The following is a 55,689-nucleotide window of genomic DNA, read 5'->3' on the forward strand; positions in this document are numbered from 1 at the left end:
CCGCGCCCGCCCCCAGCGCCGCCCCCAGCGCCGCCCCCAGCGCCGCCCCCAGCACCGCCCCCAGCACCGCCCCCACTGCGGCCGCCACCCCCGCCGCCGCCGAGGACCCGGTTCTGGCCCGGGTGGAGGGCGAGGCGATCAAGCTGTCCGACGTGCTGGCCGCCGCCGGTGAGGTGCTGCCGCCCGAACTGCGCAATGTCCCGCCCGAGGCGCTGGCGACCATGCTGCCGCCCGAAGCCATGCGCCAGCTGGTGGAGCGCACCATCACCGACCGCGCGCTGGGCATCGCCGCCCGCCGCGCCGGACTGCAGAACGACCCCGAGATCCGCGCCCGCCTGGCCCGGCAGGAGCAGCAGGAGCTGACCCAGGCGCTGCTGCGCCGCGAGGTGCTGCCCCGCGTGACCGATGCGGCCATCCGCGCCCGCTATGACCGCGACTACGGCAACCGCCCGGCCGAGGAGGAGGTGCGCGCCCGCCACATCCTGGTCCCCACCGAGGCCGAGGCCCGCGCGGCACTGGCCGACATCCAGCGCGGCCAGGATTTCGACGCGGTGGGCCGCCGCTTCGCCCAAGGGGCCGGCACGCGCGAGTCGGGGGAGCTCGGCTGGTTCAAGCGCGGCGACATGGTGCCCGAATTCAGCGCCGCCGCCTTCGCCATGCAGGCCGGCCAGGTCAGCCCGCAGCCCGTGCGCACCCAGTTCGGCTGGCACGTGATCCGCGTGGATGAACGACGTACCGGCACGGGCCCCAGCTTTGACGACTCGAAGGAAGAAATCCGCCAGCGGCTGTTGCAGGAAGAAGTGCAGGCCGCGATCGAGCGCATCCGGGGCACGCTGAACATCGAACGTGTCGAAGCCCCCGCCGCCCCCGGCGGCCTGATGCAGGGCGCCCAGCCGCCCGCCGCTGCCCCTACCCGGAGGTAAATGACCATGGCCGGAAAGATCCCGGTTTCCCCGCTCGCCCTGCCGCTGCCGGCGCTGCCCGCCATCAAGGGGGTGACGCTCGGCGTCATCGCCGCCGGCATCCGCTACAAGGGCCGCGCGGACCTGACGATGATGGAATTCCCCGCCGGCACCACGGCGGCGGGCGTCTATACCCGCAACCTGTGCCCCGGCGCGCCGGTGGAATGGTGCCGCGAGGCCCTGAAGCACGGCAAGGCGCGCGGGCTGGTGGTGAATGCGGGCAACGCCAACGTCTTCACCGGCAAGGCCGGGCGCGAAGCCACCCAAGCCACCGCCGAGGCCGCGGCCAAGCTGCTGGGCTGCAAGCCGCGCGAGGTGTTCCTGGCCAGCACCGGCGTGATCGGCGAGACCCTGCCGCATGAGCGCCTGACCGCCGCCCTGCCCGCCCTGCACACCAGCCTGGGCGACACCGCCTGGGCGGATGCCGCGCGCGGCATCATGACCACCGACACCTTCCCCAAGGCCAGCACCCGCATGGCGCGCATCGGGGATGCGGTGGTGACCATCAACGGCATCGCCAAGGGCAGCGGCATGATCGCGCCCGACATGGCCACGATGCTGAGCTTCATCGCCACCGACGCGAAGATCCCGGCCCCCGTGCTGCAGAAGCTGCTGACCAAGGCCGTGAACCCCAGCTTCAACTGCGTGACGGTGGACAGCGACACCTCCACCTCTGACACCGTGATGCTGTTCGCCACCGGCCAGGCCAAGCACCCGCGCGTGCCGGCCGAGGGCGGGGCGATGCTGAAGGATTTCGCCCGCGCCCTGAACGAGGTCTGCATGGACCTGGCGCTGATGGTGGCGCGCGACGGCGAGGGTGCGCAGAAGCTGGTGCGCATCGACGTGACGGGCGCCGTCAGCGCGAAATCGGCCCATCGCATCGCCATGGCGATCGCCAATTCACCGCTGGTGAAGACCGCGATCGCGGGCGAGGACGCGAACTGGGGCCGCATCGTGATGGCCGTGGGCAAGGCGGGTGAACCCGCCGACCGCGACAAGCTCTCGGTGGCCGTGGGCGGCACCTGGATGGCCAAGGATGGCGGCGTGGTGCCGGGTTACGACGAAACCCCGGTGGTGGCCCACATGAAGGGCCGCGAGGTGGAGATCACGGTCGATATCGGCCTGGGCCGCGGCAAGGCCACGGCGTGGACCTGCGACCTGACGCATGGGTATATCGATATCAACGGGTCCTACCGCTCCTGAACGGCTCAGGGGTGAGCCGCAAGGACACCCTGCGTTTTCTCGCCGCCATGGTCCTGCCGGCCATGGCGGTGTGCGTTGTCAGCACGCTGGCCTCCTTCAACCTCGCTGGAGAGGAAGAAGTCTTGCTGGCGCTGCTGGTTGTGCTGGCTTGGTTCGTCATCGCCGGCTTGCGTGCCATCTACGCGCTGCTCCGCGCCCGCTGGCGATTGCTGCCGCGGCGGGCCGCCGCCCTGGGCATCGCGGTGCTGCTGGTCCACCCGGCCTTGCATTCGGGGGATCTGGTGCATCTGGCCCTGCTGTATCCCGCCTATCGCACCCGCATCGCGGCCAATGCAGAACGGCCTCTCCGCTTCCCCTGGGGTGAGGCACGGGCCTCCGGCGCATGGGGCCCCATGGAAACCACCCTGCTCTACGACGACACCCCGCTCACGGCCGCGCGCATCGGGGAATGGACGCATCTGCCCGATGGACGGACCCGTGGCCTGCGGCACCTGATCGGCAATTTCCACCTCGAATGGCTCGCGGAACGGCTCGACTAACCCTGCCCCCGCTCCAGCTTCCCGTTCCCATGCTCATCCCGCCTTGCACCGCCCCAGCGCGCCACCACAGCCAGCAGCGCCGCATGCTCGATGGGCTTGGACAGATGGCCGTCGAAGCCCGCCGCCTGCATCTCCCGCACTTGGTCCGGCAGCACGTCGGCCGTCAGCGCGATCACCGGCAACCGCCCGGCCGGCCCCGGCATGGCCCGGATGCGGGCCAGCGTGTCGCTGCCGCTCAACCCGGGCATGCGCCCATCCAGCAGGATCAGGTCCGGCAGGGGCTCGGTGGCCAGCAATTCCAGCGCCGCCTCGCCGCTCGCCGCCTCGATGACATGGTGCCCCTCCGGGCTGAGCAAGGCCTCGACCACCAGCCGGTTGGCCTGGACATCGTCCACCACCAGCACCCGCAGCCCTCGCACGGCGGGCGGCGCGGCGGGCTCGGCCGTGGCCTCCAGCGTCGCGGCCGGCACGGGCAGCAGCAGCGTGAAGCAGCTTCCCTGCCCTCCGGGCCCATCGGCATGGCTCAGCCCGCCCCCCATGGCGCGCGCCAGGGCCGCGCTGATGGCCAGGCCCAGCCCGCTGCCGCCCCTTGTATCGTCCAGGCTGGCCTGGCTGAACGCCTCGAACAGCCGGGCGCGCATGGCGGCGGGCACGCCGCTGCCGGTATCGGTCACGGCGAAGGCGGCCATCATGCTGCCTGGCCCTCCCCACGGCGCGACCTCCAGCACCACCGCCCCGCCGGCGGGGGTGAAGCGGATGGCGTTGGACAGCAGGTTCATCAGGACCTGCCGCACCCGCACCTCATCGGCCGACACCACGGCGGGCAGCGAGGGCTCCAGCCGCAGCGACAGCCGCACGCCCTTCGCGTTCGCGACCTCCTGCATCAGGGCCAGGGTGTCGCGCAGGAAATCCTCCAGCCGCAGCGGCCGGGGGATGGTGGCGAAACGCCCGGCCTCGATCCGCGCCATGTCCAGCACATCGTTCAGGATCGCCAGCAGGTGCCGGCCCGCCTGTTCCAGCGTCTCGGCCTTGCGGCGCTGCTCCGGCCCCAGCGTGGCATCGCGCGCCAGCACCTGCGCCATGCCCAGCACGGCATTGAGCGGCGTGCGCAATTCATGGCTCATCCGCGACAGGAAATGCGTCTTGTGCAGGCTGGCGCGGTCGGCCTCATCGCGCGCGGCAGCCAGCACGGCGTTGGAGCGCACCTCCGCCCGCTCCTTGGTCAGCACCACCAGGATCAGCGTGCCGCCGGTCAGGTACACGACATGCAGGATCGCCAGCGCGCCGAACCAGAAGCCGAAGGACAGCGGATCACCGCCCTGCTGCGGGATCAGCAGCAGCACCAGGAAGACGGTCACGACATAAAGCGCCGTGACCCCCACCAGCAGCATGATCATCAGCGGCCGCGACGGCAGCGGCTGCACCCGCTGGCCGCGGACGAATTCCATCACGCTCAACGCGTTGTAGGCGATCAGCACGCAGGCCATCAGCGCCACCCGCGCATAGACGTCGGCGCGGAAGGCCGGCACCTGCAGCGCCGCCAGCCAGGCCACGGCGCCGGCCAGGATCAGCCAGGGCACAGGCTGCCGCCCCTCGAACCGGCGCACGCCGGTCCAGTTGATCGCATAGCCCAGGCAGACCAGCGTATTGGCCACATCGATCGACAGCCCGTCCGACACGTTGCCCCGCAGGCCGAGCAGCAGCGTGCCCACCGCGCCGATCAGCCGGCTCGCGGCCCAATAGCCCAGGGCGGGCTGCGCGCGGTCCCGCGTCCAGAGCCACAGCGTCAGCAGCCCCAGGAAGCCCACGAGCATCGAGCCAAACATGAAGATGGCCAGCGGAGGGACCTTTCATTCGCGGACGCATGCGAAGGATAACATATCGGGGCCGCATGGATGCACCCCCCGGGGGGGGGCGCGGAAACCCGTCTTCCGCCGGCGCCTCGCCTTACCCGCCGCCCTGCCATCGGCTACACAGGTCGCAAGCGACTGGCAGTCCCGAATCCCATGATCCCCCCTGAACTCCGCACCGAACGCCTCATCCTCCGCCCCCTGACCGCCGCCGACGCGCAGGCCTTGCACCGGCTGGTCAACGACTATTCCGTCGCCGGCAACCTGGCCCGCGTCCCCTTCCCCTACCCGGAGGGGCTGGCCCAGGAATGGATCGCCTCCACCCACGCCCAGATGCAGCGCGGGGAGGCCTTCGACCTGGCCATCGCCGACAGCCACGGCGCCCTGATGGGCTGCGTCGGCCTGACGGTGAAGCGCGGCGCGTCGGAGGCGGAGCTGGGCTATTGGCTCGGCCGCAAGTTCTGGGGCCAGGGCTATGCGCGGGAAGCCGCGAAGGCCCTGCTGGACTGGGGCTTCGCCACGCTCGGCCTCGACCGCATCGTCGCCAGCGCGCTGACGGATAATATCGGCTCCCAGAAGGTCCTGCGCGAGATCGGCTTCCGCCCGACCGGGGAGGGCATGGCGGGCTTCCTGTCGCGCAATCGCTCCATGCCCGTCTTCCTGTTCGCCATGGACAAGCCGCAGGTGCTGGAGGCCCCGCCGCCACTGCCCATCCTGCTGGTGGTGGCGGTGGCGCTGGTCGATGCCGATGGCCGCATCCTGCTGGCCCAGCGCCCGCCGGGCAAGGCGCTGGCGGGGCTGTGGGAGTTCCCCGGCGGCAAGCTGAACCCCGGCGAAGGCCCGGAGGCCGCGCTGATCCGCGAATTGAAGGAGGAGCTGGACATCGACGTCACCGCCTCCTGCCTCGCGCCGCTCACCTTCGCCTCCCACGCCTATCAGAAATTCCATCTGCTGATGCCCCTCTATGTCTGCCGGCGCTGGAAGGGCATGCTGCGCGGCGTGGAGGGACAGAATCTGGCCTGGGTGCGCCCCAGCCGGCTGGAGGAATACCCCATGCCCCCGGCGGACAAGCCGCTGATCGCCATGTTGCGGGAGATGCTGTGAGATGAGCGCCAACCCCACCGCCGCCCTGCTGATCATCGGCAATGAGGTGCTGAGCGGCCGCACCCGCGACGCCAACCTGCAATTCCTGGCCACGGAGCTGGGCGCGCTCGGCATCCCGGTGCGGGAAGTGCGGGTGATCCCGGATATCGAGGCCACGATCGTGGGCACGGTGAATGAGCTGCGGGCGAAGTTCACCCATGTGTTCACCACCGGCGGCATCGGGCCGACGCATGACGACATCACCAGCGAATGCATCGCCAAGGCCTTCGGCGTGCCGTGGGAGGTGCATCCGGTGGCCCATGCCCGCATGGCCGCCTATTACGCCAGCCAGAACCCGCCCACGGAATTCAACGCCGCCCGCCTGCGCATGGCCACCATGCCGCGCGGCTGCGTGCTGATCGAGAACGAGGCGACCGTCGCCCCCGGTTTCTCGATGGAAAACGTGCATGTGATGGCCGGCGTGCCGCGCATCATGCAGGCGATGTTCCGGGCGCTGGCGCCGAAGCTGGAACGCGGCCAGCCCGTCGTCTCGGCGACCGTGCACGCCGATGGCGTGTTCGAGGGCCAGATCGCGGACCCGCTGGCGGCGGTGCAGGCGCGCTTCCCGGCGCTGGATGTCGGCAGCTATCCGTATTTCCGCCCCGGGCCGGTGCGCGGCGGGGTGGCGCTGGTGGCCAAGGGCACCGATGCCGCCGATGTGGCCGCCGCGGCGGACCAGATCGAGGCCCTGCTGCTGGCCGTGGGCGGCAAGCCCGTGCGCGGCGAGCCCAAGCTGGACGACAACACGACTAAGGGGTGATCCCCCGCGCGGCCAGCTTGTCGAGCAGGCGCTTGTGCAGGTCGCGGTGGGATTGCAGCTCGTCGCGCAGCGCGGCCATCTGGCTGTCGCCGTCCAGGCTCTGCATCTGCGCCGGGTGGGTGTGGTCACGCAGCACCCGGCCATTGCCTTCCCGCAGCCATTCGTAGCGCCGCCCCACCGGCTGGCCCACGATCAGCGACATCTGGGCCGCGACCCGCATCCATGGGTCGTCCTCGCTCTCTGGCAGGCTGGCCGCGGCCCATTGCCGCTGCAGCGTGTAGTCGCGCAGGCGCGTGACCTCGGCACTGAAATCCAGATCTTCGCCATCGCAGCGGAAACGGCCGCGCAACAGCGCATCCAGCGCATGGGTGGCGCTAACGGTGGGCTGGCAGGCCGACATATGCGGCCGCAGGCCGTGCAGATACCCCTCCGTGAACAGCCCCTCGAATTCCAGTTCCGGCGGGGCCGGCAGGAAGCTGGGGCTGTCGTAGATGAACTCGTAATAGTGCTTCAGGATCAGCAGCGAGGTGAACAGGGACTGCCGGGTGACCGCATGGTCCAGCAGCGTGCGGCACAGGGCCTTGGTTTCCGCGTCCCGGCCGAACAGCAGGCCGGGCTGAAACGCCAGGAACTGCCGCAGCAGCGGGAAGCTGTTCAGGAACGGCATGGCATGCAGCCACTGCTCGGTGCCGATGCAGGAGGAATACAGCCCCAGCGCCATGTCGAAGGCCGGGATCTTCAGAAGATCCTCCCGCATGCCGAAGAACTGGATGTCATTGGTGTAGAAGGGAGAGAAGATGAAGCTGTCCGCCACCGCCACCCGATGACCAAAGACGGCGGGCCAGTGCGGCGGCAATGAGAGCGGCTGCGGCCCACGGCGCAGCAGCTCCTCCTGCTGGGCCACCAGCATGTTCATGTCGGAGCGCGTCTTCATCACGAAGGCACGCGGCGGGATGGCACGCAGGCCGAGTTGCAGCGCCTGCATCTGATGCAACGCATGGCCCACCGTCCGGATGCGGGGGGGCACGCTTTCCACGATGGTCGCCCCCATCTCCAGCAGGCGGGCGCGCAGTTCGGGATACTGGTCCACCTCCCCGATCCAGGTGGAGAACACCAGGCCCTGGACGAGACCTTCCTCCATCCAGCGGCTCACGGTGTTCAGCTTGGCCTGGAATTCGTCGGGCACACGCACCAGCCCGGTGAACAGAACCCAACGCTCAGTCATCCAACACTTCCCCAGCCCGAATCATACGCGGCCACTCTACAGCGCCCCCGGACGACTGTCGGCATGAATGCTCAGCCCAGATCGACGGCCGCGGGCAGGTCCGGCACGCCGGGGCCGGTCACGGCGCGGGCGGCCAGGGCGGCGCGCTGCACGGCGGCCGCCATCACCCGCGCGGCCATGATGCCCAGCGCCATCATGTTGCCCGGCAGGGCGGATTTGCCCGTGGCCAGGCAAAATATGGTGTCGCCATCCCACATGGTATGGATGGGGTCGATGGCGCGGGCCAGCCCGTCATGGGCCATCTGCGCCAGCTTGCGGGCTTGGGCCTTGGTCAGCACCGCGTCCGTCGCGATGGCGCCGATGGTGGTGGCCATGCCGGCCTGCAGGGCGGCGGGGGCCTCGCCGCGCATCACGGCATCGGCGGCGTTGATGCGCTGGCGCCCGCCGGCGGCATCCCGCGCGCCAGCCAGCACGCGCCCGGTGCCGGGCTCGATCACATCGCCCACCGCGTTCACCGCGACGATGGCCCCCAGCGTCACCTTCCCCACCCTGGCGGAGGCCGTGCCGATGCCCCCCTTCATGGCGCGCGGCAGGCCGAACAGCTTGCCCACCGTGGCGCCCATGCCGGCGCCCACGCTGCCCTCGGCGGGCGCCTCGGTGCTCGCGGCCCGGGCGGCGCGATAGCCGGCCTCGGCATCCGGGCGGATGGTGTGGTCGCCCATGCCCAGGTCGAACAGGACGGCGGAGGCGACGATCGGCACCCGGGTGGGCCCGGCCGGCTGGCCGATGCCCTTTTCCTCCAGGAAGCGCATGACGCCGCCGGCCGCATCCAGCCCGAAGGCGCTGCCGCCCGTCAGCACCACCGCATGCACCCGCTCCACCAGGTTGGAGGGGTCGAGCAGGTCCGTCTCCCGCGTGCCGGGGGCGGCGCCGCGCACGTCCACCCCGCCCACGGCCCCGTCCTCGGCCAGCAGCACGGTACAGCCGGTGGGGCGGCGGGTTTCGGAGAAATGCCCGACCTTGATGCCGGGCACATCGGTGATCGCGCCCCCCATCAGCGGGGGCGCCGCCTGCGTCTGGGCCTGGGCCTGGGCGGTCCCCATCAGGCCGATACCGGCGATCCCTGTGGCGATGTCACGGCGTTGCATCCGCCAAGCCTGCCACAGGCGGCACCCTGGCGCTATTCCAGCGTCGTCAGGTCCTGGAACCAATGCTGGGCCTGGGTATAGCCGCGCACATTGCGGCTGGCGGCATGCGGGTTGGTGTCATGCACCACGAACACCAGCAGCGCCTCGTCCACCACCTTCTGATGGACCTGCGCCATCAGCCGGTCCACCGCCGCGTCGTCGAAGGTGCTGGTCGCCTCGTCGATCAGGCGGTCCACCTCGGCATCGCGGAAATGGCTCCAGTTCACGCCGCGCGGCGAGATCTGGTTGGAATGGAAGAAGCGGATCAGCGCATAGAGCGGGTCGCTGGTCACATAGGCCACATTATTGGCCGTGGTGCCGTTGGTGCGCGCGATCTCGCCCGCCGCGCCCTGGCGCCAGCAGGTGTAGGACACCTCCAGCTCCACCGGCACGAAGCTGATCTCGACGCCGATCTCGCGGAAGGCCGACTGGCAGTATTCGTTGATCGGCATGGACAGCATCTGCCCCGACCCGCCCGTGGGCACCAGGAACTTGGTGCGCAGCGGGTTGGCGCGGCTGAAACCCGCTTCCTGCACCAGGCGGCGGGCGCGGTCGGGGTCATGGGTGATGCGGAAGGTCGGGTTGCCGAACCAGGGCGAGGTCGGGTCCACCACGCCCACCGCGGGCTTGGCCAGGCCGTTCATCAGCGCCACCACCTCCTCGCGGTTGATGGCCAGGTTCAGCGCCTGGCGCAGCCGCTTGTCGCGCCAGGGCGAGCCCTCCAGCAGCGACAGGTGATAGTTCCACACATGCGGCGTCACGTTCTCGATGATGCGCGCGCCGGACTGGCGCAGGCGGGGCACCAGGTCGGGCGAGGGCGTCTCGATGAAATCTACCTGGTTGGTCAGCAGCGCGTTGGTGCGCGTCGTGTCCTCGGGCGCCACCACCAGCACGATGCGGTCCGCCTTCGCCATGCGCGCGGGGTTCCAATAGGCCGCGTTCTTCACCAGCTCCGCGCGTTCGCGCGGGACCAGCCGCGCCAGCTTGAACGGCCCGGTGCCCGAGGGCTCGGAGGCGAAGCGCTCCCAGCTGCGGCCCAGCTTTTCGTACTGCGCGGGGGAGGAGATGAGGAACCACAGCATCTGGTAGGGGAAGATGCTGTCCACCGCGCGGGTGGTCACTTCCACCGTCAGGTCATCCACCTTGCGCCAGGAGGCGACGGAGGGCAGGCGCGGGCGCACCTGGGCGGCCTGGCGCTGGTCGAAATGCGGCGCCTGGGGGTTCAGCACCTTCTCGAAATTCCACACCACGGCATCGGCGTTGAAATCGCTGCCGTCGTGGAACTTCACGCCTTCGCGCAGCTTGAACACCCATTTGGTGCGGTCGGCGGGGTCGGCCTGCCAGCTGGTGGCCAGGCCCGGCACCAGCTTGCCCGGCCGGTCGGCCACATTCATCTCCCACGCCACCAGCGGGTCATACAAAGTGTAGCCGGTGAACTGATAGGCGCCGGCGCCGCGGTCGGGCTGGCCGGTGGTCTGCGGGATGTCGGCCATGGAGATGCCATAGCGGATCACGCGCTCCGCCTGGGCAGAAGCCGGCTGCATTGCACCCAGTTCGGGCAGGGCGGCGACCGCCAGGCCCGAGGCAGACAGGAGTTCGCGGCGGGAAAGCGTCATGGAACGGTATCCGTGGCTGTGAGATGCCAGCGGCAATGCAATTCCGATGCCAGAGCCGGGAAATACCCTCGCCCTATCCCAGCCGCGTGAAGCCTTCGCGCACGTGTTCCGGCATCGGCGTGGATTTGCGGGTCGCCTTGTCCAGGAAGACGATCACGCTGTCCGCCATGCCCAGGCACCGCCCCTCCACGAAAATCGCCTGGGAGATGGTGATGGAGCTGGTCCCCAGCCGGCTGATGCGGCTGCCGATGCGGGCCATGCCGGGGTAATGCGCCTCCGCCAGATAGTCGATCGTGACACGGGCCAGCGCGGCGCCGATCTCGCGCTTGGCCGGCGGGCCGAGGACGGAGGAAATGATCTCGCCCCGCCCGGCCTCATACAACTGGCCGATGGCGTTGTTGTTGATGTGCCCGTTCAGGTCGGTGTCCGCGATGCGGAACTTCTCGTCGGTCCAGAAAGGGAAGTCATGCTGGTCGGGGGCTGGTTTCTTCATTCCGTATCCTGGACGTGCGGGCCGGGGGCTTCGCCCCGCGGCCTGGGCTGGGTTGCAAGGGGCTATGCCCCTTGCCGGGGGCGAAGCCCCCGCCTGTCACGCCCTGCCAGCGGCCTTATCGGCCTCGTAGCGCGCCTTGTTCTCGGCGTTGGCGGGGTACAGCCCCGGCAGGGCGTGCCCGGCCTCGACCTGCACCATGATCCAGGCCTCCAGGCGCTCCTGCTCCACGCAATCGTCCACGATCTTTTCCAGCAGGTTCGCCGGGATCAGCACCGCGCCGTCATCGTCCACCACGATGATGTCGTCGGGGAACACGGCCACGCCGCCGCAGGCGATGGGCTGCTGCCAGGCCACGAAGGTCAGCCCCGCGACGGAGGGCGGGGCCGCGCCGCCGGCGCACCACACCGGCAGGCCGGTGCCGTTCACGCCCGCCACGTCGCGCACCGCGCCGTCGGTCACCAGGGCGGTCACGCCGCGCTTGGCCAGGCGCGCGCACAGGATGTCGCCGAAAATGCCGGCGTCCTTGATGCCCATGGCATCGGCCACCACGATCACGCCCTCGGGCATCGCCTCGATGGCCGCACGGGTGGAGATCGGCGAGGACCAGCTTTCCGGCGTCGCCAGATCCTCACGCGCGGGGACGAAGCGCAGGGTGAAGGCGGTGCCCACCATGCGCTTGCCCTTGGCGGCGGGGGTGAAGGGGGCCGCGCCGCGCAGCCACACATTGCGCAGGCCCTTCTTCAGCAGCACCGTCGTCAGCGTCGCGGTGGTGATCTTCTCAAGCTTGGCCTTGATCTCGGGCGTCAGCGCCATGGGGTGTCTCCTGTGGATGTGCCTGTTTTCCAGGGGGTTCGGGCGGCCGTCAACGCGGCTGCGCGGGGGGCAGGGCTGCAAGGGCCGCGCGCAGCAGGGCGACGGGCGGCTGGGCGATGTCGAGGATGATGGCGTCCTCCTCCGGCGCCGGATGTTCCAGCGTGGCGAACTGGCTGTCCATCAGGCTGGCGGGCATGAAATGGCCTGGGCGCGCGGCCTGGCGCGCCGCGATCAGCGCGGGCGGGCCCGCCAGGAACAGCAGCCGCAGCCCGGGTGCCGCCGCCCGCAGCGCATCCCGATAGGCCCGCTTCAGCGCCGAGCAGCCGATGATGCCGCCCCCCGCCTGCCCCGCCAGCCAGGCGCCGAGCGCCGCCAGCCAGGGCGCGCGGTCGGCATCCGTCAGGGGCTCCCCGCGCGACATCTTCTCGATGTTGGCGGGCGGGTGGAAGGCGTCGGCATCGGCGAAGGGCACGCCCAGCGCGGCCCCCAGCAGCGGGCCCAGGGTGGACTTGCCGCTGCCCGACACGCCCATCAGCAACAGCCGGTGCATGGCTCAATCCCCCAGCGCGGCGCCGTCGCGCCGGGGGTCGGCCGCGCCCTCCCAGCCGCCGGGGATGCGGCGCAGGATCTGCAGCCCGGTGTTCATCGTGGCCGGGCGCGGGTTGTGGCCCAGCGCCGCCAGCTCCGGCGCCAGGGCGGCGGCGGGGGTGTTGGCTTCCAGCTCCTCCATGCCGGTCTGCGCGCCGATGCGCGGGCGGGCGGTGGCGCGATGGGCATCGGCGCCCCAGGCCAGGGTCTCGACCAGGGCGGTGGCCACCGCGTCGATGATGCGCGCGCCGCCGCCGGCCCCCAGCACGATCTCCGGCAGGCCATCCGTGCCGAAGACGATGGTGGGCGCCATGGTGGTGGCCGGGCGGCGGTTGGGCGCGATGGCGTTCAGCGACCCGGGCTCGCCGCTGAAATTGGTCAGGCCATTGTTCAGCGTGACGCCGCTGGCCAGGATCTCCGCGCCGAAATTCAGGTTGTTGGTGGTGGTGAAGGAAACCGCGTTGCCCGCCCCGTCCACGATGGCGACGTGAGAGGTCGCGGCCTCCCGCAGCGGATCGCCGCTGGGGGGGATGGCGCCGTGGCGGCGGGGCGGGTCGCCGGCCGGGGCGCGCTCCATCGCGCGGGCCGGGTCCAGCAGCGCCGCGCGGCTGCGCAGATAGGCGGGGTCGATCAACCCCTCGCTGGGCACGCTGACCTGGGCGGGGTCGCCGATCCAGCGGCGGCGGTCGGCGCGGGCCAGGCGGCTGGCTTCCAGCAGCAGATGCGCGGCGGGGGCGGAATCGGGCGCCAGCCGGGCGATGCCCGCGTGCTCGGCCAGCATCACCTGCTGCAGCACCGCCACCCCGCCCGAGGAAGGCGGCGCCGCCGTGCAGATGCGCCGCCCGAAGGCCTCGGCGCACAGCGCCGGGCGTTCGCGCGCCTGGAAACCCGAAAGGTCGGCCAGGGTCATGCGCCCCGGCACCGCACCCTGGTCCGCAGCGCGCACCATGGCCTGGCCCAGGGCGCCGCCCTGGATCGCGGCGGGGCCCTGGGCCGCCACCAGCCGCAGCGCCGCCGCCTGCTCCGGGTTGCGCACCGGGCTGCCCACGGCACGGGGCTGGCCAGCCTCGAAATACAACGCGGCGATCTCCGGCACCGCCGATAGCGCGCGGGCGCGGCTGCGCAGCACGGCATGCAGATAAGGCGGCATGGGGAAGCCCTGCTCCGCCGCCCGGATCGCGGGTTCGAACAGCCACGCCCAGGGCAGCGCGCCATGCCGGGCATGGGCCGCGGCCAGCGCCACGATGGCGCCGGGCACGCCCACCGCGCGGCCGCTGCGCTCCACCGCCGCCAGGCTGGTGTTCTCGGTCAGGCGGGCGGGCACGTCGGCCGGGGCGGCGGCGATGCCCTCGATGTGCAGCAGCTCCCGCCGATCACCCCGCCAGGAGAGGATCAGCGCGCCACCGCCCAGGCCACTGGCATGGGGCTCCACGACGGAGAGCATGGCCTGCACCGCGACCGCGGCATCCATGGCGGTGCCGCCCTGGCGCAGCATGGCCAGCCCGGCCTCGGAGGCCATGGGGTTCGCGCTGGCGACGAGGCGGTGGGCGGGTTCGGCACGGGCGGTGCCGATGCCGAGAACCAGGATGATCAGCCAGCGCATGAAGGGTTCCTCCCACCAGGAGCGTGCATGGAGCGGAGCGGGTTGGCCAGGGGGAGACGGCCCCTACAGCGGCAGCCGCGCCAGCAATTCCTGCCGCCGAATCGGCTTGGTCAGGTATTCGTCCATCCCCGCCTCCAGGCATTGCCGTTCGTATTCCGGGCCCGCCGCCGCCGTCAGCCCGATGATGCGCGCCCGGGCATTCGGCCCGCCGGAGGCGCGGATCTGCCGCGTGGCTTCCAGCCCGTCCATCTGCGGCATCTGCACATCCATCAGGATCACGGCGAAGGCCTCCCGCGCGGCGGCGTCGACGGCTTCCAGCCCGTTGTTGGCCACCTCCACCTCGCAGCCCACCGTGGCCAGCATGCTGCGGATCACCAGCTGGTTGGTGGCGTTGTCCTCCACCAGCAGGATGCGCGGGGTGGCGCGCGGCGGCTCGGCTTGGTCGGGCCCCGCCGGGGCGGCGGGGGGGCGTTCCGGCGCCAGGGCGGCCTGCACGGCCTCCCGCAGGCGGGCGGGCAGGATGGGCTTCACCAGGCACAGCTCCCCGGGCACCACATCGGTGACGGAGGTGACGAGGACCGTGCCCAGCCCCGGCGCGCGCGCGCGCAGAGCGCGAGCCAGGGGGGCGCTCTCGGCGGGGCCTTGCGGGATGAAGGCCAGGCGGGGGGCGGTGCGCTCCAGCACCGCCAGCGCCGCCTCCGGGCTGGCCAGAACCGGGCTCATGCCCAGTTCGCGCAGGCCCAGCGCCAGCAATTCGGTCAGGCGGGGCTGGCCCTCGATCACCAGGGCCGCCATGCCGGCCAGGGCGGCGGGCGGCTCCGGCCGGCGGCCCATCAGCCGGCCGGTCAGCACGCTGAACTCGAACACGCTGCCGCCGCCGCGCGGCAGGGCGGGGTCGCGCTGGCGGGCCGTGATGTCGCCGCCCATCTGCTGCGCCAGCCGCCGGCAGATCGCGAGCCCGAGGCCCGAGCCGCCATAGCGCCGCCGGATCGAGGCATCGGCCTGGGTGAAGCGCTCGAACAGATAGGGGATCTGCTCCTTCTCCAGCCCGATGCCGGTGTCGGTCACGGCGCAGAGCAGGCGCATGTTCACCCCCTCCGGCCGGGCCGAGAGGGCGAGCTCGATGGCGCCGGCCTCGGTGAACTTCATGGCGTTGCCGACCAGGTTGAACACCAGCTGGCGGAACCGCCCCGGGTCCCCCAGCACGCGCGGCGGCAGGTCGGGCGAGAGGTTGACCAGCAGCTCCACGCCCTTCTCGGCCGCGCGGGGGGCGAACAGGTCCATGATGGTGGCCAGCTCGGCCTCGGGGTCGAAGGGCAGGCGTTCCTGCGCCAGCTCCCCGGCTTCCAGCTTCGACAGGTCCAGGATGTCGTTCAGCAGCAGCATCAGGTGCTCGGCGCTGTGCTGGATGGTCTCGGCGTGGCGGCGCTGCAACGGGTCCAGCGGGGAATCGAGCAGCAGGCTGGCCATGCCGATCACGCCGTTCATCGGCGTGCGGATCTCATGGCTCATGGAGGCGAGGAATTCCTCCTTCGCGCGGGCGCCGGCCAGGGCCGCGGCCTCGCTGCGGACCAGCGCCTTGCCCTGTTCCTGCAACAGGCGGGACTGGCGCAGCAGCAGCCACAGCGCGCCCATCACCAGCAGGCCGGTGCCCAGCATGGACAGCGCCAGCAGCTGGCCCAGCCGCTCCGTCGGCGCCAGGGCGGCGTCGCGCGCGCGGGCCACCTCCACGATCATCAGGCCCTGGGGGCTGCTGTCGAAAGCGGCCAGCACGGGCTGGCCGTCCAGGTCCGGGCCATCATGGCTGCCCTGGGCGCGGCGGGGCAGGAAATCCCGGAAGGGCCAGCTGCCGGGATGCAGCTGGCCGATGCCCTCCAGCCGGCCGTCGCTGCGGGCCAGCAGGGCGCCATTGGCCGCGCTGACGCGCACCGTCACGCCGAAGCTTTCGGCCACGCGCTGGGCCAGCCCGCTGAAATGGTCGGGGTTCAGCAGGGCGACGGCCGCGCCCTCGAACTCGCCGGCCGCGTTGCGCTGGGCCAGGGCGAGCGGGATGGTCCACAGCCCCACCTCCTGCACGCCGCGCGCGCCCACGGCCAGATAGCGCCCGGCCTCCGGCGCGCCCAGGCGCAGGCGCAGCGGGCGCAGCCGCAGGGCCCGGAACCATTCCCGGTCATCCAGCTGGAAGCCGATCAGCCCGGGCTCGGTCGAGGTGCGCACCCGCCCGGCCGCATCCGTGCCCACCACGGCGCGCAGCTGCGGCAGTTCCTGCATCAGCCCCACCAGCGTGCCGGTGCGGATCGCGGCCTCGGCATCGGGCAGCAGGATCTCCACCGTCTGGATCGAGCGGCCCATCTGCTCGGCGAGCGAGGCGGCGAGGTTGCGTGTCATCTCCGCCGCGGCGGCCAGCGCATCCTGCTGGGCGCGCTGCATCACGATGGTGTAGATGGCGAACAGGGCCGCGATCACCACCGACGCGGCCAGGCCGAACAGCCGCCACGGGCGCGGCGGCGACACGGCCGGAACCCCCAGCCCGAAGGCACGGCGAAGCCTGATGCGGAAATCTCTGCTGAACACCATCGCGGGCATTGTTGCAGGGCTTTGCGCGATTTGCACCGGGGCCTCTCAGGCCCATGCCCAGGAAGACAGATTGGCCGCGATCCGCGCGCGCGGGGAGCTGCGGGTGTGCATCTGGCCGGGCTTTTTCGGCATGTCCTGGCGCAACCCGCGCAGCGCGGAGCTGGAAGGGGTGGACATCGACATGGCCCGCGCGCTGGGCGAGAGGCTGGGCCTGCGCGTCGCCTTCGTGGTGGTGGGCATGGGCGAGGTCATCTCCCAGCTCGAAAGCAATGGCTGCGACATCGCCATGTCCGGCGTGACGGTCACCACCGAGCGCAGCCAGCGGGTGGCCTTCAGCAAGCCCTATTTCAGCACCGCGCTGGTCGGCATCGCGAATCGGGCCAGCGTGCGGGTGCTGAGCTGGCAGGAGATCGACCGCCCCGGCGTGCTGGTGGCCGTGGCCCCCGGCAGCCAGGCCGAGGAGGTGATGCGCCAGACCCTGACCCAGGCCGAGCTTTCGGTGATGCGCCCGCCGCGCCAGAGCGAGGCCGAGGTGTTCTCGGGCCGGGCGGATGTGTTCATCGCCAGCGTGCCCTATGGCCGGGGCCTGGCGGAACAGCGCGGCTGGGTGCGCCTGCTGGAGGCCCCGCCGCGCTTCGGCAACACGCTGATGGCCTATGCCGTCGCGCGGGGGGATGCGGCGTGGCTGGCGGAGGTCAACAATTTCCTCGCCGCCGCGAAGGCGGATGGCAGCCTTGCGCGCGCCGCCGAACGCCAAGGGCTGCAAGGGCTGGTGGTGTATTGAAGGGGGCGTCATAAGCCGCGCATGCCCACTGCAACCCGCCAGGCCGCCCACGCCCTTCTCACCGCCGTCCTGCAGGCCCGCCGCCCGCTGGAGGAAGCGCTGGACGCCCTGCCCGCCATGGAGGCGCGCGACCGCGCCGCCGGCCACCGCATCGCCGCCGCCGTGCTGCGGCGCATGGGCTCGCTGGACGCGGTGCTGGAACCCTATCTGAAGCGCGAGCCGCCGCCGCCCGTGCGCCAGGCACTGCGCATCGGCGCGGCGGAGCTGACCCTGCTGGGCACGCCCCCGCACGCGGCCGTCAGCGATTGCGTCTCATTGGTGCCGCGCCCGTTCTCGGGGCTGGTGAACGCCGTGCTGCGCAAGGTGGCCGCCGCCGGCCCCGCCGCGCTGGAGGGGCTGGACGCCCCCCGGCTGGACACGCCGAGCTGGCTGTGGACCGCCTGGCACAAGACCCACGGCACCGCCGTGCGCGCGATCGCGGAGGCGCATCAGCATGAGGCGCCGCTGGACCTCTCGCTAAAGCCCGGCGCCAGCGTGGAGGGGGCGGTGATGCTGCCCACCGGCACCGCCCGCCTGCCCGGCGGCACGCGCATCATGGAACTGCCGGGCTTCGCCGAGGGCACGCTGTGGGCCCAGGATGCCGCGGCCGCCCTGCCCGCCCGCCTGCTGGCCGCCCGCCCCGGGGAACGCGTGCTGGACCTGTGCGCCGCCCCCGGCGGCAAGACCGCCCAGCTGGCCGCCGCCGGCGCCACCGTGGTGGCCGTGGAGCGCGACCCCAAGCGCGCCGTGCGCCTGCGGGAGAACTTGACCCGCCTGGCCCTGCCGGCCGAGGTGGTGGTGGCCGACGGGCTGAGCTGGAAACCGGAAACCCTGTTCGACGCCATCCTGCTGGACGCGCCCTGCACCGCCACCGGCACCATCCGCCGCCACCCCGATGTGGCGCATCTGAAGCGGGTGAACGACGTGGCCAAGCTGGCCGACACGCAAACCCGCCTGCTGGAAGCCGCCTGCGCGCTGCTGGCGCCGGGCGGGCGGATCGTCTTCGCCACCTGCTCCCTGCAAGGGGAGGAAGGGGAGGCGCATCTGGCCCGGCTGCCGGAAGGCGTCGTGCTGGACGCGGTGCGGCCGGAGGAACTGCCGGGGCTGGAAATGGCGATCACACGCGAGGGCGCGATGCGGACCCGGCCGGACATGCTGGGCGAACTCGGCGGGATGGACGGGTTCTTCGCCATGCGGCTGAAGAAGCAGTAGCGAGCAAGCCCCGGGCGGGGGTGCGGCCCCCTCCCCTGCTCCCGCCTACGCCGCCCGCGCCGCCGGCACGCCGCGCATGCGCCCGCCCGGCGTCGCCCCGGGCACGGCCGCCGCGAAATCCGCGGCATCCAGCAGCTTCGCCCAATCCGTCCCGGTCTCCACCCCCATGCGGGTGAAGGCCCAGACCACATCCTCCGTCGCCACATTGCCCGTGGCGCCGGGCGCGTAGGGGCAGCCGCCGATGCCGCCCGCCGAGGTGTCGATCACCCGGCAGCCGGCCTCATAGGCAGCGACCGCATTGGCCACGCCCATGCCGTAGGTGTCATGGCCATGGAAGGCGAAGCGGGGCCCGTGGGTCTCGATCGCCCAGCCGATCAGCCGCTTCACCTGGTCGGGCGCCGCATTGCCGGTGGTGTCGCACAGGGAGATCTCCATGGCGGCGTTCAGCGGCGCGACGCGGTTCACCAGCGCCTTCACGGCGTCCTCCGGCACCACGCCCTCGAAGGGGCAGTGGTAGCAGGTGGAGAGGTTGAAGCGGATCTTCACATGCGCCGGCGTCTCGCTGACCAGGGTGGAGAGTTCGGCCAGGCACTCCTCGATGCCGCGGTTCAGGTTGGCGCGGCTGTGGCCCTCGGTGGCGGACATGAAATAGCCCAGCCGGTGCGCACCCGCCTGGAGTGCCGCGTCGAAGCCGCGCCGGTTCGGCACCAGCACGGTGCATTCCAGCCCCTCCAGCTTCAGCGCCTCGGCCAGCACATCGCCGGTATCGGCCATCTGCGGGATGGCGCGCGGGGAGACGAAGCTGCCCACCTCCATCCGGCGCAGCCCGGCGGCGTAAAGGCGGCGGACGAGTTCGATCTTGGTCTCGGTGGGGACGAAGCCCTTGATGGGCTGCAACCCGTCGCGCGGGCTGACCTCGGAAATGGCGATCATGTTGTTTCCCCCAGCAATTCCTTGAACACATGGTCATTGTGCGCGCCCGCGGCGGGGCCCGTCCAGCGCACCATGTCGCGCGCCGGGGTGCCGTCGAAACGGAAGGGGGCGGCGGGGTGCAGCACGGGGCCGATCAGCGGGTCCTCGACCTCCATCACGATGTCGCGGGCCCGGAAATGCGGGTCCTCGGCGCAATCCTTCATGTCGTACAGGCGCGAGCACGGCACCTCGGCGGCTTCCAGCACATCCTCGGCTTCCTTGGCGGTGCGGGTGCGCGTCCAGTCGGCGATGGCGCTGTCCAGCAGTTCCACATTCTGGCAACGGCCGTGGTTGTTGGCCATGCGCGGGTCGGCCGCCAGGTCCGGCCTGCCGATCGCGGCCATCAGCCGGCGGAAGATCAGGTCCGAATTGCCGGCGATGCACAGCCATTTGCCATCGGCGCAGGGGTAGGTGTTGGTGGGGGCGGCGGTCTTGATGGCGGCGCCCTGCGGCTGCCGCACCCAGCCGAACAGGCCGTATTCGGGCAGCATCCCCTCCATCAGGCTGAACACGGAGGATACGAGGTCCACATCCACCACCCGGCCTTCATGGTTGCCCGCCTTCACGCCCCAGCAGGCGGAAACGAGGGCCATCGCGGCATACATGCCAGCCAGGTCGTCGCTGATCGAAACCCCGCAGCGCGGCGGCGGATAGTCGGTCTGGCCCGGATTGGCGGTCAGGTGGCGCAAGCCGCCCATCGCCTCGCCGATCGCGCCGAAGGCGGGCTTGTCGCGGTACGGCCCGTCCTGGCCGTAGCCGGAAACCCGGGCGATGATCAGCTTGGGGTTGATCGCGTGCAGGGCGGCGGGGCCCAGGCCCAGGCGCTCCAGGTATCCGGGGCGGAAATTCTCCACCAGCGCGTCGGCGCGGGCGCACAGCTTGCGCAGCTTCGCCTTGCCGTCGTCGCTTTTCAGGTCGAGCGTGACCGACAGCTTGTTGCGCCCATGCACGCTGAACCACACCGGGTGGCCGTCCTTCAGGCTGCCCCAGCCGCGCACCGGGTCGCCCTCGGGCGGTTCCACCTTGATGACCTCCGCCCCCAGATCGGCCAGCAGCCGGGTGGCGAAGGGGGCGGCGATGTAGTGGCCGAGCTCGACCACGCGGAGGCCCGTGAGGGGCAGGTTTTTTGCGGCGTGCGACATCCGCGCAGGAGGCGCGAATTTTTTTGCAACGTAAAGGGAGGCTTCAGCGTTGAGACCGCATAAGCAACCCCGGAAGCCATACCTGACCTCCCGTGGCTTCCCTCTCCCGGACTCACCGGCACTTGCTCGGTGCACTTGCGGGGATGGCGGTCCCTTCCCAATCTCCCCCCCCCCCAGGACCGCCATCCCCGGTTTTTTTCCGGGGCGCATTTTTTTCGCGCCGCAACCGTGCCACGCTGCGCCGCATGGACGAGAACACCGCCGAGACCCTTGCCCTCGCCGCCGGCCTGCACAAGGCCTGGGCGAACCACCGCGACGATGTGCTGGCGGCCCTCGCCACGCAGCAGGCCCAGCGCGGCCGCCTGCCGCGCACGCGCAACCCGGCCGATGAGCCCGCCCCCGCCTGGTCCCTGCCGAAACCGGAGCCCAAGGCATGAGCACAGCCCCCTGGACCCTGACCCTGGCCGAGGCCTCCGCCCGCATCGCCGATGGCGCGCTGAAGCCCAGCACCCTGCTACGCTCCTGCCTGGAGCGCGTGGCGGAGGTGGAACCCCGCCTGAACGCCTGCATCCGCATCCTGGAACAGCCGGCGCTGGCCGCGGCCGAGGCGCTGGACCGCGAAACCCCGCGCGGCCCGTTGCACGGCATCCCCGTCGGCATCAAGGACATCATCGACATCGCGGGTGAGATCACCACCTGCCATTCCGCCCAGTTGCTGGACAACCGGAAGGCCGAGGACGCCATCGTGGTGGCCCGGCTGCGCGCGGCGGGGGCGGTGTTCCCGGCCAAGCTCTCGACCCATGAATTCGCCATCGGCGGGCCGGCCTTCGACCTGCCCTTCCCGCCCGCGCGCAACCCGTGGAACACGGGCCATCACCCGGGCGGCTCCTCCTCGGGGTCCGGCGCCTCGGTCGCGGCGGGGATGTTCCCGGCGGCGCTGGGCACGGATACCGGCGGCTCGGTGCGCCACCCGGCCAGCCATTGCGGCATCGTCGGCCTGAAGCCCACCTATGACCTGGTGCCGCGCGCGGGCGTGTTCCCGCTGGCCTTCACCCTGGACCATGTGGGCCCGCTGACCCGCACGGTCGAGGATTCGGCCATCATGCTGGAAGCCATGACCGGCAACGCCTATCGCGGCGAGATCGCGGGCGGGCTGTCCGGCCTGCGCATCGGCTATGTCCGGAATTTCCATGAGAAGGACCAGCCCGCGCACCCCGAAATGGCCGCGTCGCTGGATGCGGCGGCGGCCCTGCTGGCCGCGCATGGTGCCACGGTGCGCGATATCGCCCTGCCCAGCCTCAATGACTTCGCCGTGGTGAACCGCACCCTGCTGGGGGCCGAGAGCGCCTCCATCCACGAATTCTGGCTGCGCGAGGCGCCGGAGAAATACGCGGGCGTCACCCGCCGCCGCCTGCTGCCCGGCATGTTCGTGACGGGCGCCGATGTGGTGCAGGCCCAGCGTCACCGCGCCAAGCTGCTGGCCGCCGTGCAGGCCGCCTTCGAGGAGGTGGACATCCTGCTCTGCGCCTCCTCCATGGACCCCGCCGCGCGCATCGACGATGTGCCGGAGGTGGAGCGCACCTATCCCCGCCAGGCGCGCACCGCCTTCAACGTGACCGGCCATCCGGCGATCACGCTGATGTCGGGCCTGTCCTCCGGCGGGTTGCCGCTGTCGGTTCAGTTCGTCGCCCCCGCCTGGCGGGAGGCGCTGCTGTTCCGCGCCGCCGCCGGATATGAGGCGCTGGCGGGCTTCAAGGGCATGCGGCCGCCGCTGTGATGCTGGTCGCCGTCGGTTTCCAGGCGGAGGCGGCGCTGCTGCCCCCGGGTATGGCGGTGGTCTGCGCCGCCGCCAACCCGGCGCTGCTGGCGCGCCGGCTGGCAGCCCTGCCCCGGCCCGAACGCATCCTGAGCTTCGGCGTGGCGGGCGGGCTGGACCCCGCCTTGCCCAGCGGCGCGCTGCTGCTGGCCTCGGCGTTGATGGCACCCGAGGGCCCCTATACCCCCGACGCCGCCTGGACCGCCCAGCTGGCCGCCGCCACCGGGGCGCGCCCCGTGGTGCTGGCGGGCTGCGACACGCTGATCGCCTCGGCGGCGGAAAAGGCCGCGCTGCGCGCCCGCACCGGCGCCGCCGCCGTGGATATGGAAAGCGCCGTGGTGGCCCGGCACTGCGCCTCACTGGGCATTCCCTTCGCCGTGCTGCGCGCCGTGGGCGACACCGCGCATGAGGCCCTGCCCCCCGCCGCCGCCCATGGGCTGGATGAGGACGGCAACCCCGCCCCCTGGCGGGTGCTGCGCGCGCTGCTGCGCCGCCCGCAGGATCTGCCCGGGCTGATCCGCCTGGCGCGCCGCACCGGCACCGCCCTGGCCGCGCTGAAACCCGCCATCGGCGCCGCGCTGAAACACTCCGCCACAGGCTGACACCTTGCCAGCGCCGTGGCGGGGTTCCAGAAATCCGTCATGCCGTTCGTGTTGGCCATATTGGCGGCCCTGGCCCCCGCCTTCGCCAAGCTCTCCGAGGGCTGGTTCGAGCTGGTGCCCTGCGAGCTGTGCCTGTGGCAGCGGGCCCCCTATTGGGTGGCGGTGCCGCTGTTCCTGGCCGCGGGCTTCCTGCCGCGCCGGTGTGGGCTGTTCCTGGCGCTGGGGGGGCTGGCCTGCCTGGTCTCGGCCGCGATCGGGGGGTTCCATGCCGGGGTGGAATGGGGCTGGTGGCCCTCGCCCCTGCCCGGCTGCGCGGCGCCGACCGCGCAGGCCAATATGAGCCTGGATGACCTGATGCGCTCGCTGGCCCCGGCGCCGACCAAGCCCTGCGATGCCGCGACCTTCCTGATCCCCGGCCTGCCGGTCTCCATGGCGGCGATGAACGCGATCTATGGGGCGGTCGTGGCGGGGTTGGCTTTCCTCACCGCGAGGCGGCGCTGAGGGTTCCGCCCAGGGTCGTTCCCAGGGCCGCCATCGCCGCATCCGGCACCGTCATCACCCGCGCGCCCCCGCCCGCCACCGCCATGGAGGCCTGGGCCAGCGCCACCGTCTCCGCCCCCACGGCCGCCGCGCGGATCGCCGCCGCGTAGCCTTCCGCATCCCCCGCCTTGAACCGCGCCCAGGCCCCGGGCACCAGCCGCAACTCCCACGCCTTGCCCGCCGGCGCCGCCGCCGCGAACAGCGCGCGGGTGGGTTCCAACGTCGTCTCCACCGCGCACAGCACCAGCAGACGCCCGGGCCGCGCCATGGCCGCGCGCGCCAGCGCCGCATCCACGCGCAGGGCGGGGATGGGCCAGGTGGCGCCCTCCAGCGCCGGGCCCAGGGTGGAGCAGGTGAGCAGCAGCGCCGACGCCCCCGGCAGGGCGCGGGCCAGCTCGGCCCGGGTTTCGGCCAGGATGGCGGGGGTGGCGCCGCCCGCGGCCTCCGCGCCCGCCAGCAGGTCCGGTCGCAGGGCGTGGCGCAGGGTCAGCCCATGGCGGGCGGCCGCGGCCTCGAACAGCGGGATGTTGCTGGCGGCGGTGTGCAGGCAGGCGACGGTCATGCGCCAGGGTCGCATGGGCCATGCCAGGGTTGAAGCGCCCCCCGGCCGCATGCCACATGCTGGGGCATGTGCCCTCACCCCGCCTTTTCCGCCCGCGAGCCCTGAGGGATGTCCGCCGTTCTGACCCGTGCCACGCCGCCCGGCGTGTGGCTGTTCGTCGCCGCCGCCACCTGCGCCTTCGGCGGCGTCTGGATGAGCGTGCCGCTGGCCTCGGTCCTGCTGGCCGAACGTGGGGAGGCCCCGGCGCTGGTCGGGCTCTACGCGGCCTCGGTGTGGGTCACGGCGCTGGTCTCGGCGCCCTTCACCCCCTGGGTGGCGGGCTGGTTCGGGGGGGCGGTGAAGCTGCACCGGCTGGCGGGGCTGGGCTGCGTGCTGGCGCTGCTGGGGCTTTCGACCAACCCGGCCCTGCCCTTCTGGTTCCTGCTGGGGCCGGTGCTGGGCCTGTCCTCCTGCTTCACCTGGACGACATCGGACGCCATCGCGGGCGCCATGGCCCCGCCGGGGCGTGAGGGACGGTTCCTGGGCATCTATCAGACCTTCGTCTCCGCCGCGATCGGCGGCGGCCCGGCCGTGCTGTGGCTGACCGGCGTGCGGGCGGAGGCCTTCGCGGCCTCGGCCTGCATCATCCTGGTCGGCACCCTGCTGACGCTGGCAGTGAAGGAGCCGCGGGGCGCCGTGCCGCGCCGCATGCGGGTCTCGGTGCCGCGCCTGCGGCCGGTGGCGCTGATGATGATCGCCCCGGCCGGGGCGGCGGTGCTGTGCGGTTCCCTGGAAGGGGTCGCCGGCGCCGTATTCCCGGTGCAGGCGCTGGGCCTGGGCATGAGTGCGGCGGCCGCCGCCAGCATCGTGGTGGCCACGGGCTTCGGCAATGTGCTGGCGCAATTCCCGGTGGGCTGGTTCGCGGACCGTTTCGGCACCCATCGCGCCCTGCTGGGCTGCGCGGTGCTGGTCGCGGTGGGCTCTCTGCTGTGGCCGCTGCTGGCGCCGGGGCTGGCGGTGTGGCCGCTGCTGTCGGTGTGGGGCGGGGCGGCCGGGGCGATCTATACGCTGGGCATGGTGCGCGCGGTGCAGCGCTTCGCGGGGCCGGCCCGGGCCATGGGCATGGCGGGGCTCAACACCGCCTATCTGCTGGGGGGCGCGGTGGGGGCGCCGCTGGGCGGGCTGGTGCTGCAGGCGGTGCCGGGGGCCGGCCTGCCGGTGGCGCTCGCCGCGCTGGCGCTGGGCGGGGGCCTGGCGCTGAGCCTGGCCGCGTTGCGGCGCGGCGGTTAGGGCGGGGGCGGCTAGTTAGTAGCGGTACCACCAAGCCGCCAGCACCGCCTGGCCCAAGGCCACGCGCCGGCCGGCGACCTCACGCATATAGCCCAGCTGAATGCTGTGCCGCGCGTTGATGTCATGCACGATCGAGAACTGCGCGCGGTGGATCGCGTAATCCGGCCCGCCGGGCCCGTTGTTGCGCATGCCGATGGTGCCGAAATACTGCGCCATCACCATCCAGTCCGGCACCGGGCGGAAGCCCAGCGTCACGTCGCCGCGTACCTCATCCGCGGCGCTGCCGGGCCGGAAGCGATAGCCCGCCGCCAGCGAGGTGAAGGCCGTCATGCCGCGCGGCAGTTCGAAGCTGTGGCCGTACAGCACCCGCGCCTCGAAGCTGGGATGGGGTTCGGCGATATAGGTGTTGTGGCGCCCGCCGACGCCGGGCGTGATCACGGTGCCCTGCACCGCCAGCACGTTCCAGTCGCCGCGATGAATGGTGTAGCGCGCGAAGGCCGAGGTATCGGCCATGCCGAAGCCGCTGGAACGGCCCGAACCCTGGTCCATCCAGGTCGCCTGCAGCCGGGGTGCGAGGCCCACCGTCCAGCGCTGGGTCAGCCCATGTTCCCAATAGGGGGAGATATCGAGCCGGGTGACCGAACCCCGGCCCGGCAGCCGGTTGCCGCGGCTGTCATAGCCATCCGTATCGGCCCAGTAAGGGCCCATCTGCAGGATGACCTGGCCGCCGCCCTCGGGCTGCGGCCATTGCGCGGCGGCGGGGCGGGCCAGGGCGCAGCCCAGCAGCGCAACGCCCAGCGTGAACCCGCCGGTTTTCAGCACATGCCGCGCTTCTGATGTCATGATCTGCCCTCGTCGCCGCGCCAAATAGCGCCTAAACGTCTCAACTATTAAGACACGTTTAGCGAATAGAGCAGAAACAGGCAATGATAACCCTGCGTGGTTGCAGAACCGCGCAGGGAATTCCAGGGGCCGCCAAGCCCCTGGAAAGATTGGATTCAGCCCCGGACGGCCTCGGCCAGGGCCCGCACATCGTCCAGCACGGCGCGCACGGTGCCGGGGGTGGCCCGGCCCTGGGCATCCAGGGTGCTCGCCAGCTTCTCGATCAGCGCGCTGGCCACCACCGCGCCATCGGCGATGGCCGCCGCCTCCGCCGCCTGGGCCGGCGTGCGCACACCGAAGCCGATGGCGATCGGCAGGTCGGTGTGGGCGCGCACCAGCGGGATGGCGGCGCGCAGTGCATCGCCCGTCGCGCTGCGCGTGCCGGTGACGCCGGTGATGGCGACGTAGTAGATGAAGCCCGAGCTGTTCTTCAGCACGAGGGGCAGGCGGGCCTCGTCGGTCGTGGGAGCCACCAGGCGGATCAGGTCCAGCCCCTGCGCTTGCGCGAAGGGCTGCACGTCCTGGCTTTCCTCGGGCGGCATATCCACGATGATGAGGCCATCGACGCCGGAGGCCGCGGCGTCCACGCAGAAGCGCTCCGGCCCGTAGCTGAGGATGGGGTTCAGGTAGCCCATCAGGATGATGGGCGTGTCCTGGTCCTCCTCACGGAAGTCCCGCACCATGGCCAGGGTGCCGGCCACGGTGGCACCCGCCTTCAGCGCGCGCTGGCCCGCGAGCTGGACGGTGGGGCCATCCGCCATCGGGTCGCTGAACGGCATGCCGATCTCGATCAGGTCCGCACCCGCCCCCGGCATGCCGCGCAGGATGGCCATGCTGGTGGCGGGGTCGGGGTCATAGGCCTCGAGGAAGGGCATGAGCGCGCCGCGCCCTTCCTGCTTCAGCGCGGCGAAGCGCGCGGTGATCCGGCTCACAGCGTCACCCCCAGATGCTTGGCGACAGCGAAGATGTCCTTGTCCCCCCGGCCGCACATGTTCATCAGGATATGGTGGTCGCTGGGCAGGGTGGGCGCGATGCGCATGACATGCGCCAGCGCATGGGAGGGCTCGAGCGCGGGGATGATCCCCTCCAGCCGCGAACAGAGCTGGAAGGCTTCCAGCGCCTCCCGGTCGGTCGCGGAGACGTATTTCACCCGCCCGATCTCATGCAGCCAGGAATGTTCCGGCCCGATGCCCGGATAGTCGAGGCCCGCCGAGATGGAATGGCCTTCCAGGATCTGGCCGTCCTTGTCCTGCAGCAGATAGGTGCGGTTGCCGTGCAGCACGCCGGGGCGCCCGCCGGTCAGGCTCGCGCAATGGCCGTTCTCCACATCCAGCCCATAGCCCGCCGCCTCCACGCCGTGCATGGCGACGGAGGGATCGTCCAGGAACGGGAAGAACAGCCCCATGGCATTGGACCCGCCGCCGATCGCGGCCACCAGCGTATCCGGCAGGCGGCCGGTGGCGGCCAGCATCTGCTCGCGCGCTTCCTCGCCGATCACGGACTGGAAATCGCGCACCATCTGCGGATAGGGCGCGGGGCCCGCGACCGTGCCGATGCAATAGTAGGTGTCGTGCACGTTCGCGACCCAATAGCGCAGGGCCTCGTTCATCGCGTCCTTCAAGGTGCCGGCGCCGGCGGTGACGGCCACCACCTCCGCGCCCAGCAGCTTCATGCGGAACACGTTGGGCTGCTGGCGCTCCACATCGGTCGCGCCCATGAAGACGGTGCAGGGCAGGTTGAACAGCGCGCAGGCGGTGGCGGTGGCCACGCCATGCTGGCCGGCCCCGGTCTCCGCGATGATGCGCGTCTTGCCCATGCGCCTGGCCAGCAGGATCTGCCCCAGCACGGCGTTGATCTTGTGCGCGCCGGTGTGGTTCAGCTCATCGCGCTTCATGTAGACCTGGGCGCCGCCCAGGTGCTCCGTCAGGCGCTTCGCGTGCCACAGCGGGCTGGGGCGGCCCACATAATCCTTCAGCAGCCAACGCCACTCGGCCTCGAACGCCGGGTCCTGGCGGGCGGCCTTGTAGGCGGCCTCGACTTCCAGGATGCACGGCATGAGGGTTTCGGCCACATAGCGGCCGCCGAAGGTGCCAAAGCGGCCGGCCTCATCGGGACCGGTGCGCAGGCTGTTGGGCGTGACGGGCTTGTTCAACTGGGTTCCCCGTTGATTGTCGTTTCGGACAGCCCGCTTCTAGAACAGAACCCGCGCCGCTGATACCGCCGCGGGGCAGCTTATCGGCGCGTTGCGCGGCAGAAACGGTGCGTGTCCATGGTGGTGCGCACGATCTGGCATTCGCCCGATATGATCAGGCCCAGGGGCTCCAGCCGGCGGTTCGTCTCCTCCAACGGCAAGTGCGGGGTGGTGAGGATGCGGAACCCGCCCGGATGCGCCGCCACCGCCGCGATGATCCGCCGGCGCAGGCCGGAATCGAAATGCGGCTGGGTCAGGTTGGTGAAGGCGCCCATCACCCGAACCTCGGGCGGCATGAAAGGCACCAGATAGCCGTGCGGCGCATCATCGAGCGTCACCACCATCTCGGTCGGCTGGACCGGCAGCGGATCCACCCACAACACCTGCGCGCCATAGCGGGCATGGCCCCAATTGGGCGGGGCAACCCACAGGATGGCACCCAGCGCTATGGCACAGGCCGCACCGAACCCCGCCAGAACCCGCGCCCGTAGCAGGAGGCCGAGTGCCAGGACCACCAGCAGCCCGCTCAATGTCTCCAGCACCAGCAGATAGCGGTAGATGCCGAAGGTCTTTGCCCACATGGCATATCCCATGATGGCGAAGCCCAGCAGGAACAGGGTGGCGCGCTGGCGGCGGGCGGCGGCGAAGCTCCAGGGCCAGTTGCGCAATGCCGCGATCGCCAGGCCCGCCACCCCCAGCATGGCCAGCGCCAGGCGCGGGTCGCGCATCGGCAGCTCTGTCACCATACCGCTGGCCTTGCGCAGCCAGAAGAAGGGATAGAACAGCCCCTGCCAGAGATCGCGCGGCAGGAAGCGCTCATCGGCGATGCGGATGGGCGGAAAATCCGGCGAGCGGAAGATGTCGTTGTACATCGGAAACACGGGGTTGCCGGTGTTGCGCCATAGGAACCACGCCCAGCCCCCCCAAGTGAGCAGGAAGCCCGCCACCATGCTGATACCGGTCAGGACCGCGGCCCTCAGCCCGAACAGCGCCAGCACCATGATGCCGAAGGGCGCGGCATAGATGATGTTGGTCAGCTTCAGCCCCAGCGCGAGGCCCATCACCGCCCCTGCGAGCGCCAGCCAACCCAGGCCGCGCGCCGTGAGTGGCGAGGGCGACGCGGCCTCCCGCAGGGCGAGCCACAGCGCCAGCAGCACCAGCAGCCCCAGATTCACGTCGTTGGAGCTCAAGCCGATCAGCGAGAGGAAATCGGCGCCCGTGATGCCGATCAGCCAGGCCGGGGCAGCAAGCCAGGCCAGCCCCGCCTGCGCGGGGAACGCCGCGCGCAGCACCACCAGGCAGGTCTTGCCCAGCACGAAGGCGTAAACCCCCGCCGGAAGCCCCATCAGAAAAGCGAACAGCCGTGGCCAATCATTCAGCGCCCGCATCAACACATATTGCGGCACATGTGCGATGGGGTTGAAGAAGCTCTGCAATTGCCCCGCCGCCAGGTCCTGGAACCCGCGCCCGGTCAGCAGCGCATAGGGACCATAGAACTGGTAGTTCATCAGGTCCCAGTTGATATCCGTGCCCATTTGCCAGGAACGCAGCCCACCCGCCAGGCACAGCACCAACAGGATCAGCCCATCGCCACGGCGCATCGAACGCTCCAGATATCGTCAGAACGACCACATGCCCCGGTCCGGCGAGGCCTTGCAACCCGGCCCGGCCTTGGTTAGCCCGCTTCCCGGACCACCTTGACCCAGCAGGATACAGATGCCGCAGCCCGAGAACACCGTCATCCTGTCCTCACCCCGTGTCGCCATCCTCGTGCCCTGCCACAATGAGGCACTGACGGTGGCCGAGGTCGTGCACGGCTTCCGCGCGGCGCTGCCGCAGGCCGATATCTACGTCTACGACAACAACTCCTCCGACGGCACGGCCGAGGTCGCGCGCGCCGCCGGCGCCATCACCCGCTTCGAGGACCAGCCCGGCAAGGGCAGCGTGGTGCGGCGCATGTTCGCCGACATCGACGCCGACTGGTACATCATGGTCGATGGCGACGCGACCTATGACGCCTCCGTGGCCCCCGAACTGCTGCGCTTCGGCGCGGAAGGCGGCTATGACCTGGTGAACGTCGCGCGGGAGGAGACCGGCGAGAAGGCCTACCGCCCCGGCCACCGCCTGGGCAATGTGCTGCTGACGGGCATGGTGGGCTGCGTGTTCGGCCGCCGCACGCGGGACATGCTGTCGGGCTACAAGCTGTTCTCCCGCCGCTTCGCCAAAAGCTTCCCGGCCATGAGCAGCGGCTTCGAGATCGAGACCGAGATCATGATCCATGCGCTGGAACTGCGCATGCCGATCGGCGAGATCAGCGCCCCCTATGGCGAGCGGCCGGAGGGCTCGGTCTCCAAGCTCAAGACCTATACCGATGGCTTCGTCATCCTGAACATGATCGGCCAGTTGATCCGGCGGGAGCGGCCGCTGGCCTTCTTCGGCTCAGCCGGGCTGGTGCTGCTGCTGGGCTCGCTGGCGCTCGGCCTGCCGCTGGTATGGGAATTCCTGGAAAGCGGGCTGGTGCCCAGGCTGCCCACGGCGGTGCTGGCCTCGGGCATGATGGTCTCGGCGCTGCTGTCCTTCGCGGTGGGGCTGATCCTGGATGCCACCACCCATATGCGGCGCGAACTGAAGCGGCTGGCCTATCTGAGCGTCAGGTAGCCATCAGCGCGCACAAATGCGCGAAGCCATCAAGGCGCGCAGATGCGCGCGGGCGCTCTCGGCCAGGCCCCGCAGGTCATAGCCGCCCTCCAGCAGGCTCACGACGCGGCCGGGGGGTGAGGCCGCCAGGATCTCCCGCGTCACCCAGGCGAAATCCTCCGCCTCCAGCTCCAGCTGGGCCAGCGGGTCCAGCGCATGGGCGTCGAAACCAGCCGAGACGATCACCAGCTCCGGCGCGAAGCCGCGCACGCGCTCCAGCAGCCCCGTCCAGGCCGCGCGGAATTCCGCCCCGCCCGAGCCCGGGCGCAGCGGCGCGTTGGCGATGTTGCCCACCCCCACCTCCCGCATCGCGCCGGTGCCGGGGTACAGCGGCATCTGGTGGCTGGAACAGAACAGGATGGAGGGGTCGTCCGCCACGCAGGCCTGGGTGCCGTTGCCGTGGTGCACGTCGAAATCCAGGATGGCGACGCGCCCCACGCCCAGCGCGCGCTGGGCGTGCCGCGCCGCGATCACGGCGTTGGAGAAGATGCAGAACCCCATGGCGATGGCGGGCTCCGCGTGGTGCCCGGGCGGGCGCACGGCGCAGAAGGCGGCCCGCGCCTGGCCGGCCAGCACCGCCTCCACCGCGCGGATGCCGGCCCCCGCGGCGCGCAGGGCGGCGGCGCGGCTGCCGGGGCCCATGGCGGTGTCGCCATCCAGCCGCACCAGCCGGCCCGGGGCGGGGTCGATCACCAGCACGGCACGGACATAACTCTCGGGGTGGGCCAGCATCAGCTGTTCGGCGGTGGCCTCCGGCGCGTCCTCCCGCAACAGCTCCGCGAATTCCGGGGCGGCGAAGGCCGCGTGCAGGGCGCGCAGGCGGTCGGGGCGCTCGGGGTGGCCCTCGCCCATGTCGTGGCCCAGGCAATCCGGATGGGTCAGCAGCAGGACGGGGGCCGGCATGCTCATCCCGCCCGGCGGCGCAGCACCACGCGCAGCACCTCCTCCTCATGCGTCAGGGAGACGAGGGCATGGCCGGTTTCCTCGGCGAAGGCCGGGAAGTCCTTTTCGGCCGCGGGGTCGGTCGCCAGCACCAGCAGCTCGGCGCCCGGGGCCATGCCCCTGAGCGCCTTGTTGGCCTTCAGCACCGGCAGGGGGCATTTCAGCCCCCGCACATCGAGCGTTTCCATCACCCCAATCAAGGCGGTGTTGGCCTTGCCCGCAAGGGCCATGCGCGCGAAACAGAGGCATGCGCATCGGTGTGGATCTCGGCGGAACCAAGATCGAGGTGGCGGCCCTGGCGGAAGCCGGCCACGCCCTGCTGCGGCGGCGCGTGCCCACGCCCCGCAGCTATGAGGGCGTGCTCGACGCCATCCGCTTCCTGGTGGAAGGGGCCGAGGAGGAGCTGGGCGCGAGCGGCACGGTGGGCGTCGGCATCCCCGGCAGCCTGTCGCCCGCCACCGGGCTGGTGCGCGGGGCCAATTCCACCTGGCTGAACGGCGGCCGGCTGGAGGAAGACCTGAGCCGCGCCCTGGGCCGCCCAGTGCGGATTTCCAACGACGCCAATTGCCTGGCGATGAGCGAGGCCAGCGACGGCGCCGCCGCCGGCGCCCCCAGCGTGTTCGCCGCCATCCTGGGCACCGGCGTGGGGGCCGGGGTGGTGATGGACGGCAAGCTGCTGGAAGGGGTGAACCGCATCGCCGGCGAATGGGGCCACAACCCCCTGCCCTGGATGGACGCCGCCGAGCACCCGGGCCGGCGCTGCTGGTGCGGCCGGCAGGGCTGCATCGAGACCTTCCTCTGCGGCCCGGCGCTGGCGGCCGATACCGATGGGCCGGGTGCGACCGATGCCACCGGCGTGCCCGCCCGGGCCGCTGCCGGGGATGCCGCCGCCGCCGCCGCCCTGGCGCGCCACGCCCACCGGCTGGCCCGCGCCCTGGCCCATGTCATCAATATCCTGGACCCGCATGTGATCGTGCTGGGCGGCGGGCTGTCCAACATGGAGCACCTGTACACGGAGGTGCCGCGCCTGTGGGGCCAGTGGGTGTTCTCGGATGTGGTGAACACCCGGCTGGTGCGCGCGCGCCATGGCGACAGCTCCGGCGTGCTGGGGGCCGCCCGGCTGTGGTGATGTGATGGCCGCGCTCTGCCGCGATTGCGGAAGCCAGGAGGTGCCCGGCGCCGCCTGCCCGCAATGCGGCGGACGGCGCATCCTGCGCCACGCGGAACTGTTCGCCCTGACCATCGCGCATGTGGATTGCGACGCCTTCTACGCCAGTGTCGAGAAGCGCGACCGGCCGGAACTCGCGGCCAGGCCCGTGATCGTGGGCGGCGGCAAGCGGGGGGTGGTCTCCACCGCCTGCTACATCGCGCGCACACGCGGCGTGCATTCCGCCATGCCGATGTTCAAGGCGCTGGCCCTGTGCCCCGACGCCGTGGTCATCAAGCCCGAGATGGCGAAATACGTGCATGAGGGCAGGCGCATCCGCGAGATGATGCAGGCCCTGACCCCCCTGGTGCAGCCCATGAGCATCGACGAGGCGGTGATGGACCTCTCGGGCACCGAGGCGCTGCACAAGGCCCCGCCCGCCGTGGTGCTGGCCCGCCTGGCCCGCCAGGTGGAGCGCGAGGTGGGGGTGACGATCTCGATCGGGCTGGCGCCCAACCGGCTGCTGGCCAAGATCGCGGTGGAGCGGGACAAGCCGCGCGGCTTCGCCGTGATCGGCCAGGCCGAGGCCGCCGCCCTGCTGGCGCCCGAACCCGTCACGCTGCTGCCCGGGGTGGGCCCGGCCATGGCGAAACGGCTGGCCAGCGCGGGCTTCACGCGGCTGGGCCAGCTGGCCGCGCTGGACGCGAAGGACGCCGCCCGCCGCTTCGGCGAGGAAGGCCCTGCCCTGGCCGCCCGCGCGCGCGGGGAGGACAACCGCCCCGTCCGCCCGGAGCGCGAGACCAAATCCGTCTCGACCGAGACCACCTTCGAGCACGACATCCGCTCCCTGGCGGAGCTGGAGGCGGTGCTGTGGCCCCTGGCGGAAAAGCTGTGCCGCCGGCTGGCGGCCAAGGACCTGGCGGCGGGTGGCGTGGTGCTGAAGCTGAAGACCGCCGGCTTCGCCCTGCGCACCCGCAACGCCCGCCTGCCCCGCCCCACCCTGGTGCCCGAACCCATCTTCGAGGCCGCCCGCGCCCTGCTGGCGCGCGAGGCGGATGGCACGGCCTTCCGGCTGATCGGCATCGGCGCCCAGCCCCTGGCCGAGGCGCGCGACGCCGACACCCCGGACCTGGCCGACCCCGATGCCCCGCGCCAGGCCCGCCGCTGGCAGGCCATGGAACAGTTGCGCGCGCGGTTCGGCAGTGCCGCGGTGGTGAAGGGGCGGTCCCTGAAGTGAGCCGCTACCAGCCCCGGCGGCCGTAGCCGTAGCTGGGCCGGTAGCCGTAGCCGCCGCCATAGCCGCCCCGATAGCCGCGATGGCCATTGTCGCTGGCCAGCACCGCGACGCCAGCGACAGTCGCGAGCCCCGCGCCCAGCAGCAGCGTGTTGCCCATGTTCACCGAACCATCGGGGTTCTGGCAGCCTGCCAGCAGCACGGCGGCGGAGAGGGTGGCGGCGGCAAGGAGCTTGCGCATCGTCGTATGTCCTGGCGGGGCGGCCGGGGGTGCCGCCCTCCGGCACCCGCCGCGGGGGAGCCCCGCATGAGAGGCACTCTGCCCCCCGCCCGTGGCGGGATCACGCCGGGTTCAGGGCGGGGCGCGGCGGAATGGTGATGTTTTGATGGCGGGGCGGCGCCTTACGCCTCCCCGGGCAGCTTGATCCCCGTCATCGCCTGATAGGCCCGGATGACGAAGGCATCGTCCTTTCCGCCATGGCCCTGCGCGGCGGCGGCCACGAACAACTGCATGGCCTGCGCGGCCAGCGGCACGGGGGATTGCACCTCCCGCGCCATGGCCTCCACCAGGCCCAGATCCTTGACGAAGATGTTCACCGCCGAATGCGGGGTCTCGTCCCCGGCCAGCACATGGGCCATGCGGTTCTCGAACATCCAGCTGTTGCCGGCGGCGCCGGTCACCACGCCATAGACCTGTCCTGGGTCCAGCCCCGCCTTGATGGCCAGCGCCATCGCCTCGGCGGCCACTGCGATGTGCACCCCGGCCAGAAGCTGGTGCGTGACCTTCATGGTGGCACCCATGCCCGGCTCCTCGCCCAGCCGCCACACCTGGGCGGCCACCGCCCCCAGCACCGGGGCGGCGGCGGTGAAGACCGCCTCGGGCCCGCTGGCCATCACCGTCATGGTGCCCGCATGCGCCGCCTTGGACCCGCCGGAGACCGGGGCATCCAGATAGAGGAAACCTTGCGCCGTGGCATCGGCGGCCAGGGCCCGCGCGTCGGCAGGCGCCATGGTGGCGCAGACCACCAGCACCGCGCCCGGGGCCAGGCGGGGGGCGCAGCCCTCGGGGCCGAACAGGGCGGCGCGGGCCTGGGCGGCGTTGACCGTCAGCACCAGCACGGCCTCCGTGCCCTGGGGGATATCGGCCGCGCGGGGCACGGCGGTGCCGCCCGCATCCTCGAAGGCGGTGCGGGCGGCGGGGTTCGGGTCCACCCCCGTGACGGCGTGCCCGGCCTTGAGCAGCGCGCGCGCCGCCCCCTGCCCCATGCTGCCCAGCCCGATCGCGGCGACCTTCATGGCGTATAGCTCTCCCGTTCGTTGAGCAGCACGGGGTCGAACCCGGCCAGCTTCTTGTAGTGCGCGGCCGTCTCGGCCAGTTCCCGCTGGCTGATCACGGCGTTCAGGTCGGTGAAGCCCTGGGGCGCGCGCTGGTGCACGCGCTCCAGGATCACATCCGGGCCCAGTTCGCGGTTGGCCAGCGTCAGGGCGGCGGTGGGCGGGCGGCGGGCGGCGTCATAGGCCGCGAGCCCCGCCGCCCAATCCCCGCCGCAGCGGCCCAGATGCATCGCCAGCACCCGCGCATCCAGAATGGCCTGGGACGCACCGTTGGAGCCGATGGGATACATCGGGTGCGCGGCATCCCCCAGCAGGGTGATGCGCCCCTGGTTCCAGCCGGGCAGCGGGTCGCGGTCCACCATCGGGAATTCATAGACGGCCTCGGCCCGGGCCATCAGGGCGGGCACGTCCAGCCAGGGCCAGCGCCAATCCTGGTAATGCGGGATCACCTCCGCCAGGCTGCCCTGGCGGTTCCAGTCCTCCCGGTTCCAGGGGGTGTCGGCGGGCAGCACGCGCTCGGCGATCCAGTTGATCAGCTGGGTGCCGTCCGGGTTGTGCGCGATCGGGTAGCAGACGAATTTCAGGTCGTGATGGCCGCACTGGATCATGGTGGCGCCATCCAGGAAGGGCGGCGCGACGGAGGTCGCGCGCCACAGCACCGCCCCCTTCCAGCGGGGCGCGCCCTCATCGGGCAGGCGCTCGGCCCGCACGGCGGAATGGATGCCGTCCGCGCCCACCAGCACGCTGCCGCGCGCCTGGCCGCCATCGGCGAAAAAGGCGGTGACGCCCGCCGCATCCTGCTCGGTGCGGACCAGCCGGCGGCCGGTATGCACGCGCCGGGCGCCGAGGCGCGCCCGCGCCTCCACCATCAGCAGCATGTGCAGCCGGCCGCGATGGATGCTGTATTGCGGCCAGTCGTAACCCGCGGCCAGGCCCCGCGCCTCCCGCCAGATCTCCTGCCCATGGGCGGAGATGTAGCGCAGCTCCCGCGTCGCGATGCCGGTCTCGGCCAGCAGGGGTTGCAGCCCCAGCTCGGTCAATTCGCGCACGGCGTGCGGCAGCACATTGATGCCGACCCCCAGGGGGCGGACGTCGGCCGCCGCCTCGAACACCTCCACATCGATGCCCGCCGCGTGCAGGGACATGGCGGCCGTCAGACCCCCGATCCCGCCGCCGATGATGATGACCCCCATGCGCCGCCCCTCCCTGGGCAGGGAGTTACGCAGGCGCGGCGGCCTCACGCAAGGGAGGGATATCCCTGATATCCTTGCCCGCCCCCATTCCCAAGCGCCGCCCGCGCGCCCACATTCCCCCCGATGCCCCTGACGAGACGCACAGCCATTTCCGCAGCACTCCCCCTGGCCGCCGGCATCGCCGCGGCCGAAGCCCCCGCGCGCGCGCAGCAGCCCGCCCCATTCACCAGCCGCCCGATCTTCGGCGCCAAGCAATGGCGCCTGGCCAACGGGCTGCGGGTGGTGCTGGCCGAAAGCCACCGCGCGCCGGTGGTGGCGCATTACGTGTTCTATGGCGCGGGCTCCGGCGAGGACCCGCAGGGAATCGGCGGCGTCGCCCACTTCATGGAACACATGATGTTCAAGGGCAGCGGCAATGTGCCGAGCGGGGATTTCTCCCGCCTCGTGGCCCGCCAGGGCGGGCAGGACAACGCCTTCACCAGCCGCGACGTCACCGCCTATTACCAGCATGTCGAATCCTCCCGCCTCGCGCTGGTCATGCGGATGGAGGCGGACCGCATGGCCGGCCCCCTGTTCAACCCGGCCGAGTTCGAGGCCGAGCGCAGCGTGGTGATCGAGGAACGCCGCCAAGTGGTGGAAAGCCAGCCCCGCAGCAAGTTCCGCGAGGCCTTCGACGCCGCCATGTGGGGCCGCCAGCACTGGCGCGGCCGCCCCATCATCGGCTGGGAGGAGGAGATCCGCGCGATCAGCCGCGAGGACATGCTGGCCTTCTTCTCCGCCCGCTACGCGCCGGGCAACGCCACGCTGGTGGTGGCGGGCGATGTGGAGGAAGCGCGGCTGCGCGAGCTGGCCGAGCAGACCTATGGCCTGATCCCCGCCCGCGCCTTCACCCCCCGCAACCGGGGGGAGATCCCGATCGCCCCCGCCATGCCGCGCATCGAGCAGACGAGCCCGGTGACGCGGGAGGCCAGCTTCAGCCGCGCCATCGCCGCCCCTTCGGCCACCTGGGGCGAGACGCGCCACGCCTGGCCGCTGGAGGTGCTGGCCCATGTACTGGGCGGGGGCACGGGTTCGCGCCTGCACCGCGCGCTGGTGGAAAGCGGCATCGCCGTCGCGGCGGGGGCCGGGTATGATTCGGACGTGGCGGGGGCCTCGATCTTCAGCGTCTCCGCCACCTTGCGCGCCCCCAACACGCGGGAGGCGCTGGAGCAGATCGTCGAGGCCGAGCTGCGCCGCCTGGTGCAGGATGGCGTGACGGAGGCCGAGGTCGCGCGCTCCATCCGCCAGACCACCGCGGGGGCGATGCTGGCGCTGGACGGGCTGGGGGCGGCGCCGCGCATGCTGGGCGGCGCGCTGGCCATCGGCCTGCCGATGGAGGATGTGGAGCATTGGCCCGAGAAGCTGCGCGCCGTGACCACCGAACAGGTGAATGAGGCCGCGCGCGCCGTGCTGGTGAACCCGCTGACCACCGCCGGCTGGCTGCTGCCGGCATGATCCCGAACGCCACCTCCACCGCCGGCCTGCCGCCGCGCGCGCCCTTCCGCCTGCCCATCCGCATCATCCAGGAAGGCGGCATCACCGCCTGGCTGGTCGAGGACCAGTCGGTGCCCGTCGTCTCCCTCGAATGGAGCTGGAATGGCGGCGGCGCGCTGGACGCCCCGGGCCAGGAGGGCCGCATGGGCCTCGGCTTCGCCATGCTGACCGAGGGCGCGGGCGAGCTGAACCACCTGGCCTTCACCGATGCCGCGCGGGATGCGGGCATTTCCCTGCAATTCGGCGCGGGGCGGGATACGGCCTCGGGCAGCCTGCGGGCACTGAGCGAATCCCTGCCGGAGGCCGTGCGCCTGGCGCGGCTGGCCATGACGGCCCCGCGCCTGGACGCGCCGGACCTGGACCGGGTGCGGGCGCGCGCCATCGTGGGCACCCGCCAGGCGCTGGAAACCCCGCGCGGCGCGGCCAACCGGGCCTTCTGGGCCGCGGCCTTTCCGGGCCATCCGGCCGGGCGCGCCGCCACGCCCGAATCCCTGGCCGCCCTGCCGCGGGAGGCCCTGCTGGAGGGCCTGTCGGGCCAGCTGCGGCGCGACGGGCTGCAGGTGGCCGCCGCCGGCGCCATCAGCGAGGCCGAGCTGCGCGCCCTGCTGCGGGAGATGTTCGGCACCCTGCCCGCCGGCGCCCCCGCCCCCCTGCCCAGCCTGCCGCCCATGGCGGATTTCGCGCCGGTGGTGGCGCACAAGGCCGCGCCCCAATCCTCCGTGATGTTCGGCCAGGACGGCCCCTTGCCCGCCGACCCGCAATGGGAAGCGATGCAGGTGGCGCTGCGCATCCTGGGCGGCAGCGGCTTCTCCTCCCGCCTCATGCGCCGCGTGCGGGAGGAACGGGGCCTGACCTATGGCATCGGCGCGGGGCTGGACGTGGTGTTCGGCCGCGCCGTGATCCTGGGCCAGGCCAGCACGGACAATGCCCGGGTGGCGGAAATGCTGGCCCTGCTGCGGGAGATCTGGGCCGGCATGGCCGCCGATGGCCCCACCGCCGAGGAACTGGCCGAGGCCGTGGATTTCCTGAACGGCACGCTGCCGCTGCAATTCGCCGACAGCCGGCGCATCGCGGGCGGGCTTCTGGGCCTGATGCAGAACGGCCGATCACCTGCCTGGCTGGAAGGCAGGCCGGCCCGGCTTTCCGCCCTGACCGTGGCCGATGTCGCCGCGGCGGCACGCCGGTTGGCCACCGCTCCCTTGCGGGTGGTAGTAGCCGGGCAGCCGGTTGGCCTGTAGTGTCCTGCCAATGAACGAGACTTTCGCAGAAGCCTGGAAGGCGGTGGAAACCGCCGGCCGCACCCCTCGTGCCGATGGCAGCGCCCCTGCCAGCATCCGCCCGCTGTTCGCGGCGGACCCGAAGCGGTTCGAGCGGTTCTCCTTCGGCGCTGACAACCTGCTGCTGGATATCAGCAAGACCTCCATCGACGACAACGCGATGGCGGCCCTGCTGAACCTGGCCCGGGCGGCGAAGATGGAGGAATGGCGCGCCGCCATGGCCGAGGGCGGGATGGTCAACGGCACCGAGCGGCGCCGGGCCCTGCACATGGCGCTGCGCGCGCCCTCCGGCGCCACCACCGGCGCGGGCGGGGCGGCGGTCGCGGCCGAGATCCAGGCCACCTTCGCGCGCATGCACGCCTTCACCCAGGCCGTGCATGGCGGCGCCATCCGCGGCGCCACCGGTGAGCGCTTCACCCATGTGCTGAACATCGGCATCGGCGGCAGCGATCTGGGCCCCGTCATGGCCACCCGCGCGCTGATCAACCCGGCCTCGCCCATGGTGGCCCTGCATCTGGGCAATGTGGACGGCCATGGCTGGCGCGCCCTGCTGGCCACCATGGACCCGAAGCGCACGCTGGTGCTCGTCTCCTCCAAGACCTTCACCACCCAGGAGACCATGGCCAATGCCCGGCTGGTGAAGGGCTGGCTGGCGGAAACCCTGGGCGAGGCGGGGGCGGCCAGCCACATGGCGGCGCTGTCCAACAACCTGGGCGCCTGCGCCGAATTCGGCATCCCGTCCGAGCGCGTCTTCCCCTTCGGCGACTATGTGGGCGGGCGGTTTTCCATGTGGTCGGCGATCGGCCTCTCCCTGGCGCTGGCGCTGGGCTGGGATGCCTTCGGCCGCATGCTGGCCGGCGCGCGCGCCATGGACCTGCACTTCCTGAAGGCGCCGCTGGAGAAGAACCTGCCGGTGCTGCTGGCGCTGGTGGAGGTGTGGCACGTGAACGCGCTGGGTTATTCCCGCCGCGCCGTGCTGCCCTATGACGAGCGCCTGCGCCGCCTGCCCGCGCACCTCCAGCAGCTGGAGATGGAGAGCCTGGGCAAGCGCGTGACCATGGACGGCGAACCGGTGGGCCGCGCCACCGGCCCGGTGGTGTTCGGTGAGCCCGGGACCTCCGCCCAGCACAGCTTCATGCAGCTGGTGCACCAGGGCACCGAGCCCGTGCCGGTGGATTTCATCCTGATCGCGCGGCCGGACCACCCCTGGGCGGAAAACCACCGCATCCTGCTGGCCAACGGGCTGGCCCAGGCGGAGGGCCTGCTCTCCGGCAAGGACGAGGCCACGGTGCGGGCGGAGATGGAAAAGGCCGGCGCCGACCCCGCCACCATCGAACGCCTGCTGCCGCACCGCATCTTCCCCGGCGACCGGCCCAGCACCAGCATCCTGCTGCCGCGGCTGGACCCGTTCTCCTTCGGGCAGCTCATCGCGCTGTACGAGCACAAGGTGGCCGCGCTGGGCGCGCTGTGGAACATCAACCCCTTCGACCAGTGGGGCGTGGAACTGGGCAAGCAGCTGGCGGGGCCGCTGCTGAAGGAACTGGAAACCGGCGTGCCGGCGGCCGGCAAGCATGACTGCAGCACCGAAGGGCTGCTGCGGGAATTGCTGCGGCTGCGCGACGAAGGGTGAGGCGCTGAACGAGGGGGCGCCGCCCCCTCGCGCTCCCCCGGCAGGAGCCGAAAGGCCCCTGCACCCCAACCGTTTGGCGCTGACCTTGCCAGCGTATTTCCCATTGATTTTTATCATGAAAATGGCGCCCTACCTGCCAGGGTAAGGCGCCAATCCATGGGCTCAAAGGGTTGCTACAACCCTTTGCGGGGATGCCCAAAAGGGAAAAGGAGAGGCAGCGCCCCTTGCCGCTTCCTTGGGGGCTTGCGCTCATTTCGATACAATATAACATCACCCGATACGAAACATTATATCGTACCGGAGCCCGCCTTGCCACGCCGCCTTGCCTTGCTCGCCAGCACTGCCCTGATCGCCGCAGCCCCCGCCTGGGCACAGGACGACACCACCGCCCTGCCTGAGCTGGTGGTGGAGGCCCAGCGTGCCGCCGCCGCGCGGGAGCAGATCTCCCCCCGCCTGGGCGCCACCGTCACCACCATCGACCGCGACCAAATCCAGGCCCTGCCCACCGGCCCCGGCGCCAGCTTCACGGAGCTGCTGTACCAGGTGCCCGGCGCCGTGCGGGACAGTTTCGGCGAACTGCACCTGCGCGGTGAGCATCGGGGCCTGCAATACCGGCTGAACGGCATCACCCTGCCCGAGGGCATCCAGGGCTTCGGGTCCTTCCTCGATGCGCGGGCGGTGCGCGATGTCTCGGTGCTGCGGGGCGCGCTGCCGGCACAGTTCGGATACCGCACCGGCGGCGTGATCGACGTGAACCTGCGCTCCGGCGCCATGGAGCCGGGGGGGCAGGTGGGCGTCTATGGCGGCTCCCGCGGGTTGCTCACCACCTCGATGGATTACGGGCTGACGGCGGGCGGCTATGACCTGTTCGCCAGCGGCACCTTCCTGCGCACCGACCAGGGGATCGAACCGCCGACCGCCTCGCGCTCGCCACTGCACAATGGCAGCGAGCAGGCGCGGGGGCTGGTCTCCCTCTCCCGCGCGCTGGACGACAACACGCGGCTGTCCTTCATCGCCGGGCTGTCGCGCAACGCGTTCCAGATTCCGAACATCGCCGGGCGCAGCCCGGATTTCGCGGCCTATGGCCTGACCAGCTACGACAGCCGCAACCTGCGGGCCAGCCAGCTGGAGACCAACGGCTTCGGCGTGCTGGCCCTGCAGCACAGCCAGGGGCAGATCGACGGGCAGATCGCGCTGTTCACCCGCTATTCCCGCACCCATTACCGGCCGGATCAGATCGGGGACCTGATGTACACCGGCGTCGCCTCCAACGTGACACGGGAGAGCATGGCGGGCGGCCTGCAGGGCGACGGCGCCTGGCGGCTGCACCCGGACCACACGCTGCGCGTGGGCTTTTCGGTGATGGCGGACCGAACCCGGGCCAGCAACCGCTCCACCGTGCTGCCGCTGGACAGCGACGGGGAGGCGATCGACAGCCCCTTCTCCATCACCGACCGTGGTTCACGGCTCGGCTGGCTCTATGGCGCTTATATCCAGGATGAGTGGCGCCTGACTGAGCGGCTGACGCTGAACGCCGGGCTGCGCTTCGATTACCTGGACAGCTACAGCCGCACCGGCCAGGTCAGCCCGCGCATCAACCTGGTGTGGCAGGCGCTGGAGAACACCCGCGTCACCCTGGGCTATGCCCGCTACTTCACCCCGCCCGCGCAGGAGCTGATCACCCCCAGCGGCCTCGCGCTGTTCGCGGGCACCACCGGGGCGCCGCAGAATTATGTCTCGGGCACGGTCCGGCCGGAGCGCAGCCACTATTTCAACCTGGGCATCGACCAGCGGCTGAACGAGAATCTCTCGGTGGGGTTCGGGGCCTATTACAAGAATGTGCGGGACCTGCTGGACCTGGGGCAGTTCGGCAATGCGCTGGTCTACACGCCGTTCAACTATGACCGCGCCCAGGTCTATGGGGTGGAGTTCACGGCCAATTGGCGCAGCCGCTTCTTCGATGCCTTCGCCAACCTGGCGCTGGCGCGGGCCATGGCGCGGGGCATCCGCAGCGGCCAGTTCAATTTCGAGGCCGATGAGCTGGCCTATATCGAGAACAAGTATGTGCGCGTCGATCACGACCAGCTGGTGACGGCCAGCGCCGGCGTGGTGGCCCGCCCGTGGGAGGGTGGGCGCGTGGCCGCGACCATGCTGGCCGGTTCAGGCCTGCGGCGCGGCTTCGCCAACACCGAGCGCATGGACCCCTATGCCACGGTGAACTTCAGCGTGGCGCATGAATTCCGGGGCCCGGATGGCGGGCGCTGGACGGTGCGCGGGGATATCCTGAACCTGTTCGACGCGCGGGCGCAGCTGCGCGACGGGTCGGGCATCGGGGTGGGGGCGCCGCAATTCCTGCCCCGGCGCGGCTTCTATGCCGGGCTGTCCAGGGCATTCTGACTTCAGTGCTGGGTGCGGCGCTGCGCCAGCCGCAGATCCATCTGCAGGCTGGCGATCCGGGCCTCGGCCAGGAGGTGGCGCCCGCGCTGGCTGAGGGCGCCGTCCCGGGAGAACAGCATGTCGTGCGCGGCATAGAACATCTCCGCGACGGCCTCGGCCATTTCCCGCTCTCGCGTCACCGGGACCGGTGGCGCGGAGGGCACGGCGATCTTCAACTTCCTGACTGCCATAGTCTTCACATCCTGCGCCAATCGCCCTGGGCGGCGTATCGCCCCGGTCAGGCCCCACGACAGGCCACTGCGAGCCTCACAAGGCGCAATTCGGCGCCAGTCATATAATTCGGAAGTATCCTGCCCGGGCGTTACCGTTACCGGGGGCGTGGCGCGGTGCCTCAAAATTGCGGTTCGTTCAGGCAGGGACTGGCGGCTGGCTGCCCGTTGACCAGCCGCACGGGCTCCCCAAGCCGATCCTGCAGCATGTAATGTGACAATGTCTCCACCACCTCGGCGGACTGGAAACGGCGGCGCAGGATGCTGGCCGGGTCGGTCAGCCAGGCGGGGTCGCGCTGGCCCAGCGCCGCCCGCCAGCGTGCCGCCCCGGCCTCATCGCCCTGCAGCCGGGCGGCGATCAGCCGCGCCACCAGGTTCAGCACGAAGCCGGAATCGGTCAGCCGCTCCGCCCGCTCCACCGCGCCGGCCTTGTTGTCCGACAGCAGTTCGGCCAGGAACAGGAAGAAGTTCATCCAGGCCGGGCGGGCGGTGGCGAAGCGGCAGGCTTCCGCCAGCAGCCCCCGTGCCTCCGGCACGATGCCGTATCCCAGCAGGCGAGAGGCAAGGTCGGCCGCGATGTCGGGGTCATAGGGGTTCAGCTGCCGGGCCCGGCGCAGGGCGGCCAGGGCCATGTCCACCTCGCCGCGGATATAGTGCACCGCGCCCAGCGCCTGGCGCACCCGGGCATCGAAGGGCGCGGCATCCACCGCCTGGCGCACCAGGGCATAGGCCTCATCCAGCAGCGCGCGGCCGCCGGGCCGGCCCCCGGCCTCCGGCGGAGGGGCCAGGCGGTATTCCTCCAGCCGGGTCAGCCCCAGCGCGGCCATATAGGAGGGCTGGCCCGGATCATGTTCCAGCGTGCGGCGCAGGCAGGCCTCGATCCGCGGCAGGGCGGAGGGCTCATACCCCCGCCAGTAGTCGAACAGCCAGAGCAGGCAGGAAAAGCCCAGCGCCTCCCGCAGGTTGCCCAGCCGGGCGCGCTCCCGCGTCAGGATCAGCCCATAGGGCTGGCCCAGCGAGGTGATGATGAAGTGCGCGGCCGCCTCTCCGCGCTGGCCCAGCGCGGTACTGGCGTCGAAGATGGTCAGCACCACGCCGGTCCGCGCCTCGGTCAGTTCCAGGCGCAAGGCGCCGCCGGCCATCATCCGGCCCGAGAGGCGGTAGCCCGCGCCATGCCCCCCGCCCTGGCCATCGCGCACCTGCAATTCGCTGAACCGGGCGAGGCCCGTGCGCAGCGCCTCGGTGAAGGCGGCGGCGCCGGGGGCCTGGGCGGTCTCCTCCACCTCCAGCGGCTGCACTACCAGCACGGGGGGCACGTCCGGCGGGTTGACCGCCTTGGGGGGCATCAGCCGTTCCGTCTGGCGCACCAGCGTGGTGCCGGCGTCCCGGAAATCCAGGCTGCGGGTGGCCGGGGCACGGAAGGCGACGGTCAGCCCCACCCCCAGCACCACGCCCAGCGCCAGCCCGCTGCCGATCACCGCCGGGTGGCGGCGGAACCACCAGCTTTCCGGTGAGGGTGGGGATGGGGGTGGGGGTGGCGGCACGGGCGGCGGCGGCGCGGCGGGTTCGGGGGGCGGCACTTCCTCGGGGAATTGCAGCCGGGGGGCATAGGCACCGGGTTCCAGCACGATGCGCGCGGCATCCCCCTGCCCTTCGGCGGCGTAGTAATCCTCCAGCAGGCGCCGCAGGCGGCGCATGGCCACCCGCGCCGCGGGGTCAGAGGCGGCGTCGAAATCGGCGGGCTTGCCCAGCGCCTCCACGGCGACGGTATAGCCCTTCAGCCTGTCCGCCTCCCCCGCCAGCACGCGTTCCACCAGATAGCGCAGCAAGGTGCGGGCCTGGCGGGAGGCACGGAAACTGGCCGAGGCCTCGATCCGTGCCAGAACCTCCAGGAACTCCGCAGCCAGGCCATCCGGGGGGGCGTCAGGGCCCAGTTGTCCGGTCATGCGCCTGATGATGCCCCGCGCCTGGGGGGATTCCAAGAATGGATGCCACTTCCGCGTGTATCGCGCCGCTGGGCGGCCCGGCCGGGGCCTTGCGCCCGCCGGCAGCCCTGCCAAGCTGGCCGCCACACCACCATGCGGAGATATGGGGATGAAACTGCTGCGCTATGGCCCGCCAGGGCTGGAAAAGCCCGGCCTGCTCGACGCCACCGGCACGATCCGCGACCTTTCCGGCCATGTGCCGGACCTGGCGGGCAGTGTGCTGTCCCCCCGGGGGCTGGCGCGGCTGGCCGCGATCGACCCCGCCAGCCTGCCCGCCGTGGCGGGGAAGCCGCGGCTCGGCCCACCCGTTTCGGGTATGAAACAGTTGCTCTGCATCGGGCTGAACTACGCCGACCACGCCGCCGAGGCCGGCATGCCCATCCCCCAGGAACCCATCCTGTTCCTGAAGGCCAATGGCGCGCTGTGCGGCCCGGATGACGACGTGATCATCCCCCGGGACAGCCGCAAGACCGACTGGGAGGTGGAGCTGTGCATCATCATCGGCACCCAGGCGCGCTGCGTCAGCGAGGCCGAGGCGCTGGACCATGTCGCGGGCTATGCCGTGGGCAATGACGTGTCGGAGCGCGAGTGGCAGCTGGAGCGCGGCGGCACTTGGGACAAGGGCAAGGGCTGCGACACCTTCGGCCCCGTCGGCCCCTGGCTGGTCACGAAGGACGAGGTGCCGGACCCGCAGAACCTGTCCATGTTCCTGGATGTGGACGGCAAGCGCATGCAGGCCGGCAGCACCGCCACCATGATCTTCGGCGTGACGCAGATCGTCAGCTACGTCAGCCGCTTCATCACCCTGCACCCGGGCGACATCATCTTCACCGGCACGCCGCCCGGGGTGGGAATGGGCCAGAAGCCGGAGCCGGTGTTCCTGAAGCCCGGCCAGACCATGCGGCTGGGCATCCAGGGGTTGGGGGAGCAGACGCAGCGCACGGTGGCCGCGGGCTGATCAGGCGCCGAGCTGCGCCGCCAGATCCAGGAAATCCGTGGCGACCCAATCCCACGGATCCTCCGCCACCAGGTCGATCGTCTGCCCCGGCCCATGCTCCGTGGGCCGCGCCACGAAGGCCGTGGCCAGCCCCGCCTTGCGCGCCGCCCGCAGGTCTCCGTTATGCGCCGCCACCAGGCACAGCTCATGCGGGGCGATGTCCAGGATCTCCGCCGTGTTCAGATAGGCGCGCGGGTCGGGCTTGTAGGCCCGGGCGGGCTCGGCGCCCAGCACCGCGTCCCAGGGCAGGCCGGCGCGCTTGGCCATGTCCGCCAGCAGCCGGATATTGCCGTTGGACAGCGGCGCGATGAAAAATTTGCGCTTCAGCCGGTACAGGCCCAGCAGCACGTCGGGCCAGGGGTCCAGCGCGTGCCAGGCCAGGTTCAGCGCGTCCAGGTCGGCCGCAGCCGCCGCGATGCCGGCCTCCTTCAGCACCAGTTCCAGGTTTTCCCGGTGCAGCACGTCCAGCCGGGTGAATTCACGCCGGCCGCTGCGCACTTCCTCCATGGCGGGCTGGTATTGCTTGCGCCAGGCATCGGCCAGCGCGAAGGGGTCCAGCTCCGGCCGGCCATGGGCCACCAGAAAGGGCTTCAACGCGCGGGCCACGCCCGACCGCCAATCCACCACCGTGCCGAACACGTCGAAGACCAATGCCTTCACCTGGGTCATGCCACCGTTTCCTTATAGGTTGGGTGGCATCCCAGCATGGGACGGGCCCGGTGGGGAGAGGGCCAGAGGGGAGTGAGTGCCCCCCTTACTTGTCCAGCACCGCCCAGCGCTTGTCGAACTCCCACACTTCCGGGAAGCCCATCAGCTCGCAGATGCGCCCGAAGCCGTAGCTTTCCTGCGCCGGCAGCCCGTTGCTGTCGCCCATCGCCTTCAGGTGGCTGAAGGCGCGCTCATAGGCCGCGGCCGCCGCCAGGAAGCCCACCGCCGGGAAGATGGCGATGCCATAGCCGATTTCCTTCAGGCGTTCCGCCGGCAGGATGGGCGTGCGGCCGCCCTCGACATTGTTGGCCAGCAGCGGCTTGGTGGTGATGGAGCGGCCGATCTCCACCATCTCCGCCTCGCTTTCCGGGCTTTCGATGAAGACGATATCGGCACCCGCATCGCCATACATGCGGCCACGGCGGATCGCTTCCTCCAGCCCCAGGCTGGTGCGGGCATCGGTGCGGGCCACGATCAGGAAGTTCGGGTCGCGCCGCGCCTCGGCCGCCACCTTGATCTTCAGCACCATCTCCTCGGCGGGGATGACCCGGCGGCCGGGGGTGTGGCCGCACTTCTTCGGCACTTCCTGGTCCTCCAGCTGAATGCCGGAGACCCCGCCCGCCTCATACCCCATCACCGTGTGGCGCACGTTCAGCAGCCCGCCATAGCCCGTATCGGCATCCGCGATCACGGGGGTCTTGGAGAGCTGCGCGAAGCGGCTGACCCGCTGCACCATGTCGGTGTAGGTGGCGATGCCGGCATCCGGCAGGCCGAGATGCGAGGCCACCGTGCCGAAACCCGTGACATACAGGCAGTCGAAGCCCATGCCGTCCGCCACCTTGGCGGAGATGCCGTCATAGATACCCGGCGCGACGATGAACTTCTTGGCGTCGAAAGCGGCCTTGAGGGAGGGGTTCGCCATGCTGTGCTGCTCCTATTGGCGTTGAATGTGGCCGGCGGCACTCGCCGCGGCCCAGATCTGGTCTTCGCGCTCCATCGCGGCCTTCAGCTGCGCGGGGCCGCGCAAATCGGGCTCGATGCCGAGCGAGGCGAGGCGCGCGCGGAAGCCTTCCTGCGCGAAGGCCGCCGCCACCGCCTCATGGATGCGGGCGGCAAGCGGCTCCGGCAGGGCGCGGGGGCCGAGCAGCCCCACCCAGCCCGACAGGTCGAAGCCGTCGAGGCCCTGTTCCTGCGCCGTGCGCACATCGGGGAAGAAAGGCGTGCGGCTGGCGGTGCTGGCGGCCAGGATCTTCACCTTGCCGGTGGGGATATGCGGCGTGACGCTGGCGGTGCTGGTGCAGCCCAGCGGCAGGTGGCCCGCCACGATATCCGTCATCAGCTGCCCGCCGGAGCGATAGCTGACATCCGGGATCTCCGCGTTCAGGCGGCGGGCGAATTCCTGGCCGATGAACTGGGACAGCGCCTCGGTGGAGCCGGTGGACAGGCGCGAGCCCGAGCGCGTGGCATGCGCGCGCAGCCCCGCCAGGTCCTGGAAGGGCTGGTCCACCCCCGCCACCAGCAGCATGGTGTTGCGCGCCAGCATGGCGATCGGCGTCACGTCCCGCAGCACGTCGAAGGGCACGCGCTCCAGCGTGTACTTGTTCATCACATGGGTGCTGACGACGGCGGCCAGCGTGTGGCCGTCGGGCTCGGCGCGCGCCACCTGCTCGGTGCCGACCACGCCGGCGGCACCCGCGCGGTTCTCCACCACCACGGGCTGGGACAAGGCGGGGCGCAGCGCTTCGGCCAGGGCGCGGGCCAGGATGTCCGTGCCGCCGCCGGCGGCATAGGGCACCACGATGCGGATGGGCTTGGCGGGCCAGGTCTGCGCAAGCGCTGGCACAGCCAGCACCGACGGGGCGACGAGCATGGCTCGGCGGGTGAACTGCATGGCGTTTCTCTCCTGTTGAGGCCACACTTAGCGGCACGCCACGCATCCGTGAAGGAGGACATGATGCCCGAAGCCCCTGTTCCCGGCCCCGATACCGCCGCCCTCAACGCCATCGAGGCGGTGATCCGCACCTATCTGGATGGCCTGTACGAAGGCGACACCGCCAAGCTGGCCGAGGCCTTCCACCCTGTCTCCGACTTGCGCTGGGTGGATGGCGGAGAGGTGAAGGTGCTGACGCGCGAAGCCTGGCTGGCCGCCGTGGCCAGCCGCCCCAACCCCAAGGCCGCCGGCCTGCCGCGGCACGACCGCATCCTGGCCATCGACCTGGCGGGGCCCGAAATGGCGATCGTGAAACTGAACTGCGCCATCCCGCCGCGCTTCTTCACCGATGCGCTGGTGCTGCTGAAGACCAGCGATGGATGGAAGATCGTGAGCAAGGCCTATCGGGTCGAAGTGAAGGGGTGAGGTGGACTGGGGAAGGCGCCGCCTTCCTCAAGGGAAGCGCAGACTGGGGAAGGCTCTGCCTTCCCCAGACCCCATCCGCTGGGGAGATAAAATCTCCCCAGGCCCCTGCGAATAGTTTTATGTAATTGATATTATTATATAAATTTTGCGGAAATCCGTTCTCAGGACAGTCCCTGCCCCCAAACTGACGGAAAGGAATGGGGGAGCTTGAGGGGGAAAGTCATTTCCCCCTCAACGGGAGTGTGAGGGCGGCGCCCTCACCTACACCGTCAGATACCGCCCGCGCGCCGCCTCATCCGCCAGCAGTTCCGCCATGCTGCCCCGCCACACGATGGCGCCTTTCTCGATGATGCTGGCGGCGTCGCCCACCCGGCTGGCGAAGTGCCAGTTCTGTTCCGACAGCAGGATCGACATACCCTCCGCCCGCAGCGCCCGCACGGCGTCGGCCATGCGGTCCACGATGACCGGGGCCAGCCCTTCGCTGGGTTCGTCCAGCAGCACCAGGCGCGGGTTGCCCATCAGCGTGCGGCCGATGGTCAGCATCTGCTGCTCGCCGCCGCTCATCCGCCCGCCCGGGCGTTTCAGCATCGCGGCCAGGGAGGGGAAGACCCCGCAGATGCGCTCGACCGACCAGGGGGCGAGGCCCTCACGCGGCTTCTGGCGGCCGACTTCCAGATTCTCGGCCACGGTCAGCTCGGCGAAGACGCGGCGTTCCTCGGGCACATAGCCCAGGCCCCGGCGCGCGACCTCGAAGGGCTCCAGCCCCGCGATGGGCTGGCCGAGGAATTCGACGCCGCCCGATGTCGGCGGCACCAGCCCCATGATGGCCTTCATGGTGGTGGATTTGCCGGCGCCGTTGCGGCCCAGCAGCACATGCACCTCGCCGGGGCGCACATGCAGGGACACGCCTTGCAGGATATGCGCGCGGCCGTAATGGGCGTGGAGGTCGGACAGGCGCAGCATCAATGCGTCCCCTCATGGCCCAGATAGACCTCGCGCACGCGGGGGTCGGCGCGGACGGCCTCGGGCGCGCCCTCGGCCAGCAGGCGGCCGCGTTCCAGCACCATGATGCGGTCGGCATGGGTGAAGACAACATCCATGTCGTGCTCGGTGAACAGCACGCCGATGCCGGATTCGCGCGCGATGCGGGCGGTCAGCGCCATCAGCGCCACGCGCTCGGCGGGGGCCATGCCGGCGGTGGGCTCGTCCATCAGCAACAGGCGCGGGGCATTGGCGAGCGCGATCGCCAGTTCGACGCGCTTCAGGTCGCCATAGGCCAGCACGCCACAGGGGCGATGCGCCTGGTCGGCCATGCCCACGCGCTCCAGCAGGGCCAGGGCTTGCGTGGGATCTTCGGAGTGCAGCGGTTTTGTAAACCGAAGGATACGGCGCTGATGCGACAGCAAGGCCAGCTGTACATTCTCGATCACCGGCAGCGAGGCGAAGGTGGCGGTGATCTGAAAGGTACGTCCCACCCCCATCCGCCATACCTGACGCGGGAGCTTGCCCGTAATCTCCTGACCGTTCAGCACCACCCTGCCCTTGTCCGGCCGCAGCTGGCCGTTCAGCATGTTGAAGCAGGTGGATTTGCCCGCGCCATTGGGGCCGATCAGGGCCAGCAGCTCTCCGGCGGCCAGGGAGAAGGACACCCCCTGCACTGCGTGCACGCCGCCGAAGCTCTTGGCCAGATTCTCCACAACCAGCAGCGTCATGACCGCGCCCCCAGCCCCGCCAGGCCGCGCGGGAAGAACAGCACCAGCGCGATGATGATGGCCCCCAGCACGGCGCGCCACAGCTCGGTCACGCGCATCAGCTGCTCATGCAGGCCGGTATAGGCGATGGCGCCCAGGATGGGGCCGGTCACGGTCTGCACGCCGCCCAGCAGCACCATCATCAACCCGTCGATGCTGCGGGGGATGGCCATGTAGGTGGGGAAGACGCTGCCCTTGGTGAAGGCGAACAACGCGCCCGCCAGCCCCGCGAAGGCGGCCGCGATGGCGAAGGCGAACCAGCGGATGCGCATGGTGTCGATGCCGATCGCCTCGGCGCGCAGCACGCTGTCGCGCTGGGCGCGCAGGGCCGCGCCGAAGGGCGCGAAGATCGCCCGCCGCAGCAGGAAGGCCCCGCCGAGGCACAGGATCAGCGTGCCCCAGGCCTGCACCGGCTTGGGCACCGCCCAGGCCGGCGGCCACACACCCAGGATGCCGTTGTCGCCGCCCGTGAAATCCACCCACTGGAAGGCGGTGGACCAGGCGATCTGCGCGAAGGCCATGGTCAGCATCGCGGCATAGACACCCGACAGCCGCACACAGAACCAGCCGAAGGCCAGCCCCGCGATGCCCGCCGCGAAGGGGGCCGCCAGCAGCGAGAGTTCCATCGGCGCCGCCAGATGCTTCACCAGCAGGGCGGCGGCATAGGCGCCGATGCCGAAATAGGCGGCGTGGCCGAAGCTGGCCATGCCGCCCGGGCCCATGATGAAATGCAGCGTGGCCGCGAACAGGATGGCCAGGCAGATCTCCGTCATCACCACCAGCGCGTAGTCGGCCAGCACCAGCGGCGCCAGCAGCGCCAGGACCAGGGCCACCCCCGCCACCAGCCGCCCGCGCGGCGACAAGGGCGCGATGGGCGGTTCCACCGGCGCGAGGCTGGCCGCATGCCCGGCCGGCGCCCGGCCCAGCAGGCCATAGGGCCGCACCACCAGCACGGCGGCCATCACCAGGAACACCAGCACCAGCGTGATCTGCGGAAACACCAAGATGCCGAAGGCCTGCATCTGACCCAGCAGCAACGCCGCCAGCGCCGCCCCGGGCAGCGAGCCCAAGCCGCCCACCACCACCACCACGAAGGCCTCCGCGATGATGGCCAGGTCCATCTGCAAATTCACGCTTTCCCGCGGCACCTGCAACGCGCCCGCGAGGCCCGCCAGCGCCGAGCCCAGGAAGAACACCCCCGTGAACAGCAGCCGCTGATTCACGCCGAGTGCGCCCACCATCTCCCGGTCCGCGGTCGCGGCACGCACCAGGATGCCGAAGCGCGTGCGTTGGAACAGCAGCCACAGCAGCAGGAACACCGCGATGCCGATGCCGATCAGCACCAGGTCATACAGCGGGAAGCGGCTGTCGAGGATATAGACCGCGCCCCGCAAGCCAGGCGCGCGCGGGCCCAGCAGATCCTGCGGGCCCCAGATCCACAGCGCCGCATCCTGCACCACCAGCACCACGCCGAAGGTGGCAAGCAGCTGGAACAGCTCCGGCGCCTTGTAGATGCGGCGCAGCAGCAGCAGTTCCACCACCACGCCGACGAGCCCCACGATGACGGCCGCCAGCACCACCCCGCCCCAGAACGGGACATGCCCGCGCGGCAGGTTGGTGGCCAGCGTCCAGCCCAGATAGGCGCCCAGCATGTAGAAGCTGCCATGGGCGAAATTGACGATACGGGTCACCCCGAAGATCACCGTCAGCCCCGCCGAGACCAGGAACAGCGAGGCCGCGCTGGCCAGGCCCGACAGGGCCTGGACCACAAGATTTCCCAGCATCAGCCGGCGGGGCGCATCGCGCGGGCCGCGTCCTCGCTGGGCAGATAGGCGCGGCCATCGGCGAAGCGCCAATCAGCCATCGCCCCCTTGCCGCCGCGCAGCACGGTGCGGCCGATGAATCCGCCCATGGTGGATTGGTGGTCGGCGGCGCGGAATTCCGTCTCGGCATAGCCGAACACGCCCTGGAACTTCAGCCCGGCCATGGCATCCACCATCGCCTCCGTCTCCAGGTTCGGCACCTTGCGCAGCAGGGCGGCGATGGCCAGCACCGTGTCATAGGCGACGACGGAGCCGAGCTTGGGCAATTCCCGGAACCGGGCGCGATAGGCATCGCGGAAGGCGTTGTGGACGGGGTTGTTGATCTGCTCCACCGGATAGCCGGTGACGATCCAGCCCTCCGGCGCCTCGTCGCCCAGCGGTTCCAGGTATTCCGGCTCGCCGGTCAGCATGGAAACCACCGCCCGGCGCTCGAACAGCCCGCGCGTGTTGCCCTGGCGGACGAAATTGGTCAGGTCCGCGCCGAAGGTGACGTTGAAGATCGCCTCGGGGTTCGAGGCCGCGAGCGCCTGCACCGTCGCCCCCGCGTCGATGCGGCCCAGCGCCGGGAACTGCTCGGCCACATAGGTCACGTCGGGGCGGGCGCGGCTCAGCATCTCCTTGAACCAGCGCACGGCGGACTGGCCGTATTCGTAGTTGGGCGCCACCAGCGCCCAGCGCTTGGCGGGCAGCTTGGCCGCTTCCTCCACCAGCATGGCGGCCTGCATGTAGGTGCTGCAGCGCAGGCGATAGGTGTAGCGGTTGCCGCGCGACCAGACGAGCGCATCGGTCAGCGGCTCACTGGCGACGAACAGCTTCTTGTTCTGGTTGGCGAAATCGCCCAGCGCCAGGCCCACATTGGACAGGAAGCCGCCGGTGATCAGCGCCACGCGCTCATTGTTCAGCAATTCGCCGGCATGGCGCACCGCGTCCTCCGGCTTGCCGGCATCGTCGCGGTGGATGGTGGCGAGCGGACGGCCATTGATGCCGCCGGCGGCGTTGATCGCCTCCTGCGCCAGGGTCCAGCCATTGCGATAGGGCACCAGGAAGGCGGGCTGGGAGGTGTAGCTGTTGATCTCACCGATGCGGATGGGGTCGTTCTGCGCGCTTGCGACGGCCGGCACGGCGAGGGTGGCGGCGATGGCGGTGCGGCGGGTGACGATCATGGGCAGCGGACCTTCCTGATGGTGAGCGTATGCAACGACATCCACCCCGGCACCGCAACAGGGAATTCCGGGCGGCGCGGCGCGGCGTCAGGCGGCGGTTGCCGCTTCCGCAGGCGGATCGATGGGGCTGCGCTCACCAACCCAGCGCCAGCCGCCGGTCTTGCCGCGCGCGCGCTTCAGCGCGTCCTGCGCGGTCCAGAACAGGCGCACGGCGCGCTTGTCCAGCCCCGTGGCCCCCAGCACATCGCCCCCCGCCCAGGGCCGGAACGGCGTGCCCCGCGCGTAGGACCAGATGGCGATGCGGCGGGTGCGCGCATCGGTCACGCCGCGCCGGTGGAAGCCGCTGGTATCGGCGATCACCAGCGTGTTGGCGGGGGCCGCGAACTTCACCGGGGCGCCATAGCCCAGCGCGGCGATCTCCTCCGGCTCGATGCGCAGGGAGCCTTCGCGCGTGCTGCGGTCCTCGGCATGGGCGGCGCGGATGGACAGCGCCTGTTCCCATTCCAGATGCCGGGCGGTGGGCAGGTGGGAGCCCGGGACATAGGTGAAGCCTGCCTCCTCCTCGCTCACATCCTCCACGAACAGCCAGGACTTCACGGTGGGGTGGAAGGTGTCCATGTGGAAGTCGGACTGCACATCGGGCTCGGCCGCGCGGAAATTGCTGTAGATGGTCTGCACGAAC

52 protein-coding genes (1 of these 52 only partly in view) are annotated in these 55,689 nt (G+C 71.1%); 21 read left to right on the forward strand and 31 right to left on the reverse strand.

Annotation, left to right across the window (positions count from 1 at the left end):
• The 3 genes from GT007_RS22185 to GT007_RS10160 form a co-directional block, all read left to right on the forward strand.
• On the forward strand, positions 1-923 hold a 923-nt coding region (locus GT007_RS22185; protein ID WP_201451870.1), incomplete at its 5' end, for a peptidylprolyl isomerase.
• A gap of 6 nt (positions 924-929) precedes the next feature.
• Positions 930-2,165 carry a bifunctional glutamate N-acetyltransferase/amino-acid acetyltransferase ArgJ gene (gene argJ, locus GT007_RS10155; RefSeq protein WP_160121494.1) on the forward strand — a complete coding sequence of 412 codons (1,236 nt, stop codon included), beginning with the start codon at positions 930-932 and terminating at the stop codon, positions 2,163-2,165.
• 11 nt (positions 2,166-2,176) lie between these two features.
• The gene (locus GT007_RS10160; protein WP_160121495.1) at positions 2,177-2,704 is read left to right on the forward strand and encodes a hypothetical protein; all 528 of its coding nucleotides are present in this window, start codon (positions 2,177-2,179) and stop codon (positions 2,702-2,704) included.
• Here the strand turns inward: GT007_RS10160 and GT007_RS10165 are convergent.
• Positions 2,701-4,518 carry an ATP-binding protein gene (locus tag GT007_RS10165; RefSeq protein ID WP_160121496.1) on the reverse strand — a complete coding sequence of 606 codons (1,818 nt, stop codon included), beginning with the start codon at positions 4,516-4,518 and terminating at the stop codon, positions 2,701-2,703. The two genes, GT007_RS10160 and GT007_RS10165, sit on opposite strands and share 4 nt — an antisense overlap.
• Before the next feature lie 192 nt (positions 4,519-4,710).
• On the opposite strand from GT007_RS10165, the gene GT007_RS10170 reads away from it, so the two are divergent.
• Both GT007_RS10170 and GT007_RS10175 read left to right on the forward strand, forming a co-directional pair.
• Complete coding sequence (locus GT007_RS10170; protein WP_201451871.1) at positions 4,711-5,658, forward strand: bifunctional GNAT family N-acetyltransferase/(deoxy)nucleoside triphosphate pyrophosphohydrolase; 948 nt, start codon at positions 4,711-4,713, stop codon at positions 5,656-5,658.
• A gap of 1 nt (position 5,659) precedes the next feature.
• Positions 5,660-6,457 (forward strand): competence/damage-inducible protein A, encoded by a 798-nt coding sequence (locus GT007_RS10175; RefSeq protein WP_160121497.1) that lies wholly within the window; start codon positions 5,660-5,662, stop codon positions 6,455-6,457.
• Here GT007_RS10175 and GT007_RS10180 read toward each other — a convergent pair.
• The 8 genes from GT007_RS10180 to GT007_RS22785 all read right to left on the reverse strand — a co-directional run bounded on the left by GT007_RS10180 (position 6,447) and on the right by GT007_RS22785 (position 16,559).
• A complete protein-coding gene (locus tag GT007_RS10180) occupies positions 6,447-7,682 on the reverse strand; it encodes a hypothetical protein (protein ID WP_160121498.1) in 1,236 nt (411 codons plus the stop codon). The two genes, GT007_RS10175 and GT007_RS10180, sit on opposite strands and share 11 nt — an antisense overlap.
• A gap of 71 nt (positions 7,683-7,753) precedes the next feature.
• Complete coding sequence (locus GT007_RS10185; RefSeq protein ID WP_160121499.1) at positions 7,754-8,830, reverse strand: P1 family peptidase; 1,077 nt, start codon at positions 8,828-8,830, stop codon at positions 7,754-7,756.
• Between the two features lie 32 nt (positions 8,831-8,862).
• Complete coding sequence (locus tag GT007_RS10190) at positions 8,863-10,485, reverse strand: ABC transporter substrate-binding protein (RefSeq protein ID WP_160121500.1); 1,623 nt, start codon at positions 10,483-10,485, stop codon at positions 8,863-8,865.
• Positions 10,486-10,558: 73 nt separating this feature from the next.
• Positions 10,559-10,978 (reverse strand): acyl-CoA thioesterase, encoded by a 420-nt coding sequence (locus GT007_RS10195; RefSeq protein ID WP_160121501.1) that lies wholly within the window; start codon positions 10,976-10,978, stop codon positions 10,559-10,561.
• Positions 10,979-11,074: 96 nt separating this feature from the next.
• Entirely contained in the window at positions 11,075-11,791 is a 717-nt protein-coding gene (locus tag GT007_RS10200) for a ribonuclease activity regulator RraA (RefSeq protein WP_160121502.1), read from the reverse strand.
• Positions 11,792-11,840: 49 nt separating this feature from the next.
• Complete coding sequence (locus GT007_RS10205) at positions 11,841-12,341, reverse strand: gluconokinase (protein ID WP_160121503.1); 501 nt, start codon at positions 12,339-12,341, stop codon at positions 11,841-11,843.
• 3 nt (positions 12,342-12,344) lie between these two features.
• Positions 12,345-13,982: a gamma-glutamyltransferase family protein gene (locus GT007_RS10210; protein ID WP_160121504.1), complete on the reverse strand. Its 1,638-nt coding sequence runs from the start codon at positions 13,980-13,982 to the stop codon at positions 12,345-12,347.
• Between the two features lie 63 nt (positions 13,983-14,045).
• Positions 14,046-16,559, reverse strand: coding sequence for a hybrid sensor histidine kinase/response regulator (locus GT007_RS22785; protein WP_160121505.1), 2,514 nt, complete (start codon positions 16,557-16,559; stop codon positions 14,046-14,048).
• Positions 16,560-16,629: 70 nt separating this feature from the next.
• On the opposite strand from GT007_RS22785, the gene GT007_RS10220 reads away from it, so the two are divergent.
• Positions 16,630-17,343, forward strand: a complete 714-nt coding sequence (locus GT007_RS10220; RefSeq protein WP_160121506.1) for a substrate-binding periplasmic protein — start codon at positions 16,630-16,632, stop codon at positions 17,341-17,343.
• Between the two features lie 21 nt (positions 17,344-17,364).
• A complete protein-coding gene (locus GT007_RS10225; protein ID WP_160121507.1) occupies positions 17,365-18,594 on the forward strand; it encodes a transcription antitermination factor NusB in 1,230 nt (409 codons plus the stop codon).
• A 45-nt stretch (positions 18,595-18,639) separates the two neighbouring features.
• On the opposite strand, the gene GT007_RS10230 is transcribed toward GT007_RS10225, so the two are convergent.
• Positions 18,640-19,527 (reverse strand): hydroxymethylglutaryl-CoA lyase, encoded by an 888-nt coding sequence (locus GT007_RS10230; RefSeq protein WP_160121508.1) that lies wholly within the window; start codon positions 19,525-19,527, stop codon positions 18,640-18,642.
• Positions 19,524-20,708, reverse strand: coding sequence for a CaiB/BaiF CoA transferase family protein (locus GT007_RS10235; RefSeq protein WP_160121509.1), 1,185 nt, complete (start codon positions 20,706-20,708; stop codon positions 19,524-19,526). The genes GT007_RS10230 and GT007_RS10235 overlap by 4 nt, the downstream gene beginning before the upstream one ends.
• A 245-nt stretch (positions 20,709-20,953) precedes the next feature.
• Between GT007_RS10235 and GT007_RS10240 the strand changes: the two genes are divergently transcribed.
• Genes GT007_RS10240 through GT007_RS10255 form a run of 4 tightly spaced genes read left to right on the forward strand, consistent with a single transcriptional unit; the run spans position 20,954 to position 23,627 of the window.
• Positions 20,954-21,145, forward strand: coding sequence for a hypothetical protein (locus GT007_RS10240; RefSeq protein WP_160121510.1), 192 nt, complete (start codon positions 20,954-20,956; stop codon positions 21,143-21,145).
• Positions 21,142-22,485, forward strand: a complete 1,344-nt coding sequence (locus GT007_RS10245) for an amidase (RefSeq protein WP_160121511.1) — start codon at positions 21,142-21,144, stop codon at positions 22,483-22,485. Before GT007_RS10240 ends, GT007_RS10245 begins: the two co-directional genes overlap by 4 nt.
• Positions 22,485-23,126 carry a phosphorylase family protein gene (locus GT007_RS10250; protein ID WP_160121512.1) on the forward strand — a complete coding sequence of 214 codons (642 nt, stop codon included), beginning with the start codon at positions 22,485-22,487 and terminating at the stop codon, positions 23,124-23,126. Before GT007_RS10245 ends, GT007_RS10250 begins: the two co-directional genes overlap by 1 nt.
• 39 nt (positions 23,127-23,165) lie before the next feature.
• The gene (locus GT007_RS10255) at positions 23,166-23,627 is read left to right on the forward strand and encodes a disulfide bond formation protein B (protein ID WP_160121513.1); all 462 of its coding nucleotides are present in this window, start codon (positions 23,166-23,168) and stop codon (positions 23,625-23,627) included.
• Here the strand turns inward: GT007_RS10255 and GT007_RS10260 are convergent.
• Positions 23,608-24,243, reverse strand: a complete 636-nt coding sequence (locus tag GT007_RS10260) for an Asp/Glu racemase (RefSeq protein WP_160121514.1) — start codon at positions 24,241-24,243, stop codon at positions 23,608-23,610. The genes GT007_RS10255 and GT007_RS10260 overlap by 20 nt on opposite strands.
• A gap of 93 nt (positions 24,244-24,336) precedes the next feature.
• On the opposite strand from GT007_RS10260, the gene GT007_RS10265 reads away from it, so the two are divergent.
• The gene (locus GT007_RS10265) at positions 24,337-25,497 is read left to right on the forward strand and encodes an MFS transporter (RefSeq protein WP_160121515.1); all 1,161 of its coding nucleotides are present in this window, start codon (positions 24,337-24,339) and stop codon (positions 25,495-25,497) included.
• Positions 25,498-25,512: 15 nt separating this feature from the next.
• Here the strand turns inward: GT007_RS10265 and GT007_RS10270 are convergent, their stop codons facing one another.
• The 4 genes from GT007_RS10270 to GT007_RS10285 all read right to left on the reverse strand — a co-directional run bounded on the left by GT007_RS10270 (position 25,513) and on the right by GT007_RS10285 (position 30,171).
• Entirely contained in the window at positions 25,513-26,340 is an 828-nt protein-coding gene (locus GT007_RS10270; protein ID WP_160121516.1) for a hypothetical protein, read from the reverse strand.
• Between the two features lie 155 nt (positions 26,341-26,495).
• Positions 26,496-27,311 carry a tryptophan synthase subunit alpha gene (gene trpA / locus GT007_RS10275; RefSeq protein ID WP_160121517.1) on the reverse strand — a complete coding sequence of 272 codons (816 nt, stop codon included), beginning with the start codon at positions 27,309-27,311 and terminating at the stop codon, positions 26,496-26,498.
• Entirely contained in the window at positions 27,308-28,531 is a 1,224-nt protein-coding gene (gene trpB / locus GT007_RS10280; protein ID WP_160121518.1) for a tryptophan synthase subunit beta, read from the reverse strand. The genes trpA and trpB overlap by 4 nt, the downstream gene beginning before the upstream one ends.
• Before the next feature lie 80 nt (positions 28,532-28,611).
• Positions 28,612-30,171, reverse strand: coding sequence for a hypothetical protein (locus GT007_RS10285; protein ID WP_160121519.1), 1,560 nt, complete (start codon positions 30,169-30,171; stop codon positions 28,612-28,614).
• A 115-nt stretch (positions 30,172-30,286) separates the two neighbouring features.
• Between GT007_RS10285 and GT007_RS10290 the strand changes: the two genes are divergently transcribed.
• Entirely contained in the window at positions 30,287-31,228 is a 942-nt protein-coding gene (locus GT007_RS10290) for a glycosyltransferase family 2 protein (protein ID WP_160121520.1), read from the forward strand.
• Between the two features lie 3 nt (positions 31,229-31,231).
• Here the strand turns inward: GT007_RS10290 and GT007_RS10295 are convergent, their stop codons facing one another.
• Positions 31,232-32,170 carry a histone deacetylase family protein gene (locus GT007_RS10295; protein ID WP_236571594.1) on the reverse strand — a complete coding sequence of 313 codons (939 nt, stop codon included), beginning with the start codon at positions 32,168-32,170 and terminating at the stop codon, positions 31,232-31,234.
• A 2-nt stretch (positions 32,171-32,172) separates the two neighbouring features.
• Positions 32,173-32,397, reverse strand: coding sequence for a sulfurtransferase TusA family protein (locus GT007_RS10300; RefSeq protein ID WP_236571595.1), 225 nt, complete (start codon positions 32,395-32,397; stop codon positions 32,173-32,175).
• 59 nt (positions 32,398-32,456) lie between these two features.
• Between GT007_RS10300 and GT007_RS10305 the strand changes: the two genes are divergently transcribed.
• Positions 32,457-33,338: an ROK family protein gene (locus GT007_RS10305; protein WP_160121521.1), complete on the forward strand. Its 882-nt coding sequence runs from the start codon at positions 32,457-32,459 to the stop codon at positions 33,336-33,338.
• Positions 33,339-33,342: 4 nt separating this feature from the next.
• A complete protein-coding gene (locus GT007_RS10310; RefSeq protein WP_160121522.1) occupies positions 33,343-34,593 on the forward strand; it encodes a DNA polymerase IV in 1,251 nt (416 codons plus the stop codon).
• A 4-nt stretch (positions 34,594-34,597) separates the two neighbouring features.
• Here GT007_RS10310 and GT007_RS10315 read toward each other — a convergent pair whose 3' ends face one another.
• The 3 genes from GT007_RS10315 to GT007_RS10325 all read right to left on the reverse strand — a co-directional run bounded on the left by GT007_RS10315 (position 34,598) and on the right by GT007_RS10325 (position 37,118).
• Positions 34,598-34,831: a hypothetical protein gene (locus tag GT007_RS10315; RefSeq protein ID WP_160121523.1), complete on the reverse strand. Its 234-nt coding sequence runs from the start codon at positions 34,829-34,831 to the stop codon at positions 34,598-34,600.
• A gap of 161 nt (positions 34,832-34,992) precedes the next feature.
• Complete coding sequence (ltnD, locus tag GT007_RS10320) at positions 34,993-35,886, reverse strand: L-threonate dehydrogenase (protein WP_160121524.1); 894 nt, start codon at positions 35,884-35,886, stop codon at positions 34,993-34,995.
• Positions 35,883-37,118 (reverse strand): flavin-dependent oxidoreductase, encoded by a 1,236-nt coding sequence (locus GT007_RS10325; RefSeq protein ID WP_160121525.1) that lies wholly within the window; start codon positions 37,116-37,118, stop codon positions 35,883-35,885. The genes ltnD and GT007_RS10325 overlap by 4 nt, the downstream gene beginning before the upstream one ends.
• Before the next feature lie 123 nt (positions 37,119-37,241).
• Here GT007_RS10325 and GT007_RS10330 point away from each other — a divergent pair, with 123 nt between their 5' ends.
• The 4 genes from GT007_RS10330 (at position 37,242) to GT007_RS10345 (ending at position 43,955) form a co-directional block, all read left to right on the forward strand.
• Complete coding sequence (locus GT007_RS10330; RefSeq protein ID WP_160121526.1) at positions 37,242-38,612, forward strand: M16 family metallopeptidase; 1,371 nt, start codon at positions 37,242-37,244, stop codon at positions 38,610-38,612.
• Positions 38,609-39,889, forward strand: coding sequence for a M16 family metallopeptidase (locus tag GT007_RS10335; RefSeq protein WP_160121527.1), 1,281 nt, complete (start codon positions 38,609-38,611; stop codon positions 39,887-39,889). The genes GT007_RS10330 and GT007_RS10335 overlap by 4 nt, the downstream gene beginning before the upstream one ends.
• A 10-nt stretch (positions 39,890-39,899) precedes the next feature.
• The gene (pgi, locus tag GT007_RS10340) at positions 39,900-41,558 is read left to right on the forward strand and encodes a glucose-6-phosphate isomerase (protein ID WP_160121528.1); all 1,659 of its coding nucleotides are present in this window, start codon (positions 39,900-39,902) and stop codon (positions 41,556-41,558) included.
• Between the two features lie 327 nt (positions 41,559-41,885).
• Positions 41,886-43,955, forward strand: coding sequence for a TonB-dependent receptor (locus tag GT007_RS10345; RefSeq protein ID WP_160121529.1), 2,070 nt, complete (start codon positions 41,886-41,888; stop codon positions 43,953-43,955).
• A gap of 2 nt (positions 43,956-43,957) precedes the next feature.
• Here the strand turns inward: GT007_RS10345 and GT007_RS10350 are convergent, their stop codons facing one another.
• On the reverse strand, positions 43,958-44,185 hold the full coding sequence (locus tag GT007_RS10350; RefSeq protein ID WP_160121530.1) for a hypothetical protein: 228 nt from the start codon (positions 44,183-44,185) through the stop codon (positions 43,958-43,960).
• Between the two features lie 161 nt (positions 44,186-44,346).
• Positions 44,347-46,170 (reverse strand): tetratricopeptide repeat protein, encoded by a 1,824-nt coding sequence (locus GT007_RS22190; protein ID WP_201451873.1) that lies wholly within the window; start codon positions 46,168-46,170, stop codon positions 44,347-44,349.
• A gap of 148 nt (positions 46,171-46,318) precedes the next feature.
• Here GT007_RS22190 and GT007_RS10360 point away from each other — a divergent pair, with 148 nt between their 5' ends.
• The gene (locus tag GT007_RS10360; RefSeq protein ID WP_160121531.1) at positions 46,319-47,167 is read left to right on the forward strand and encodes a fumarylacetoacetate hydrolase family protein; all 849 of its coding nucleotides are present in this window, start codon (positions 46,319-46,321) and stop codon (positions 47,165-47,167) included.
• On the opposite strand, the gene GT007_RS10365 is transcribed toward GT007_RS10360, so the two are convergent.
• The 3 genes from GT007_RS10365 to GT007_RS10375 form a co-directional block, all read right to left on the reverse strand.
• On the reverse strand, positions 47,168-47,875 hold the full coding sequence (locus GT007_RS10365) for a haloacid dehalogenase type II (RefSeq protein ID WP_160121532.1): 708 nt from the start codon (positions 47,873-47,875) through the stop codon (positions 47,168-47,170). It lies immediately after the preceding gene.
• A gap of 85 nt (positions 47,876-47,960) precedes the next feature.
• On the reverse strand, positions 47,961-48,836 hold the full coding sequence (locus GT007_RS10370) for an isocitrate lyase/PEP mutase family protein (protein ID WP_160121533.1): 876 nt from the start codon (positions 48,834-48,836) through the stop codon (positions 47,961-47,963).
• Positions 48,837-48,848: 12 nt separating this feature from the next.
• A complete protein-coding gene (locus tag GT007_RS10375) occupies positions 48,849-49,805 on the reverse strand; it encodes a Bug family tripartite tricarboxylate transporter substrate binding protein (protein WP_160121534.1) in 957 nt (318 codons plus the stop codon).
• Positions 49,806-49,868: 63 nt separating this feature from the next.
• On the opposite strand from GT007_RS10375, the gene GT007_RS10380 reads away from it, so the two are divergent.
• Positions 49,869-50,270 carry a nuclear transport factor 2 family protein gene (locus GT007_RS10380; RefSeq protein ID WP_160121535.1) on the forward strand — a complete coding sequence of 134 codons (402 nt, stop codon included), beginning with the start codon at positions 49,869-49,871 and terminating at the stop codon, positions 50,268-50,270.
• A 261-nt stretch (positions 50,271-50,531) separates the two neighbouring features.
• Here GT007_RS10380 and GT007_RS10385 read toward each other — a convergent pair whose 3' ends face one another.
• From GT007_RS10385 to GT007_RS10405, 5 genes are all read right to left on the reverse strand, one after another.
• Positions 50,532-51,233, reverse strand: a complete 702-nt coding sequence (locus tag GT007_RS10385; protein ID WP_160121536.1) for an ABC transporter ATP-binding protein — start codon at positions 51,231-51,233, stop codon at positions 50,532-50,534.
• Positions 51,233-51,982, reverse strand: a complete 750-nt coding sequence (locus tag GT007_RS10390; protein ID WP_160121537.1) for an ABC transporter ATP-binding protein — start codon at positions 51,980-51,982, stop codon at positions 51,233-51,235. The genes GT007_RS10385 and GT007_RS10390 overlap by 1 nt, the downstream gene beginning before the upstream one ends.
• Positions 51,979-53,805, reverse strand: a complete 1,827-nt coding sequence (locus GT007_RS10395; protein ID WP_457852341.1) for an ABC transporter permease — start codon at positions 53,803-53,805, stop codon at positions 51,979-51,981. Before GT007_RS10395 ends, GT007_RS10390 begins: the two co-directional genes overlap by 4 nt.
• Positions 53,805-55,007 (reverse strand): ABC transporter substrate-binding protein, encoded by a 1,203-nt coding sequence (locus GT007_RS10400; RefSeq protein ID WP_160121538.1) that lies wholly within the window; start codon positions 55,005-55,007, stop codon positions 53,805-53,807. Before GT007_RS10400 ends, GT007_RS10395 begins: the two co-directional genes overlap by 1 nt.
• Positions 55,008-55,094: 87 nt before the next feature.
• Positions 55,095-55,689, reverse strand: the 3' portion of a protein-coding gene (locus GT007_RS10405) for a phytanoyl-CoA dioxygenase family protein (protein ID WP_160121539.1). 458 nt of this gene lie beyond the right edge of the window; 595 of the gene's 1,053 nt are visible here — the last part of the coding sequence; the start codon falls outside the window, past its right edge — the gene reads right to left on this strand; its stop codon occupies positions 55,095-55,097.

This window comes from Rhodovarius lipocyclicus (assembly GCF_009900765.1).
Classification (GTDB): Bacteria; Pseudomonadota; Alphaproteobacteria; order Acetobacterales; family Acetobacteraceae; genus Rhodovarius; species Rhodovarius lipocyclicus.

Excerpts from the sequence above, each read along its gene's own strand:
- GT007_RS10395 (WP_457852341.1), bottom strand. The coding sequence starts at position 53,805 with ATGCTGGGAAATCTTGTGGTCCAGGCCCTGTCGGGCCTGGCCAGCGCG.
- GT007_RS10370 (WP_160121533.1), bottom strand. The coding sequence starts at position 48,836 with ATGGCGAACCCCTCCCTCAAGGCCGCTTTCGACGCCAAGAAGTTCATC.
- GT007_RS10255 (WP_160121513.1), top strand. The coding sequence starts at position 23,166 with ATGCCGTTCGTGTTGGCCATATTGGCGGCCCTGGCCCCCGCCTTCGCC.
- GT007_RS10365 (WP_160121532.1), bottom strand. The coding sequence starts at position 47,875 with ATGACCCAGGTGAAGGCATTGGTCTTCGACGTGTTCGGCACGGTGGTG.
- GT007_RS10210 (WP_160121504.1), bottom strand. The coding sequence starts at position 13,982 with ATGCGCTGGCTGATCATCCTGGTTCTCGGCATCGGCACCGCCCGTGCC.
- GT007_RS10390 (WP_160121537.1), bottom strand. The coding sequence starts at position 51,982 with ATGACGCTGCTGGTTGTGGAGAATCTGGCCAAGAGCTTCGGCGGCGTG.
- GT007_RS10375 (WP_160121534.1), bottom strand. The coding sequence starts at position 49,805 with ATGCAGTTCACCCGCCGAGCCATGCTCGTCGCCCCGTCGGTGCTGGCT.
- GT007_RS10240 (WP_160121510.1), top strand. The coding sequence starts at position 20,954 with ATGGACGAGAACACCGCCGAGACCCTTGCCCTCGCCGCCGGCCTGCAC.
- GT007_RS10245 (WP_160121511.1), top strand. The coding sequence starts at position 21,142 with ATGAGCACAGCCCCCTGGACCCTGACCCTGGCCGAGGCCTCCGCCCGC.
- argJ (WP_160121494.1), top strand. The coding sequence starts at position 930 with ATGGCCGGAAAGATCCCGGTTTCCCCGCTCGCCCTGCCGCTGCCGGCG.
- GT007_RS22785 (WP_160121505.1), bottom strand. The coding sequence starts at position 16,559 with ATGGTGTTCAGCAGAGATTTCCGCATCAGGCTTCGCCGTGCCTTCGGG.
- GT007_RS10385 (WP_160121536.1), bottom strand. The coding sequence starts at position 51,233 with ATGCTGCGCCTGTCCGACCTCCACGCCCATTACGGCCGCGCGCATATC.
- GT007_RS10350 (WP_160121530.1), bottom strand. The coding sequence starts at position 44,185 with ATGGCAGTCAGGAAGTTGAAGATCGCCGTGCCCTCCGCGCCACCGGTC.
- GT007_RS22190 (WP_201451873.1), bottom strand. The coding sequence starts at position 46,170 with ATGACCGGACAACTGGGCCCTGACGCCCCCCCGGATGGCCTGGCTGCG.
- GT007_RS10205 (WP_160121503.1), bottom strand. The coding sequence starts at position 12,341 with ATGCACCGGCTGTTGCTGATGGGCGTGTCGGGCAGCGGCAAGTCCACC.
- GT007_RS10330 (WP_160121526.1), top strand. The coding sequence starts at position 37,242 with ATGCCCCTGACGAGACGCACAGCCATTTCCGCAGCACTCCCCCTGGCC.
- GT007_RS10265 (WP_160121515.1), top strand. The coding sequence starts at position 24,337 with ATGTCCGCCGTTCTGACCCGTGCCACGCCGCCCGGCGTGTGGCTGTTC.
- GT007_RS10200 (WP_160121502.1), bottom strand. The coding sequence starts at position 11,791 with ATGGCGCTGACGCCCGAGATCAAGGCCAAGCTTGAGAAGATCACCACC.
- GT007_RS10400 (WP_160121538.1), bottom strand. The coding sequence starts at position 55,007 with ATGATCGTCACCCGCCGCACCGCCATCGCCGCCACCCTCGCCGTGCCG.
- GT007_RS10190 (WP_160121500.1), bottom strand. The coding sequence starts at position 10,485 with ATGACGCTTTCCCGCCGCGAACTCCTGTCTGCCTCGGGCCTGGCGGTC.
- GT007_RS10250 (WP_160121512.1), top strand. The coding sequence starts at position 22,485 with ATGCTGGTCGCCGTCGGTTTCCAGGCGGAGGCGGCGCTGCTGCCCCCG.
- GT007_RS10295 (WP_236571594.1), bottom strand. The coding sequence starts at position 32,170 with ATGCCGGCCCCCGTCCTGCTGCTGACCCATCCGGATTGCCTGGGCCAC.
- GT007_RS10175 (WP_160121497.1), top strand. The coding sequence starts at position 5,660 with ATGAGCGCCAACCCCACCGCCGCCCTGCTGATCATCGGCAATGAGGTG.
- GT007_RS10300 (WP_236571595.1), bottom strand. The coding sequence starts at position 32,397 with ATGGAAACGCTCGATGTGCGGGGGCTGAAATGCCCCCTGCCGGTGCTG.
- GT007_RS10335 (WP_160121527.1), top strand. The coding sequence starts at position 38,609 with ATGATCCCGAACGCCACCTCCACCGCCGGCCTGCCGCCGCGCGCGCCC.
- GT007_RS10325 (WP_160121525.1), bottom strand. The coding sequence starts at position 37,118 with ATGGGGGTCATCATCATCGGCGGCGGGATCGGGGGTCTGACGGCCGCC.
- GT007_RS10270 (WP_160121516.1), bottom strand. The coding sequence starts at position 26,340 with ATGACATCAGAAGCGCGGCATGTGCTGAAAACCGGCGGGTTCACGCTG.
- GT007_RS10230 (WP_160121508.1), bottom strand. The coding sequence starts at position 19,527 with ATGATCGCCATTTCCGAGGTCAGCCCGCGCGACGGGTTGCAGCCCATC.
- GT007_RS10195 (WP_160121501.1), bottom strand. The coding sequence starts at position 10,978 with ATGAAGAAACCAGCCCCCGACCAGCATGACTTCCCTTTCTGGACCGAC.
- GT007_RS10315 (WP_160121523.1), bottom strand. The coding sequence starts at position 34,831 with ATGCGCAAGCTCCTTGCCGCCGCCACCCTCTCCGCCGCCGTGCTGCTG.
- pgi (WP_160121528.1), top strand. The coding sequence starts at position 39,900 with ATGAACGAGACTTTCGCAGAAGCCTGGAAGGCGGTGGAAACCGCCGGC.
- ltnD (WP_160121524.1), bottom strand. The coding sequence starts at position 35,886 with ATGAAGGTCGCCGCGATCGGGCTGGGCAGCATGGGGCAGGGGGCGGCG.
- GT007_RS10285 (WP_160121519.1), bottom strand. The coding sequence starts at position 30,171 with ATGCGCCGTGGCGATGGGCTGATCCTGTTGGTGCTGTGCCTGGCGGGT.
- GT007_RS10360 (WP_160121531.1), top strand. The coding sequence starts at position 46,319 with ATGAAACTGCTGCGCTATGGCCCGCCAGGGCTGGAAAAGCCCGGCCTG.
- GT007_RS10225 (WP_160121507.1), top strand. The coding sequence starts at position 17,365 with ATGCCCACTGCAACCCGCCAGGCCGCCCACGCCCTTCTCACCGCCGTC.
- GT007_RS10380 (WP_160121535.1), top strand. The coding sequence starts at position 49,869 with ATGCCCGAAGCCCCTGTTCCCGGCCCCGATACCGCCGCCCTCAACGCC.
- GT007_RS10170 (WP_201451871.1), top strand. The coding sequence starts at position 4,711 with ATGATCCCCCCTGAACTCCGCACCGAACGCCTCATCCTCCGCCCCCTG.
- GT007_RS10310 (WP_160121522.1), top strand. The coding sequence starts at position 33,343 with ATGGCCGCGCTCTGCCGCGATTGCGGAAGCCAGGAGGTGCCCGGCGCC.
- GT007_RS10185 (WP_160121499.1), bottom strand. The coding sequence starts at position 8,830 with ATGCAACGCCGTGACATCGCCACAGGGATCGCCGGTATCGGCCTGATG.
- GT007_RS10290 (WP_160121520.1), top strand. The coding sequence starts at position 30,287 with ATGCCGCAGCCCGAGAACACCGTCATCCTGTCCTCACCCCGTGTCGCC.
- GT007_RS10305 (WP_160121521.1), top strand. The coding sequence starts at position 32,457 with ATGCGCATCGGTGTGGATCTCGGCGGAACCAAGATCGAGGTGGCGGCC.
- GT007_RS10235 (WP_160121509.1), bottom strand. The coding sequence starts at position 20,708 with ATGTCGCACGCCGCAAAAAACCTGCCCCTCACGGGCCTCCGCGTGGTC.
- GT007_RS10260 (WP_160121514.1), bottom strand. The coding sequence starts at position 24,243 with ATGCGACCCTGGCGCATGACCGTCGCCTGCCTGCACACCGCCGCCAGC.
- GT007_RS10180 (WP_160121498.1), bottom strand. The coding sequence starts at position 7,682 with ATGACTGAGCGTTGGGTTCTGTTCACCGGGCTGGTGCGTGTGCCCGAC.
- GT007_RS10165 (WP_160121496.1), bottom strand. The coding sequence starts at position 4,518 with ATGCTCGTGGGCTTCCTGGGGCTGCTGACGCTGTGGCTCTGGACGCGG.